General features: G+C 54.7%; 54 protein-coding genes (2 of these 54 running past the window's edge). 35 read left to right on the top strand and 19 right to left on the bottom strand.

Annotated elements, in window-relative coordinates; genetic code table 11:
- Both hrcA and BLT54_RS09645 read left to right on the top strand, forming a co-directional pair.
- Positions 1 to 1,051, top strand: the 3' portion of a protein-coding gene (hrcA, locus tag BLT54_RS09650) for a heat-inducible transcriptional repressor HrcA (protein ID WP_074644492.1). The gene continues 14 nt to the left of window position 1, outside the view; only the last 1,051 of its 1,065 coding nucleotides appear in the window; the start codon falls outside the window, past its left edge; the stop codon is at positions 1,049 to 1,051.
- An 11-nt stretch (positions 1,052 to 1,062) separates the two neighbouring features.
- Positions 1,063 to 1,623: a nucleotide exchange factor GrpE gene (locus tag BLT54_RS09645; protein WP_074644180.1), complete on the top strand. Its 561-nt coding sequence runs from the start codon at positions 1,063 to 1,065 to the stop codon at positions 1,621 to 1,623.
- Positions 1,624 to 1,685: 62 nt separating this feature from the next.
- Here the strand turns inward: BLT54_RS09645 and mutS are convergent, their stop codons facing one another.
- Complete coding sequence (gene mutS, locus BLT54_RS09640) at positions 1,686 to 4,307, bottom strand: DNA mismatch repair protein MutS (RefSeq protein ID WP_074644488.1); 2,622 nt, start codon at positions 4,305 to 4,307, stop codon at positions 1,686 to 1,688.
- Positions 4,308 to 4,476: 169 nt separating this feature from the next.
- On the opposite strand from mutS, the gene BLT54_RS09635 reads away from it, so the two are divergent.
- Together BLT54_RS09635 and BLT54_RS09630 are read left to right on the top strand one after the other, a co-directional pair.
- Positions 4,477 to 6,741, top strand: coding sequence for an NADP-dependent malic enzyme (locus tag BLT54_RS09635; protein WP_074644177.1), 2,265 nt, complete (start codon positions 4,477 to 4,479; stop codon positions 6,739 to 6,741).
- Between the two features lie 23 nt (positions 6,742 to 6,764).
- Positions 6,765 to 7,640, top strand: coding sequence for a ribokinase (locus BLT54_RS09630; RefSeq protein WP_074644175.1), 876 nt, complete (start codon positions 6,765 to 6,767; stop codon positions 7,638 to 7,640).
- A 56-nt stretch (positions 7,641 to 7,696) separates the two neighbouring features.
- On the opposite strand, the gene BLT54_RS09625 is transcribed toward BLT54_RS09630, so the two are convergent.
- Entirely contained in the window at positions 7,697 to 8,923 is a 1,227-nt protein-coding gene (locus tag BLT54_RS09625) for an argininosuccinate synthase (protein WP_074644172.1), read from the bottom strand.
- A gap of 147 nt (positions 8,924 to 9,070) precedes the next feature.
- On the opposite strand from BLT54_RS09625, the gene BLT54_RS09620 reads away from it, so the two are divergent.
- On the top strand, positions 9,071 to 9,823 hold the full coding sequence (locus BLT54_RS09620; RefSeq protein WP_074644170.1) for a hypothetical protein: 753 nt from the start codon (positions 9,071 to 9,073) through the stop codon (positions 9,821 to 9,823).
- Positions 9,816 to 11,066: a threonine ammonia-lyase IlvA gene (gene ilvA, locus BLT54_RS09615; protein WP_074644167.1), complete on the top strand. Its 1,251-nt coding sequence runs from the start codon at positions 9,816 to 9,818 to the stop codon at positions 11,064 to 11,066. The genes BLT54_RS09620 and ilvA overlap by 8 nt, the downstream gene beginning before the upstream one ends.
- Positions 11,067 to 11,076: 10 nt before the next feature.
- Here the strand turns inward: ilvA and BLT54_RS09610 are convergent, their stop codons facing one another.
- Positions 11,077 to 11,397 carry an Hpt domain-containing protein gene (locus tag BLT54_RS09610; protein ID WP_074644165.1) on the bottom strand — a complete coding sequence of 107 codons (321 nt, stop codon included), beginning with the start codon at positions 11,395 to 11,397 and terminating at the stop codon, positions 11,077 to 11,079.
- A gap of 150 nt (positions 11,398 to 11,547) precedes the next feature.
- Here BLT54_RS09610 and BLT54_RS09605 point away from each other — a divergent pair, with 150 nt between their 5' ends.
- The gene (locus tag BLT54_RS09605; protein WP_083351780.1) at positions 11,548 to 12,831 is read left to right on the top strand and encodes a PP2C family protein-serine/threonine phosphatase; all 1,284 of its coding nucleotides are present in this window, start codon (positions 11,548 to 11,550) and stop codon (positions 12,829 to 12,831) included.
- Here BLT54_RS09605 and BLT54_RS09600 read toward each other — a convergent pair.
- Complete coding sequence (locus BLT54_RS09600) at positions 12,821 to 13,252, bottom strand: NUDIX hydrolase (RefSeq protein WP_074644161.1); 432 nt, start codon at positions 13,250 to 13,252, stop codon at positions 12,821 to 12,823. The genes BLT54_RS09605 and BLT54_RS09600 overlap by 11 nt on opposite strands.
- Before the next feature lie 78 nt (positions 13,253 to 13,330).
- Between BLT54_RS09600 and hslO the strand changes: the two genes are divergently transcribed.
- From hslO to BLT54_RS09575, 5 genes are all read left to right on the top strand, one after another.
- Positions 13,331 to 14,332, top strand: coding sequence for an Hsp33 family molecular chaperone HslO (gene hslO / locus BLT54_RS09595; protein WP_074644158.1), 1,002 nt, complete (start codon positions 13,331 to 13,333; stop codon positions 14,330 to 14,332).
- A complete protein-coding gene (locus tag BLT54_RS09590; RefSeq protein WP_074644156.1) occupies positions 14,316 to 14,918 on the top strand; it encodes a CoA pyrophosphatase in 603 nt (200 codons plus the stop codon). The genes hslO and BLT54_RS09590 overlap by 17 nt, the downstream gene beginning before the upstream one ends.
- A gap of 47 nt (positions 14,919 to 14,965) precedes the next feature.
- Positions 14,966 to 16,069, top strand: a complete 1,104-nt coding sequence (locus BLT54_RS09585; RefSeq protein ID WP_074644153.1) for a CCA tRNA nucleotidyltransferase — start codon at positions 14,966 to 14,968, stop codon at positions 16,067 to 16,069.
- A gap of 1 nt (position 16,070) precedes the next feature.
- On the top strand, positions 16,071 to 17,288 hold the full coding sequence (locus tag BLT54_RS09580; RefSeq protein WP_074644149.1) for a class I SAM-dependent RNA methyltransferase: 1,218 nt from the start codon (positions 16,071 to 16,073) through the stop codon (positions 17,286 to 17,288).
- A gap of 70 nt (positions 17,289 to 17,358) precedes the next feature.
- Complete coding sequence (locus BLT54_RS09575) at positions 17,359 to 17,859, top strand: L,D-transpeptidase family protein (protein ID WP_074644147.1); 501 nt, start codon at positions 17,359 to 17,361, stop codon at positions 17,857 to 17,859.
- A 10-nt stretch (positions 17,860 to 17,869) separates the two neighbouring features.
- Here the strand turns inward: BLT54_RS09575 and dalA are convergent, their stop codons facing one another.
- On the bottom strand, positions 17,870 to 18,403 hold the full coding sequence (gene dalA / locus BLT54_RS09570; protein ID WP_074644144.1) for a divisome-associated lipoprotein DalA: 534 nt from the start codon (positions 18,401 to 18,403) through the stop codon (positions 17,870 to 17,872).
- Positions 18,404 to 18,569: 166 nt separating this feature from the next.
- Here dalA and BLT54_RS09565 point away from each other — a divergent pair, with 166 nt between their 5' ends.
- Both BLT54_RS09565 and BLT54_RS09560 read left to right on the top strand, forming a co-directional pair.
- On the top strand, positions 18,570 to 19,163 hold the full coding sequence (locus BLT54_RS09565; protein ID WP_074644141.1) for a L,D-transpeptidase: 594 nt from the start codon (positions 18,570 to 18,572) through the stop codon (positions 19,161 to 19,163).
- A gap of 124 nt (positions 19,164 to 19,287) precedes the next feature.
- Positions 19,288 to 19,473, top strand: a complete 186-nt coding sequence (locus BLT54_RS09560) for a hypothetical protein (RefSeq protein WP_009570367.1) — start codon at positions 19,288 to 19,290, stop codon at positions 19,471 to 19,473.
- Between the two features lie 95 nt (positions 19,474 to 19,568).
- Here BLT54_RS09560 and hemH read toward each other — a convergent pair whose 3' ends face one another.
- Both hemH and BLT54_RS09550 read right to left on the bottom strand, forming a co-directional pair.
- Entirely contained in the window at positions 19,569 to 20,654 is a 1,086-nt protein-coding gene (hemH, locus tag BLT54_RS09555) for a ferrochelatase (protein WP_425429330.1), read from the bottom strand.
- A 53-nt stretch (positions 20,655 to 20,707) separates the two neighbouring features.
- Entirely contained in the window at positions 20,708 to 21,541 is an 834-nt protein-coding gene (locus BLT54_RS09550) for a methyltransferase domain-containing protein (RefSeq protein ID WP_074644136.1), read from the bottom strand.
- 62 nt (positions 21,542 to 21,603) lie between these two features.
- Here BLT54_RS09550 and BLT54_RS09545 point away from each other — a divergent pair, with 62 nt between their 5' ends.
- Genes BLT54_RS09545 through BLT54_RS09530 form a run of 4 tightly spaced genes read left to right on the top strand, consistent with a single transcriptional unit; the run spans position 21,604 to position 23,896 of the window.
- Positions 21,604 to 22,317 carry a ComF family protein gene (locus BLT54_RS09545; protein WP_074644133.1) on the top strand — a complete coding sequence of 238 codons (714 nt, stop codon included), beginning with the start codon at positions 21,604 to 21,606 and terminating at the stop codon, positions 22,315 to 22,317.
- Between the two features lie 35 nt (positions 22,318 to 22,352).
- Positions 22,353 to 22,610 carry a glutaredoxin 3 gene (grxC, locus tag BLT54_RS09540; protein WP_074644129.1) on the top strand — a complete coding sequence of 86 codons (258 nt, stop codon included), beginning with the start codon at positions 22,353 to 22,355 and terminating at the stop codon, positions 22,608 to 22,610.
- A 6-nt stretch (positions 22,611 to 22,616) separates the two neighbouring features.
- The gene (locus BLT54_RS09535; protein WP_074644481.1) at positions 22,617 to 23,450 is read left to right on the top strand and encodes a carbon-nitrogen hydrolase family protein; all 834 of its coding nucleotides are present in this window, start codon (positions 22,617 to 22,619) and stop codon (positions 23,448 to 23,450) included.
- Positions 23,447 to 23,896: a MarR family winged helix-turn-helix transcriptional regulator gene (locus tag BLT54_RS09530; RefSeq protein ID WP_074644124.1), complete on the top strand. Its 450-nt coding sequence runs from the start codon at positions 23,447 to 23,449 to the stop codon at positions 23,894 to 23,896. Before BLT54_RS09535 ends, BLT54_RS09530 begins: the two co-directional genes overlap by 4 nt.
- Before the next feature lie 3 nt (positions 23,897 to 23,899).
- On the opposite strand, the gene ubiG is transcribed toward BLT54_RS09530, so the two are convergent.
- Entirely contained in the window at positions 23,900 to 24,646 is a 747-nt protein-coding gene (gene ubiG / locus BLT54_RS09525) for a bifunctional 2-polyprenyl-6-hydroxyphenol methylase/3-demethylubiquinol 3-O-methyltransferase UbiG (RefSeq protein ID WP_074644121.1), read from the bottom strand.
- Between the two features lie 69 nt (positions 24,647 to 24,715).
- Here ubiG and pip point away from each other — a divergent pair, with 69 nt between their 5' ends.
- The 5 genes from pip (at position 24,716) to infB (ending at position 31,253) form a co-directional block, all read left to right on the top strand.
- Positions 24,716 to 25,693, top strand: coding sequence for a prolyl aminopeptidase (pip, locus tag BLT54_RS09520; RefSeq protein ID WP_074644118.1), 978 nt, complete (start codon positions 24,716 to 24,718; stop codon positions 25,691 to 25,693).
- A 172-nt stretch (positions 25,694 to 25,865) separates the two neighbouring features.
- Positions 25,866 to 26,453: a ribosome maturation factor RimP gene (gene rimP, locus BLT54_RS09515; RefSeq protein ID WP_074644115.1), complete on the top strand. Its 588-nt coding sequence runs from the start codon at positions 25,866 to 25,868 to the stop codon at positions 26,451 to 26,453.
- A 14-nt stretch (positions 26,454 to 26,467) separates the two neighbouring features.
- Positions 26,468 to 28,075, top strand: coding sequence for a transcription termination factor NusA (gene nusA / locus BLT54_RS09510; RefSeq protein WP_074644111.1), 1,608 nt, complete (start codon positions 26,468 to 26,470; stop codon positions 28,073 to 28,075).
- A gap of 26 nt (positions 28,076 to 28,101) precedes the next feature.
- The gene (locus tag BLT54_RS09505) at positions 28,102 to 28,734 is read left to right on the top strand and encodes an RNA-binding protein (RefSeq protein ID WP_074644107.1); all 633 of its coding nucleotides are present in this window, start codon (positions 28,102 to 28,104) and stop codon (positions 28,732 to 28,734) included.
- Positions 28,731 to 31,253, top strand: coding sequence for a translation initiation factor IF-2 (infB, locus tag BLT54_RS09500; RefSeq protein ID WP_074644104.1), 2,523 nt, complete (start codon positions 28,731 to 28,733; stop codon positions 31,251 to 31,253). Before BLT54_RS09505 ends, infB begins: the two co-directional genes overlap by 4 nt.
- A 76-nt stretch (positions 31,254 to 31,329) precedes the next feature.
- Here the strand turns inward: infB and BLT54_RS22540 are convergent, their stop codons facing one another.
- The 4 genes from BLT54_RS22540 to BLT54_RS09485 all read right to left on the bottom strand — a co-directional run bounded on the left by BLT54_RS22540 (position 31,330) and on the right by BLT54_RS09485 (position 34,138).
- Entirely contained in the window at positions 31,330 to 31,470 is a 141-nt protein-coding gene (locus BLT54_RS22540; protein WP_009570345.1) for a hypothetical protein, read from the bottom strand.
- 156 nt (positions 31,471 to 31,626) lie between these two features.
- Positions 31,627 to 32,025 (bottom strand): 8-oxo-dGTP diphosphatase MutT, encoded by a 399-nt coding sequence (gene mutT / locus BLT54_RS09495; RefSeq protein WP_009570344.1) that lies wholly within the window; start codon positions 32,023 to 32,025, stop codon positions 31,627 to 31,629.
- Positions 32,022 to 33,269, bottom strand: coding sequence for a bifunctional glutamate N-acetyltransferase/amino-acid acetyltransferase ArgJ (argJ, locus tag BLT54_RS09490; RefSeq protein ID WP_074644101.1), 1,248 nt, complete (start codon positions 33,267 to 33,269; stop codon positions 32,022 to 32,024). The genes mutT and argJ overlap by 4 nt, the downstream gene beginning before the upstream one ends.
- 26 nt (positions 33,270 to 33,295) lie before the next feature.
- Positions 33,296 to 34,138, bottom strand: coding sequence for a peptidylprolyl isomerase (locus BLT54_RS09485; protein ID WP_074644097.1), 843 nt, complete (start codon positions 34,136 to 34,138; stop codon positions 33,296 to 33,298).
- A gap of 179 nt (positions 34,139 to 34,317) precedes the next feature.
- Here BLT54_RS09485 and secA point away from each other — a divergent pair, with 179 nt between their 5' ends.
- From secA to BLT54_RS09470, 3 genes are all read left to right on the top strand, one after another.
- Positions 34,318 to 37,020: a preprotein translocase subunit SecA gene (gene secA / locus BLT54_RS09480; RefSeq protein ID WP_074644093.1), complete on the top strand. Its 2,703-nt coding sequence runs from the start codon at positions 34,318 to 34,320 to the stop codon at positions 37,018 to 37,020.
- Between the two features lie 122 nt (positions 37,021 to 37,142).
- Positions 37,143 to 38,126, top strand: coding sequence for a hypothetical protein (locus BLT54_RS09475; protein ID WP_143026787.1), 984 nt, complete (start codon positions 37,143 to 37,145; stop codon positions 38,124 to 38,126).
- A gap of 33 nt (positions 38,127 to 38,159) precedes the next feature.
- The gene (locus BLT54_RS09470; protein ID WP_074644085.1) at positions 38,160 to 39,731 is read left to right on the top strand and encodes a phosphate ABC transporter substrate-binding/OmpA family protein; all 1,572 of its coding nucleotides are present in this window, start codon (positions 38,160 to 38,162) and stop codon (positions 39,729 to 39,731) included.
- A 1-nt stretch (position 39,732) separates the two neighbouring features.
- Here BLT54_RS09470 and radC read toward each other — a convergent pair whose 3' ends face one another.
- The 3 genes from radC to dnaK all read right to left on the bottom strand — a co-directional run bounded on the left by radC (position 39,733) and on the right by dnaK (position 43,748).
- Positions 39,733 to 40,500 (bottom strand): RadC family protein, encoded by a 768-nt coding sequence (gene radC, locus BLT54_RS09465; RefSeq protein WP_074644082.1) that lies wholly within the window; start codon positions 40,498 to 40,500, stop codon positions 39,733 to 39,735.
- A gap of 87 nt (positions 40,501 to 40,587) precedes the next feature.
- Positions 40,588 to 41,745: a molecular chaperone DnaJ gene (dnaJ, locus tag BLT54_RS09460; protein ID WP_074644078.1), complete on the bottom strand. Its 1,158-nt coding sequence runs from the start codon at positions 41,743 to 41,745 to the stop codon at positions 40,588 to 40,590.
- An 83-nt stretch (positions 41,746 to 41,828) separates the two neighbouring features.
- Positions 41,829 to 43,748: a molecular chaperone DnaK gene (gene dnaK, locus BLT54_RS09455; RefSeq protein WP_074644075.1), complete on the bottom strand. Its 1,920-nt coding sequence runs from the start codon at positions 43,746 to 43,748 to the stop codon at positions 41,829 to 41,831.
- Between the two features lie 212 nt (positions 43,749 to 43,960).
- On the opposite strand from dnaK, the gene BLT54_RS09450 reads away from it, so the two are divergent.
- Positions 43,961 to 44,572 (top strand): alpha-ketoglutarate-dependent dioxygenase AlkB, encoded by a 612-nt coding sequence (locus tag BLT54_RS09450; protein ID WP_074644072.1) that lies wholly within the window; start codon positions 43,961 to 43,963, stop codon positions 44,570 to 44,572.
- Between the two features lie 6 nt (positions 44,573 to 44,578).
- Here the strand turns inward: BLT54_RS09450 and BLT54_RS09445 are convergent, their stop codons facing one another.
- Positions 44,579 to 45,397 carry an ABC transporter permease gene (locus BLT54_RS09445; RefSeq protein WP_074644069.1) on the bottom strand — a complete coding sequence of 273 codons (819 nt, stop codon included), beginning with the start codon at positions 45,395 to 45,397 and terminating at the stop codon, positions 44,579 to 44,581.
- Positions 45,398 to 45,529: 132 nt separating this feature from the next.
- On the opposite strand from BLT54_RS09445, the gene cysQ reads away from it, so the two are divergent.
- From cysQ to BLT54_RS09405, 8 genes are all read left to right on the top strand, one after another.
- Entirely contained in the window at positions 45,530 to 46,327 is a 798-nt protein-coding gene (gene cysQ / locus BLT54_RS09440; RefSeq protein ID WP_074644066.1) for a 3'(2'),5'-bisphosphate nucleotidase CysQ, read from the top strand.
- Positions 46,327 to 47,127: a 3-deoxy-manno-octulosonate cytidylyltransferase gene (locus tag BLT54_RS09435; RefSeq protein ID WP_074644061.1), complete on the top strand. Its 801-nt coding sequence runs from the start codon at positions 46,327 to 46,329 to the stop codon at positions 47,125 to 47,127. Before cysQ ends, BLT54_RS09435 begins: the two co-directional genes overlap by 1 nt.
- A gap of 187 nt (positions 47,128 to 47,314) precedes the next feature.
- Complete coding sequence (locus BLT54_RS09430; RefSeq protein WP_074644058.1) at positions 47,315 to 48,211, top strand: UTP--glucose-1-phosphate uridylyltransferase; 897 nt, start codon at positions 47,315 to 47,317, stop codon at positions 48,209 to 48,211.
- A gap of 9 nt (positions 48,212 to 48,220) precedes the next feature.
- Positions 48,221 to 49,207 carry a UDP-glucose 4-epimerase GalE gene (gene galE, locus BLT54_RS09425; RefSeq protein WP_074644054.1) on the top strand — a complete coding sequence of 329 codons (987 nt, stop codon included), beginning with the start codon at positions 48,221 to 48,223 and terminating at the stop codon, positions 49,205 to 49,207.
- A 33-nt stretch (positions 49,208 to 49,240) separates the two neighbouring features.
- Positions 49,241 to 50,257, top strand: a complete 1,017-nt coding sequence (locus BLT54_RS09420) for a glycosyltransferase family 2 protein (RefSeq protein ID WP_074644051.1) — start codon at positions 49,241 to 49,243, stop codon at positions 50,255 to 50,257.
- Positions 50,258 to 50,494: 237 nt separating this feature from the next.
- Positions 50,495 to 51,481 carry a glycosyltransferase family 2 protein gene (locus tag BLT54_RS09415; protein WP_074644477.1) on the top strand — a complete coding sequence of 329 codons (987 nt, stop codon included), beginning with the start codon at positions 50,495 to 50,497 and terminating at the stop codon, positions 51,479 to 51,481.
- The gene (locus tag BLT54_RS09410) at positions 51,478 to 53,175 is read left to right on the top strand and encodes a DUF5927 domain-containing protein (protein ID WP_074644049.1); all 1,698 of its coding nucleotides are present in this window, start codon (positions 51,478 to 51,480) and stop codon (positions 53,173 to 53,175) included. The genes BLT54_RS09415 and BLT54_RS09410 overlap by 4 nt, the downstream gene beginning before the upstream one ends.
- Positions 53,176 to 53,178: 3 nt before the next feature.
- Positions 53,179 to 54,609, top strand: coding sequence for a nodulation protein NodH (locus BLT54_RS09405; protein WP_074644045.1), 1,431 nt, complete (start codon positions 53,179 to 53,181; stop codon positions 54,607 to 54,609).
- A 110-nt stretch (positions 54,610 to 54,719) separates the two neighbouring features.
- Here the strand turns inward: BLT54_RS09405 and BLT54_RS09400 are convergent, their stop codons facing one another.
- The 3 genes from BLT54_RS09400 to lptB all read right to left on the bottom strand — a co-directional run.
- Entirely contained in the window at positions 54,720 to 55,184 is a 465-nt protein-coding gene (locus BLT54_RS09400) for a PTS sugar transporter subunit IIA (protein WP_074644041.1), read from the bottom strand.
- A 43-nt stretch (positions 55,185 to 55,227) separates the two neighbouring features.
- A complete protein-coding gene (hpf, locus tag BLT54_RS09395) occupies positions 55,228 to 55,803 on the bottom strand; it encodes a ribosome hibernation-promoting factor, HPF/YfiA family (RefSeq protein WP_074644037.1) in 576 nt (191 codons plus the stop codon).
- Positions 55,804 to 56,049: 246 nt separating this feature from the next.
- A protein-coding gene (gene lptB / locus BLT54_RS09390) for an LPS export ABC transporter ATP-binding protein (protein ID WP_009570317.1) crosses the window boundary here: on the bottom strand, positions 56,050 to 56,581 show its 3' portion. Its footprint extends 200 nt past the window's final position; the window shows 532 of its 732 coding nt (coding positions 201–732); its start codon lies beyond the right edge, outside the window; its stop codon occupies positions 56,050 to 56,052.

The raw sequence follows: 56,581 nt of genomic DNA, 5'->3' as shown, positions 1-56,581 counted from the left end.
GAATTTAATCACCGAAATGAACGACCGATCCCGCGAGGTGTTCCGCCGCGTTGTGGAGGGCTATCTTGAAAATGGCGATCCGGTTGGGTCGCGCACCTTGACGCGAACGATGAGCGAAAAAGTCTCGGCCGCGACGGTGCGCAATGTGATGCAGGATCTTGAGTATCTTGGGTTGCTGGATAGTCCGCATGTGTCGGCCGGACGTGTGCCAACGCAACTCGGGCTGCGTTTGTTTGTGGATGGGTTGCTTGAACTCGGCACTGTGACCGACGATGTCCGCGCGAAGATGGAAGAAACCGTGCGCGAGGATCAATCGCATATTGGCGGGATGTTGGATCGGGTCGGTTCCGCGCTATCGGGACTGACGCAGGGGGCAAGCCTTGTTTTGGCGCCCAAGCATGAAGCCCCTGTGAAACATGTAGAATTTGTCAATTTGGCACCAGATCGCGCACTTGTGGTTTTGGTTTTTGCCGACGGACATGTAGAAAACCGGATTTTCACCCCGCCAATTGGACAAACGCCATCCTCGTTACGTGAAGCGACGAATTTTCTGAATTCTCTGATCGAGGGCAAAACCCTTGGCGAGTTGCGTACAACGGTAGAGCGGGAAATCAAACTGCGCCGACAAGAGTTGGATAGCCTCGCCGCCGATCTGATCGAAAACGGCAGCGCCTTTTGGGGGGGCGAGGGAGCCGTGTATGAGCGACTCATAGTGCGGGGGCGTTCGAATCTATTGGGGGATAGTGCGGAAGCCGAGGAATTGGATCGCATTCGCAGTCTGTTTGATGACTTGGAAAAGAAACGCGACATTGCCGAATTTCTCGAACTGACTGAAGATGGCGAAGGTGTGCGTATTTTCATTGGCTCAGAAAACAAACTTTTCTCTCTTTCGGGTTCCTCTTTGGTGGTTTCTCCTTATATGAACGCTGAACGAAAGATAATTGGTGCTGTGGGAGTGATCGGGCCGACTCGTCTCAATTATGGGCGGATTGTTCCGATTGTGGATTACACGGCGCAACTTGTCGGTCGGATATTGTCCGGCAAGGCGTGAAAAGGTGGAACATGACGGATCCAAAAAAAGACATGGCTGAAGAGATCGAAACCGAACTGGATGCTGGGCTTGAAGAGTTTCTTGAGGCTGCGGCCGAAGAGGAGGTCGATGAGCTGGAAAAGCTGCGCGCGGAACGGGATGAGTTCAAAGACCGGTTTATCCGGGCCGTGGCAGATGCAGAGAATTCGCGCAAACGGGCGGACCGGGATCGGCGCGAAGCGGAGAATTACGGCGGATCGAAACTGGCGCGGGATATGTTGCCGATTTTCGACAATATGAAACGCGCGATTGATGCAATTGCCGAAGATCAGCGTGAAGCTCAGGCGGCTTTGATCGAAGGCATCGAATTGACCATGCGCGAACTTGTCAGCGTGTTCAAAAAGCACGGGATCGTCATCATCACGCCTGAAGTCGGTGAAGCGTTCGATCCGCAGGAACATGAAGCGATGTTCGAGGCTCCGGTGCCGGGCACCAAAGCGGGTGACATCATTCAGGTGATGAATGTGGGCTTTATGATCCACGATCGCCTGTTGCGCCCGGCTCAGGTTGGCGTGTCGTCCAACCCCGCCTAAGCCAAGGCAACCCGAAAGACAAAAAAGCCCTCACAACTGTGGGGGCCTTTTCTTTGTGAAACTCAGTCGAGTTTCGCCTTCAAATCATAAAGCACCTGAAGCGCTTCGCGAGGCGTGAGTTCGTCTGGAAGAATGTCCAAAAGCGCCTTTTCGACTGCGCTTTCTTTTGCCTTCGGCGTAGGAGCCGGGGCAGGCATCGCGGAAAACAGCGGCAGGTCGTCGATGATCGCCTTTGGATTGGCCGCGTGTTGGGATTGCCCTTTCTCAAGCGCTTCAAGCACCGCCTTGGCGCGCTCAACCACAGCTGGAGGCAGTCCCGCAAGCCGGGCGACCTGAACGCCATAAGACCTGTCCGCTTTGCCCTTGATCACTTCATGAAGGAAAATCACTTCACCTTCCCATTCCTTTGCCGAAACGGTGGCATTTTCTGCACCTTTGAGTTTGTCGGAGAGGCTGGTCATCTCGTGGTAATGGGTCGCGAAAAGTGCGCGACAGGCGTTGACGTCGTGGAGATGTTCAAGCGTGGCCCAGGCGATAGACAGCCCGTCATAGGTCGCCGTTCCACGTCCAATTTCATCAAGAATGACCAGAGCACGGTCATCGGCTTGGTTGAGAATGGCGGCTGTTTCGACCATTTCGACCATAAAGGTCGAACGGCCACGGGCAAGATCGTCCGAAGCACCAACACGCGAAAACAATTGCGAGACAATGCCAATATGCGCGTCTTTGGCGGGAACAAAGGACCCGGCCTGTGCGATCAACGCGATGAGCGCATTTTGGCGCAGAAACGTCGATTTACCCGCCATGTTCGGCCCGGTCAAAAGCCAGATCGCTGCGCCGTCGTGACCGTCTGAGAGGTCACAATCGTTGGCGACAAATTTATTGCCACCTTGCTTGCGCAAAGCCCGTTCCACAACGGGATGACGCCCACCGATCACTTCAAAGCTTCGACCCTGATCCACCTTAGGACGGGTCCAATCCTCTGAAATGGCCAAATCTGCGAGTGAGCTGATCAGGTCCATTTCCGCGAGGGCAGATGAGGCGTCGTTGATGGCAGGCGCGCGCTCCAGAATGGCCATGCACAGGGTGTCAAACAGTCGTTTTTCAATCTCAAGCGCCCGCCCGCCGGCATTGTGGATTTTGGTCTCAAGCTCGCTGAGTTCCAGCGTGGTGAACCGCACTTGGTTGGCGGTTGTTTGACGGTGGATGAAGATTTCATTCAGCGGTGCAGACAGCATTTTTTCTGCATGGGTCGAGGTTGTCTCAATGAAATAACCCAGCACATTGTTGTGCTTGATTTTCAGCGACGAGACGCCTGCCGTCTCGGCATATTTGGATTGGAGCGAGGCAATCACACCTCTGCCTTGGTCGCGCAAAGTGCGGCATTCATCGAGTTCCGCGTCATAGCCGGGCGCGATAAACCCACCATCGCGGGTGAGTAGGGGCGGCTCGGCAACAAGAGCCATATCGAGAAGGTCGATCAGTTCAACATGACCGACAAGAAAAGCTGTTTTCTGCTGAATTAGGCTCGGAAGTTCTACGTCTGAAAGGCTGTTGGCAATGATCTCCGCCTGTGAGAGGCCATTGCGAATAGCAGCCAAATCGCGCGGACTGCCGCGCTCCAGACCGATCCGAGACAGCGCGCGCTCCATGTCGGGCACCCGCCGCAGGGCCTCGCGCAATGGCTCGGAGAGTTTCGGGTTTTCAATGGCAAAGCTGATGGCATCAAGACGCGCCGTGATGATATCGACATCGCGAGACGGGCTTGAAAGGCGACGCTCCAAAAGACGACCACCGGCGGCGGTCACGGTGCGATCCATGGCGGACAAAAGCGACCCATCGCGCGCGCCGGACAGGGAATGCGTGATCTCAAGGTTCCGCCGTGTGGCGGCGTCAATTTGCATGTTGCCCCGCAGAGATTCTCGCACGGGCGGTCGCACAAGCGGCAATTTGCCTTTTTGGGTGATGTCGAGATAGTCGATGATCGCGCCCATCGCCGACATTTCCGCCAAAGAAAATGCTCCGAATGCATCCAAAGATGAGACCCGAAACAGTTCCGTCAGACGCTTTTGCGCCGAGGTACTGTCAAAAGATGCGCGCGAAAGCGGAGTCATGTTGGGATGAAAATCAGAGACCAATTCAGCCCAATTCGCGTCATTTGCCTCAGAAACCACGATCTCGGATGGGTTCAGCCGCGCCAGTTCCGGGCCGAGGCCGACCAACGGGCAAGGCATGACGTGAAAAGCCCCGGTGGAAATGTCGATCCAGGCCAAAGCACCCTCATTGCGGACCTCCGCGAAAGCCGCGAGGTAATTGTGACGCCGCGCATCAAGCAGGCTGTCTTCGGTCAATGTGCCAGGCGTGACAAGACGCACCACATCGCGTTTGACCACAGCTTTCGCGCCACGCTTTTTCGCGTCGGCCGGATTTTCGAGCTGTTCACAGACCGCAACTTTGAACCCCTTGCGGATCAGGTTCAAAAGATAGGTCTCAGCCGCATGAAAGGGCACGCCGCACATCGGGATGTCGTCACCCGCATGTTTGCCGCGTTTGGTGAGCGCGATGTCGAGCGCCTGTGAGGCGGCAATCGCATCATCAAAAAACATCTCATAGAAATCACCCATGCGGTAAAACAGCAAAGCATCGCGATGGCGCGATTTGATCTCGAGGTATTGCGCCATCATCGGGGTGGCGGCGGACGTTTCATGCGACACGGGCTTGTCTCTCCGGTTTGGGTTGCCCCAACTTACTCGCACTATATGTGGCGTAAAGGCCCAGAACGCGTTCTTTTTGTTGAGGCCGGGGCTCAGTCTGGATAAGGATGCAGGCCTGACGAGGAGGAGGCCCACCCGCATGTCCAAGATCAAACAAACCCGCGAAGAAGCGCTCGTATTTCATATGGAGCCGCGCCCTGGCAAATTCGACATCACGCCAAGCGTTCCGATGAACACCCAGCGTGATTTGTCGCTGGCCTATTCGCCTGGCGTGGCTGTGCCCTGTGAGGCCATCGCGGCCCACCCCGAAACGGCCTATGATTACACCAACAAGGGCAACCTTGTGGCGGTGATTTCCAACGGGACGGCGGTTTTGGGTCTTGGCAATCTCGGGGCGCTGGCTTCCAAGCCGGTGATGGAGGGCAAGGCGGTATTGTTCAAACGCTTTGCGGATGTGAACTCGATCGACATTGAACTTGACACCGAAGACCCCGAACAGATCATCCAAGCTGTGCGCCTTATGGGGCCGAGCTTTGGCGGGATCAACCTTGAGGACATCAAGGCACCCGAGTGTTTCATCATCGAGCAGCGGCTCAAGGAAGAGATGGACATCCCGGTTTTTCACGATGACCAACACGGGACGGCGGTGATCTGTGCTGCGGGCCTGATCAATGCGCTCTATTTGTCGGGCAAAAAGATCGAAGATTGTAAAATCGTGCTCAATGGTGCGGGTGCTGCGGGGATCGCGTGTTTGGAGCTCATCAAATCGATGGGTGCAAAGCATGACAATTGCATCATGTGCGACACCAAAGGTGTGATTTACCAAGGCCGTACCGAAGGTATGAACCAATGGAAATCCGCCCATGCCGCCAAGACCGACGCGCGCACATTGAAAGAGGCGATGAAGGGCGCGGATGTGTTCCTTGGGGTGTCGGCTAAGGGCGCTGTGACTCAGGATATGGTGGTGGATATGGCCCCCAATCCGGTGATTTTTGCCATGGCGAACCCTGACCCGGAGATCACACCCGAAGAGGCTCATGCGGTGCGCGAAGACGCGATTGTGGCCACCGGGCGTTCGGATTACCCCAATCAGGTCAACAACGTGTTGGGCTTTCCCTACCTGTTTCGCGGTGCTTTGGACATTCATGCCCGTGCGATCAATGACGAGATGAAGATCGCCTGTGCGCGTGCGCTGGCTGAATTGGCGCGCGAGGATGTGCCCGATGAGGTGGCTCTGGCCTATGGGCAAAAGCTGTCTTTCGGCCGCGATTACATCATCCCAACCCCGTTTGACCCACGTTTGATTTATACTATCCCGCCCGCAGTGGCGCAGGCCGGGATGGACACCGGCGTGGCGCGTCGTCCGATTGTGGATATGGAAGGCTATGTGCAGGAGCTGAAAGCGCGCATGGACCCGACAGCGCAGATCCTTCAGGGGCTTTATGCGCGGGCGAAACAGGCGCAAGCAACGATGATTTTTGCCGAGGGCGATGATCCGCGCGTTTTGCGCGCCGCTGTTGCCTATCAGCGTGGTGGGTTTGGCCGTGCGCTTGTGGTGGGGCGTGACGACGATGTGCGCGTCAGACTTCAAGAAGAGGGTCTTGGCGAGGCTATGACCGAGCTTGAGATCGTGAACGCGGCCAACACGCCGTATCTGGAAGAGTATAAAACCTTCCTCTACAATCGTCTTCAACGCTCAGGCTTTGACCAAAAAGACATTCACCGCCTTGCCGCCCGTGACCGCCATGCGTTTTCGGCGCTGATGTTGGCGCATGATCATGCGGATGGTCTTGTGACCGGGGCGACACGCAAATCGGCGCATGTATTGGACCGGATCAATTCCGTGTTTGATGCCAAGGCCGAAGATGGGGCTGTGGGTGTGACCGCCGTGCTGCTCAAAGGGCGGATTATCTTTATTGCCGACACTTTGGTTCATGAGTGGCCTGACGAAAATGATCTTGCTGACATTGCTGTCGCGGCTGCTCGTGTGGCGCGCGCGATGGGAATTGAGCCGCGCGTGGCTTTTGCATCCTTTTCGACCTTTGGCTATCCGGTCTCCGAGCGCGCCAACAAAATGCACATGGCCCCGCAAGTGCTTGATAAGCGCGGCGTGGATTTCGAATATGATGGCGAAATGACGGTCGATGTGGCGCTGAACCCTGATGCGATGGCGGCCTATCCGTTTTGTCGTTTGTCAGGACCCGCCAACATTTTAGTCGTGCCAGCGCGCCATTCCGCGTCGATTTCGGTGAAACTGATGCAGGAAATGGCTGGAGCGACCGTAATTGGTCCGATTTTGACGGGTGTTGATAGACCTATTCAGATTTGTTCAACTGTTTCGACAGTAAATGATATCTTGAACATGGCGATCCTTGCGGCGTGCAAGGTGGGTCAGTTGCGGTAACGAGTTTTGAAAAGGGGAAGCGTATGGCGATTTTTAATTTGGGGTCGGTGAACATCGACCATTTTTACACACTGCCACACCTGCCTGCGCCGGGGGAAACGCTTAGTGCGACGGCGCACAGCCTTGGACTTGGCGGCAAAGGAATGAATCAATCCGTTGCCGCGGCCAAAGCCGGCGCGTCTGTGTTTCATATTGGTGCTATTGGTAAACGAGACGCATGGGTGCGCGATCAAATCCAATCCTACGGCGTGGACTGTAAATTTCTGCGCATGGTCGAACAGGACACGGGACATGCTGTGATCTATGTCGATTCCGAGGGTGAGAACACCATCGTTCTCGAGTCCGGCGCGAACATGCAGCAGGACAGTGAATTCGTTGTCGATGCGATTGATCAGGCGGCCCCTTCCGACACGCTTCTCATCCAAAACGAAACCAATCTTCAAGCCTTTGCCGCGACCTTTGCCATCGTCAAAGGCATGCGTGTGATTTATTCTGCCGCGCCTTTTTCGATCAAAGCGGTCAGGGATCTTGTGCCTGATGTGTCGATGTTGGTGATGAATTCAGTTGAGGCTGCGCAACTGTGCTCTGAAATGGGCGTGACACTCGATAAAATTCCTGCCCCACAAGTCATGGTGACTCTTGGTGCCAAGGGCGCAATGTGGCGGTCCAATGAAACCGGCGAGGTGATCGAAGTCTCATCACCTGTGGTGCATCCCGTGGACACCACTGCCGCTGGCGATACCTATATTGGCTATGTGGCGGCCGGGCTTGATCTGGGGATGCCGATCAAGGCAGCTATGGAGTGGGCAGTTCAGGCGGCAGCATTAAAGGTTACGCGCCATGGAACGGCTGATGCGATCCCGACTGCGAATGAGGTAAAGTCATTTCGCGCGGCGTGATCCATAAAAGAAAAAGGGCGCTTTCTAGCGCCCTTTTTCTTTAAGTTTTATGCGACTTAGCCTTTAAGGCGACGGTTCCGCGCGGCCAAAAGTTTGAGACGCAAGGCGTTGAGCTGAATAAAGCCCTGAGCGTCTTTTTGGTCATAGGCACCGGCGTCATCTTCAAAGGTCACATGCGCTTCCGAGTAAAGCGAAGCCTCGGACCAACGACCCACGGTGAACGCAGAACCTTTGTAGAGTTTCAAACGCACGGTCCCGGACACATGTTCCTGAGATTTGTCGATGGCGGCCTGAAGCATTTCACGCTCAGGGCTAAACCAGAACCCGTTGTAAATCAGTTCGGCATAGCGCGGCATCAGACTGTCTTTGAGGTGACCTGCGCCAGAATCGAGGGTGATTTGTTCGATCCCACGGTGCGCTTCCAAAAGGATCGCGCCGCCGGGGGTTTCATACACGCCGCGCGATTTCATCCCAACAAAACGGTTTTCGACAAAATCCAAACGACCGATGCCGTGTTTGCGGCCGTATTCATTCAGCTCGGTCAAAACCGTTGCCGGGCTCATCGTCACGCCATTGATTGCAACCGCATCACCTTTTTCAAAGGAGACTTCGATGAATTCTGGCTCATTGGGCGCATCTTCGGGTTTCACGGTGCGCAAGTAGACGTAATCGGGCGCTTCCTGTGCCGGGTCTTCCAAAACGCGACCCTCAGACGAGGTATGCAATAGGTTCGCGTCCACCGAGAATGGCGCTTCGCCACGTTTGTCTTTGGCGATCGGGATCTGGTTCTGTTCGGCAAATTCCAAAAGCTTGGTGCGCGAGGTCAAATCCCATTCCCGCCAAGGCGCAATCACTTTGATGTCGGGATTGAGCGCATAGGCCGAAAGCTCGAACCGCACCTGATCGTTGCCCTTGCCGGTGGCACCGTGGGCGACCGCATCTGCGCCAGTCATCTCAGCGATCTCGACAAGACGTTTGGAGATCAGCGGGCGGGCGATGGACGTGCCGAGCAGGTAGAGCCCCTCATAGACCGCATTGGCGCGGAACATCGGAAACACGAAATCGCGCACGAACTCTTCGCGAACATCTTCGATATAGATGTTTTCCGGTTTGATGCCGAGCATCTCGGCCTTTTGACGCGCGGGTTCCAGTTCCTCGCCCTGACCGAGATCGGCGGTAAAGGTGACAACCTCACAGCCATATTCGGTCTGGAGCCATTTCAGAATGATCGACGTATCAAGGCCGCCGGAATAGGCAAGAACGACTTTTTTGGGCGCAGACATGAGACTTTCCTTTTTCGGATATCGCACGGGCGAGTATCGGGTTTTTCGCCCAAGAGCAAGGTTTCGCACTCAGTTCACTGTCAGAATGCTTTAGCTTCGGCTCGAAAAGTCCTAAACCATCCCCAAACACAGTCTCAAAGGGCGATCATGACCGGATTTCAATTGTTCCAACACGCTATTTTGCGTGTGTTCCGCAATCTCGACGAAGCATTGGCCGTTTCTGGCCTGATTTGGATTGCCATCTTGGTTTGCCAGATCTTAGCTTTCGGATCGTTAGATATGGAAGGCATGGCGGAAAGCGACGCACCCATGATGGGCGGCTCATCCCTTTTGCTCATTCTTCTGTCCAATGTTGTGATGGCGGTCGGCTCCTGTTGGGTCGCGGTCGAATGGCACCGCTATGTGCTTGAGGGCAAGCGCCCGACATCCGCGTTTCCATCCTGGAGCGGTTCGCGGGTCTGGGGGTACTTTGGGGTGTCCTTACTGATCGGCCTGTTGATCGGATTGTTTGTTGGTATTTTGGCCGCCTTTTTGGTGTCTATTTTGGGATCACAGGGGGCTATGGTGCTTGGCGGCCTGTTCCTCATGGTCGTGATTGGCTTGCCGGCAATCTATGGATTTTTGCGGGTGTCCCCGGTCCTGCCCGAAATCGCCTTGGGCGGGAAAATGCGATTTGCGGAGGCATGGAGCGCCACCAAACCGCACAGCGCCACAATTTTGCAGGCAGCCATCCTGTCGATCGTCAGTTTGGTCGCGCTGCAAATTTTAGGCATGCTCTTTGGCAACGGATTGCCTGGGCTGATTTACGAATTGGTCACGGGGTGGATCGTTTTGATGGTGAACGTCAGCCTCTTGTCTTCGATTTATGAGATTTCCGTGCGGGGCCGGCTCGATGATTGATTGGACCAACTTTTCTGACAAGGCACGTCAGGCCGAAGCCCGAGTGCGGCGCTTGTTTGAGCCGACGCCATGTTTGCGCAATGATCATCTTTCAGTGGCTTATGGCTGTGACGTTTGGCTTAAGCGCGAAGACCTCACCCCTGTGCGGTCTTATAAGCTGCGTGGCGCTTGGAATGCGATGGTCAAGGCGCGGGAAAAAGACCCAAGCATAGAGCTTTTCGTTTGTGCGTCTGCGGGAAATCACGCCCAAGGGGTCGCCTTTGCCTGTCGTGAATTCGGTGTGCGTGGGGTCATTTTTATGCCTGTGACGACACCGCAGCAGAAAATTGATAAAACCCGCGTGTTTGGTGCAGATATGGTCGAAATCCGCTTGGTTGGAGACTATTTTGACAACACTTTGGACGCCGCACGCGCCTATTGCGCGGATGAGGGCGGGCATTTTTTGGCACCCTTCAACGACACAGATGTGATCGAAGGACAAGCAACGGTTGCGGTCGAGTTCATGTCGCAAATGGTCCCTGATATGGTGATTTTGCCGGTCGGCGGCGGTGGTTTGTCCTCCGGTGTTTTATCGTATCTTAAAGAGGTTTCACCTACGACCGAGATCTATTTTGTTGAGCCCTCCGGTGGAACATCTTTGGCCGCTGCTTTGGAGGTGGGCGAATTGGTGACGCTGAAGAATGTAGACAGCTTCGTCGATGGCGCCGCTGTTGCACGAATTGGTGAAATCCCGTTCGAGGTGCTCAAAGACGTGCCGAAAGATCACGTTTTGTCCTGTCCAGAAGATCGGATTTGTTCAACGATGATCGAAATGTTGAACGTTGAGGGGATCGTGCTTGAACCGGCGGGCGCACTTTCGATTGATGCGCTTTGGGACATCCGTGACCACATTCGCGGCAAGCGCGTTTTGTGTGTTACGTCTGGCGGAAATTTCGATTTTGAACGGCTACCCGAGGTCAAGGAGCGGGCTCAGCGGTTCCGCAACCTTAAAAAATATTTCATCCTGCGTATGCCGCAGCGCCCCGGCGCTTTGCGCGATTTTTTGGACATGCTTGGCCCACAGGACGATATCGCGCGATTTGAGTATCTTAAAAAGTCGGCTCGAAATTTTGGATCTGTTTTGATCGGCATTGAGACGACGGACTCAAATAGCTTTGCGCATCTCTTTCAAAAGATGGATGATGCTGGCCTTGTCTACCGTGACATCACCAACGATCAGGCTTTGGCTGAATTCGTTCTTTGATCTCCCGTATTTACGAGACGACTTTTGCCACAAAAGTGGCGCGCGATTGTGTATAGGCATCAAAAATTTGGCCGAGATCGACGGTTTCGGCCTCTCCATTTCGCGCGGCGCGTTCTCCAGCCGCACAGAGGCTTGAAAACGCCGCAAACCCAAGATTAAGCGAACTGCCTTTGAGAAAATGCAAATCTTTCTCAATGCTGGAGTGGGTCGGGTGATGTTTCATCCGCTCAATCACCTCATCCACCTCATCGAGAAAGAGATCGACGACTTCGCGAAAATCCTCGTCACCGACTTCATCACGCAGATCGTCCACTCGACTCCAATCAATCATGACGCTCTCCTTTTCCTGATGCATAAGACATGAAGAATCTTAGCTTTCAGTAAGCGCGCCTCAATTATTCCAGAAAATTTTAGATTTAAGGCCGCATTAAACCGAGGGGTGCATTGTCCGATCAGAGCGCGCCTTTTAAGGATTTTGATTTTGGCCATCGCACAAGAAAAACAAGCCTATCTTCAAGCCGTGCCAGAGCGTGGTGTGGTCAACAATGTGTTGGTTGTTGATGATTCCCGCGCTCAGAGGCGGATTCTATCGTCTTATCTCGGGCGCTGGGGCTACACGGTGTTTGAGGCGGGGTCCGGCGAAGAGGCGATGAACCTTTGTCAAAGCGAAAGCATTGATTTGATTGTCTCCGACTGGATGATGCCGGGGATGAGCGGGCTAGAATTTTGTCAATTATTTCGGCAACTTGATCGGGCGAACTATGGGTATTTCATCCTATTGACTTCGAAATCCGATAAGACTGAGGTTGCACAGGGTTTGGATGTTGGAGCTGACGATTTTCTGACCAAACCGGTGGCGGGGGATGAATTGCTTGCGCGTATTCGTGCCGGGGAGCGCATTTTGCGGATGGAGCGAGAACTGACCGAAAAGAACCGGCTGGTCAGTTCGACATTGAAAGAAATATCTGAACTTTATGATTCCCTCGACCGTGACCTTGTCGAAGCGCGAAAGTTGCAGCAATCACTCGTACGGGAACGATTCCATGATTTTGAGACGGCTCAAATTTCGCTGCTTTTACGCCCGAGCGGCCATGTTGGTGGCGATCTTGTCGGGTTCTTCCCGATCAATGAGCGGCAATTTGGCGTTTTTTCGATTGATGTTTCGGGCCATGGGATTGCATCAGCTTTGATGACAGCACGGCTTGCCGCTTATCTTACAGGCTCCACGTCAGAACAAAATCTTGCGATTCGATCTGATGACAATGGCGGATATATTGCGGCTAGCCCGTCTGAGGCGGCTATGGCACTGAACCGTTTGATGTTGGAGGAAATGGAAACGGACCTCTATTTCACAATGATCCTTGGCCATTTTGATCGGTTCAGCGGCGAATTTGTTATGACCCAATGCGGTCACCCACACCCGATTGTGCAGCGTGCCAATGGGGACATATCCTTTTTTGGCGATGGCGGATTGCCTGTCGGTCTGATCCCTTTCGCCGCCTATGAGGATGTTCACATGAAACTGTCTCCCGGCGACAGGATTTTGCTGTTTTCCGATGGGGTTACGGAATGTCCCGATGGCGGTGATGGTATGCTCGGTGAAGAGGGGTTGGTTGAAATGTGCAAAAAAGTTGCCACTGAAACGGGCAACGCGTTTTTTGACACGTTCCTTTGGGATTTGAACGATTTCAACAACGATCAGGATTTCCCTGACGACATCTCTGCCATTTTGCTCGAATATCCCGGAGGGGTCGCTAAAGAATAGTGTTCAGTAAATCCCGCTCACCTGGATTCCCAAGCAGGATTGAGGCCTCTTTGGTTGAAACCCAGTGCGCAGAATGATCTGGTTCGGGCGGCTCAGAAAGCTGTCTGACCGGAAAAGCCCGGTAAATCCGACAAATTTTTTCTGCCCACATGTCATATTCGGGCATATATACGAAACGTCGAAAAGACCCGATGAAGGTTGGGGAGGCGATGCGCCAGCCGGTTTCTTCAAAAACCTCGCGATGAAGCGCTGCGATTGGGCTTTCCCCCGGATCAATGCCACCGCCGGGAAATTGAAACTCGTGGTGAATCCCGCCTTGGTACGTCAACAACACGCGCTCATTGCGGGGCAATAGAGCGTAAACACCAGGACGTGCACGGTAGGTTTGCCCAAAAACTTTCGATTCTCCGTAGCGCCGCATCGTGTTCCACCTTCCTTCGGCGGTTGTTCCACCTATATGAACACGATATGTCAGCGCCGAACCTCAAGGAAAGCACAAATGATCGGATCGAAAATCGCATGGGATGACACCGTTCTCCCGTTTCAACTGGATGCATCCGACATCCGGGGTCGTGTCGCGCGCCTTGACGGGGTCTTGGACCGCGTTTTGTCGCAACACAATTATCCACCCGAAATAGAAGCGCTGGTCGCTGAGATTGCATTGCTGACCGCAATGATTGGTCAGACCATCAAATTGCGTTGGAAACTCTCGCTGCAAGTGCGCGGGGATGGTCCGGCTCGGTTGATCGCCACCGATTATTACGCGCCAGAAAAGGATGGCGCGCCGGGGCGCATTCGGGCCTATGCCTCCTATGATGCCGAGCGCCTTCAGCCCGGCGTTGATCCGTTTTCGCAAATTGGCAAAGGCTATTTTGCCATCCTGATTGACCAAGGCAGCGGCACAACACCCTATCAAGGCATCACGCCGATCGCCGGTGGGTCTTTGTCGTCTTGCGCGGAAACTTATTTTGCCCAGTCCGAGCAACTGCCGACGCAGTTTTCGACCTCTTTTGGCAAATCGCGCATGTCTGGCGAAACCGAATCTTGGCGTGCGGGCGGCATCATGCTGCAAAAAATGCCGAAAGCCTCACCCTTCGCCGCACCTTTGGAGGGCGCAGAAGAGCAAAGCCTTTTGAAGCCCGCCGACATTCTGGCCGAGGATGATTTGGAGGACTGGAACCGCGCCAATATTCTTTTGAGTACCGTTGAGGAGATGGAGCTTATCGGTCCGCGCGTTCAGCCCACTGATCTTCTTGTCCGCCTGTTTCACGAAGAGCAGCCTCGGGTTTTTGATCCGCAGCCCGTCGCTTTTGGCTGTAACTGCTCCGAGGATCGCGTGCGCAACAGTCTGTCGATGTACTCCGCAAAGGACATCCGGCATATGACGACGGAGGAGGGGACGGTGACCGCCGACTGCCAATTCTGTGGCGAGCATTACATTCTCGATCCAAAAACAGTTGGCTTCGATGCGGAGGTTAAGCCGGATGGAACCACCGATTGATCGCACCACACTTGAGGCGGCGCTCCACATGTCTGGCGCGCCGTCGTCAGATTTTGATCTGAATCCGGATTTTTCGGGCGCTGTGACGGGTGATTTGCGGGCGGCCGGTGTGTTGATCCCCATCATGGATCATCCCAAGGGGCCGAGGCTTGTGCTGACAAAACGTTCATCCGCACTCAAACATCATCCGGGTCAGATTGCATTCCCAGGTGGCCGGGTGGACCCAACAGATACGGATCCGATTGACGCAGCCCTTCGCGAATCTGAAGAAGAGATCGGTCTGCCGCGTCAGATTGTTGATGTTATTGGGACGCTGCCCACCCACGAAACCGTGACGCGGTTTCAGATATACCCGGTTTTAGGCTGGATTAGAGATGATTTTGTGCCCATCGCCGAGCCGGGCGAAGTCTCGGAAATTTTCACTGTTCCCATGAACCACGTTCTCAATGCAGACAATTTCAATGTGCAGTCGCGCCTATGGTGCGGACAAAAGCGGTCGTTTTTCACTGTCCCCTACGGACCATATTACATCTGGGGTGCCACGGCGCGCATTTTACGCGGACTGGCGGATCGGGTGCAATTGTGACGAATCTTACAGCCTCTTGGCTCAAAAGTACGGGAGCGCGCCAAGTGATGGCACTGTTCTCCGCGATTGGAGAGCCAGCATATTTTGTTGGGGGGTGTGTCAGGAACAGCCTATTTGGTGTTCCTGTCAGTGATTTGGATATTTCGACACCCGTGCGACCCGAACTCATCTTAACTCTGGCACAAGACGCCGGATTGAAAGTTATTCCAACCGGGATTGATCACGGTACGGTCACGGTGATCGCGGAGGGCGAACCGTTTGAAATAACTACCTTTCGCAAAGATGTGGAGACGGATGGCCGTCGCGCTGTCGTCGCATTTTCGACTCATATGGAAGATGACGCGCGGCGACGTGATTTTACGATGAATGCGATATATGCCGATGCGACAGGAACGATCATTGACCCGCTTGGCGGGTTACCTGATCTGCGCGCTGGGCGCGTCCGCTTTATTGATGATCCTGATCTTCGGATCAAAGAGGACTATCTACGCATTCTCAGGTTCTTTCGATTTTATGCGTGGTATGGCGATCATTCTGCGGGATTAGACCCTGATGGCTTGGCGGCTTGTGCAACACATCTTGATGGATTGGCAACACTGTCGCGGGAGCGTGTTGGGGCGGAGATCATCAAGCTGTTGTCTGCCCCGTCGCCAGATCAGGCCATTGGCGCGATGGACCAATCTGGGGTTTTGAACACCCTTCTGCCGGGGGCGTCGACCAAGGCGTTCTTCCTTTTGACCTCTTTTGAAACACATCCAGACCCAATCCTGCGCCTTGCGGCGTTGGGTGATTTTGATGTGGCTGGTCTTTTGCGGTTGTCCAAGGCGCAATGCCGCCGATATGCGACCTATCGAGAGTGTGCGGTGGGACCGAGCGGGCTTGCAGAGATCGCCTATCGTGAAAATGCGGATATTGCGCGCGCCGTGTCATGCCTTAGGGCGGCATTTTTTGAACAGCCGGTTTCTCAGGACGCGGAGGCTGAAATCGCCAAAGGGGCCACTGCGATTTTTCCGCTGACGGCATCAGATTTGACACCAGAACTGACGGGTCCAGCACTTGGTGCCGCCTTGAAAGCAACAGAGCAGGCATGGATTGAAAGTGGATTTACCTTGGACCGGCGCGCCCTGATAGAGCGGGCAAAGGATACGTGACATGACGAAGTTCGAGGTTGTCCGACTTGGACATAAAGGCGACGGGATCACCGGGGACGGCGTGTTTGTGCCAAATGCGCTACCCGGTGAGATTGTGGAGGGTGATGTTGAAAACGACCGGGTGATCCATGGTCGGATTATCACCTCATCTCCGGCACGGGTTACACCCGCCTGCCGTCATTACAAGGCGTGCGGTGGTTGCGCGCTTCAACACGCCTCAGACGAATTCGTTGCCGACTGGAAGCGTGAAATCGTGGCAACCGCCCTCAAAAATCATGGCATTTTGGCTGGATTAGAGACGATCCATACGTCGCCCTCCCGCAGCCGCAGGCGTGCGGTGTTTCATGGGCGACGGACAAAAAAGAGTGTCATGGTTGGCCTTTATGGCCGTGCGTCTGACAGTTTGGTTCCTGTGCCTGACTGCATCCTGATGACTCCTGAGATTATGTCCGCCTATGGCGCTCTTGAACAGTTGGTTCATCTCGGTGCCTCGCGTCGTGGCGAAATGAACCTGACGGTGATCGCAACGGAAACGGGTCTTGATGTGTCCGTGGAGAACGGCAAGCCGCTCGATATGGATCTGAGGATTGATCTTGGCCAAATCGTCCGCGATCAGAGATTTTCACGACTGTCTTGGAATGGCGAAGATGTAGCGGGCGAAGCGCCGGCCTATCTGCGTTTTGGCAAAGCGCGGGTCGTGCCGCCCGCCGGCGCCTTTCTTCAGGCAACCGCAGCGGGTGAGGCTACGCTTGTGCAAGCGATGCGCCGCGCTGTCGGAGATGCGCGCCGCGTCATTGACCTTTTTGCTGGCTGCGGGACGTTTTCCTTGCCTTGTGCGGAGACAGCTGAGGTTCATGCTGTGGAAGGCGTGAGTGAGATGCTTGACGCGTTGAGCAAAGGGTGGCGACAGGCCGAGGGTCTCAAACGCGTGACGGTCGAAACCCGTGATTTGTTTCGTCAGCCGATCCGCGCGGATGAACTCAATCGGTTTGATGCGGCGATCATTGATCCGCCACGACCGGGTGCAGCCGCGCAATGTGATGAGATCGCGAAAAGTACGCTTAAAACGGTTGGTTTCGTGTCTTGCAACCCGATCACATTCGCGCGAGATGCGAAAACACTGACCGAGGCGGGCTTTGTTTTGGACTGGATTGAGGTGATAGATCAGTTTCGTTGGTCGACTCATGTCGAAATCGCGGCGCGATTCTTGCGGGTTTAGAGCAATCAAATCATTGGCCTGATCACCCAAATCGGTGTATCCAGCGCAAAACACTATACGAGTAGACCCAATGGACCGGCGGACTTTCTTAGCATCAACTGTGGCAGCCATTGTGCTGCCATTCGGCGTTTTGGCGCGCGAACTCAGGGCCTATTCCGGGCCTGAAGTCACCCGGATTGTGATCTACAAGGGACGCCGCAAAATGTACCTCATGCATGGCGCAAAGGTGCTTAAAAAATATCGGATTGGAATTGGCGGAAATCCGGTTGGACCCAAGCAATTCGAAGGCGACAGTAAGACCCCGGAAGGCAGCTATATCATAGATCGGCGCAACCCGAATTCAGCCTTCCACCTGTCTTTGGGGATTTCTTACCCGAACCAAAGAGATGAAGCATACGCCGCGTCGATGGGGCGGCGTCCAGGAGGGGATATTTTTATTCACGGACGGGCAGGCGAAAACCGGGGCAAGGGCCGCGACTGGACCGCAGGCTGTATCTCGGTTTCCGATCGCAATATCGAGAAAATCTACATGATGGTGCAAGATGGCACCCAGGTAGATATTTTTCCGTAACTTCAGATAATTACAGGCCTGAAAATTGTGATGGATTGGCTCCGATCAGGAGGGTCCACCACAGTTTTCCATTGTCTTCTTGATACCAAGCAAAGCCGATATCGGTCGCGCGCGGATCAAGAATGATATCACGGGTGTCGGATTGCTCCATCCAGGCGGACAGGGTTTCAAGTTCGGTTTCGTAGGTTTCTGAAATATTTTCACCAAGCATCAAGCCCGTGTAGCCGGAGCGGTTGACCCGATCGAGCGGCGAGGAGCCGTCAGAGCCGAAATGCCAGGGACGGTTTTGGACATGCATGTCACGCGAATGGGTCGCGGCGGCAGCGTTCAAATTGGCGTTGAGCTGAACGGGGGACGTCCCGGCGGCGGCGCGCAGCGCGTTGATCGAATCAAGGATGTGATATTGAATCTTTGCTTCATCCCGAGCATGGATTCGATAAAGCCGGGGCAAGGGTTTGCCATCGGGCCCAAGGCGTTCGGTCGGCGCGTCGCAGGCGGAGAGACCAACAAGGGCCATCATAAGGACAGCAATAATGCGAGACATTCAGACACTCCAAAAACTTTGTCTTGATGACCTAGACCCTTTGATTGCCGGGATCAAATCCTGTTCGCAACTTTTCGCTATGAAGGATTGTTTGATTTGCGACTGAGGCAATCGCGCCATATAAAGACAATGTACACGCGTTCACATACATGACTGGCTTCGTTCAATGAGTAAACTTCCGGCCCTCAAGGTCTCACGCCGCGCATTTGTTGCGGGCTCTACAGCGGTTTTGGCATTGCCAGCTTTGGCACAGACCGACAACACGACAGAGGTCGAGGGCGACATTTCAACCGTTGTGCGTCGCAATATCTCAAGTTTTCGTTCGCTGAACTGGGAACCCTATTTCAGCAATCTCAGCAATGGGGCAATCCTTGTTGATACCACATCGCGGGCGCTGCATTTTTGGAGCGAAGATCAGTCGGTCTACAAGCTCTATCCGACATCAGTTCCCTTGACCGAAGACCTGACACGTCGGGGGCGCACATCAATCATTCGCAAAGTCGAGGGGCCAAGTTGGTCTCCGACGCCCGCAATGAAAGTCCGCAATCCCGAGTGGCCGGAGTTTGTTGAGCCGGGTCCAAACAATCCGCTCGGCACGCACGCGCTTTATCTGTCTTGGCAATATTACCGAATCCACGGAACCCACGATACGCGAAAAATCGGCCGGAGATCCTCCAATGGGTGCATCGGTTTGTACAATGAGCATATCGCTGAGTTGTATTCTTTGACAAAAGTGGGAACGCAAGTGTTGCTAATTTGACGATTCTCTGTTCGAAATGAGACCTACGTTAAAGGATAAATTGATTTCTCTTCGGTTTATCTGCATTACGCATAGTGTGAAACAAACCTGACCTGCCAAATGCAGGGATCATGGAGGAATGAAAATGAAAAAATTCGCTGCTGCTGCCGTTTTTGCTTTGGCTGGCTCTGCTGCTTTTGCTGGTGGCTACTCTGCTCCGGTTATCGAAGCTCCCGTTGTCGTGGAAGAAACCTCTTCCTCGTCCGCTGGCGGTTACGTTGTACCGTTGCTGATCTTGGCACTCGTTGCCGCTGCTGTTGCTGCTGACTAATCGTCACTCGACAGTCACTCATTTTAAAGGGCAGCTCATTGAGCTGCCCTTTTCATTTTGATCATAGGGCCAGAGGCAAGACTCTATGAGCCCGCCTATACCCACCCACTCAGATTCTTACGGATTTGATCGACAAGGGCCTTGATGTGCAAAGGCTCGGCGTTGAGGCAGGGGATGTAGAGGAAATCCTCGCCGCCCGCGTGGTCAAAGCTTTCTTTGATCTCTTCGTTGATTTCCTCAAGCGTCTCAATGCAATCGGCGGAAAACGCAGGGGCACAGACGGCGATGCTTTTGTTCCCGGCTTCGGCCTGACGCGCGACCTCTTCCACAGTATAGGGTTGAAGCCAGTCTTCGGGACCGAATTTCGATTGAAACGTCGTCATGATCTGTTTGTCATCCCAGCCGAGGCGTTCCTTAAGCAGGCGAGTCGTTTTCCGGCACTGACAATGATAGGGATCGCCCCCCTCTTTCAGGTAGCGTTCTGGCAGGCCGTGATAGGAACAAATCAGGATGTCGGGCTTTTTCGCCGCCGCCGCATAGGCGCGCTCAACGGACTGCGCAAGCGCATCAATATAGGCGGGATCGTTGAAATAGGGCGGTACGGTCCGCGCGGCGGGTTGCCAGTTTTCTTCCATCAAGGCGCGGAAAAATTCGTCATTCGCGGTGGCAACTGTTGCCCCGGCATATTGCGGGTAGAGCGGGAAAAACAGGATTTTGCTACAGCCCTCAGAGACGAGTTTTTGCACCTTTGACTTGGTGGATGGGTTGCCGTAACGCATACAGAAATCAACCATCACCTCGTCACCAAACTCCTCAGAAAGCGCCGCTTTGATCGCGACTGTTTGCTCTTTGGTGATGGTCATCAATGGGCTTTCATTGGCCTCTTTGTTCCAAATGGACCGATAGGCCGCACCGGATTTGGAGGGTCTAAAGGTCAAAACGATGCCTTGCAGGATCGGTTGCCATTTCCATTTTGGATAGTCGATCACCCGCTGATCCGAGAGAAATTCATTTAAATATCGGCGCATAGACCAATAATCCGTGGCGTCGGGCGTCCCCAAATTTGACAGCAAAACCCCGATTTTCTGTTTCGGCAACTTGGGGTGGTCTTTTTGCGCGTGCATTGGACATGTGGCGTCTGCCGCATTCGTGTTCATCCGGCTTGGCTTCATAAGTCCCATGTGTCTGTCCTGATTGTTGATTTTATATAGGCTTAGGGTGGTCGGGCTGTGGATCAAGGGCTCGGGTCTGTCGGAAGTTTAAATTCCTGTGCTTGTAGCGCATCCGAGAGGCGATATTTGGCAGAGCCGGGCATCAATGGTTTCGGTTGGCTTTCATCCGGGGCCCAACCCGTCAGAAACACCAAATCAAAGGTCGCCACAAGGCGCTCCTCTTGCGCAAAATGAGTCTGATAGAGACGTTCCGTCAGGTCAAAAAGTGTCTTTGGGCTTGCGGTCATGCGCCGAGCGCCGAGCGCATTGCTTTCTCCCATGGCGCGCAGATCGGTCACGAGTTTTTTCAAATTGGGATAGGTCACACTGCGTGGGCTTTTGTCCGCCACGGGCAGGGCAAAAGAGGCGCGTTGCAACAGCGTGCCGAGATCACGCAGTTCTCCCATTGGCAGCACTCGCGGCGACAGACCGCCCAAAAGCGCGGTTTCCGCCTGTCCCAAACAGGCGCGCAATTCATGCAGCGTTTGGTCGCCGAAAAAAGCCGCGATCATCAAGCCATCCGGTTTGAGCGCGCGATTGCATTGGATGAGCTGGCCGACGGGATCATTGGCCCAGTGCAGGGACATGGCGTGGATCACCAAATCATGCGCGCCTTGTTCCAAGTCGAGCACATCGTCATCGGCAACGACGCGCGCATTGGGGAACCATTTTGACCACAGATTGGGAAATCCTGTGACAATCGCCGGCGATTTAAACGGTTTATTAACCATGCTTAACCGATCTTCGATCTCAGCGCGGGCCTCTTCATGCAAAAAGAAATCGCCCCCCATGCGCAAAGCACGGGTGCGGTATCGAGACAGGTGGTCCCGATGGATCAAAGGAACGGGGTCGGACATGGATGTGCTTTCTTTACGGTCATGTTTCAAACCTGCGGGCAATGTAGGAAGTTGACGGGGAAATGCAAACACTGGCCAAGCTGATCTACCCGGCACAATGTCTCACCTGCGACGAAATGATCGAAGTGGCGCGCGGATTGTGCCCAAAATGTTGGTCGCAAACGCCCTTTATCGTCGATCCGCCCTGTGATGCCTGCGGGCGTCCTTTGATTGGTGAGGCGCAAGAGGGTGATCTTTGCGACGACTGCCGCGCCAATCCGCGTCCTTGGGATCGGGGACGGGCCGTGATGCTATATGCGGGTAATGGCCGAGCGATGGTTTTGAAGTTCAAACATGGCGACCGCACCGATCTTGCGCGCTCCGCGGGGGCGTGGTTGGCGCGGGCGGCAGAGCCTTTGGTGTGTGAGGATACGCTTGTGGCCCCGGTGCCTCTCCACTGGCTGCGTATCGTTCAGCGGCGGTACAATCAATCCGCGTTGCTTGCCGCTCAGGTGGCGAAACTCCATGGGTTAGACTATTGTCCTGACCTATTACGCCGACCTGTTGCGACACGAAAATTGGATGGGATGACCGCAGATCAACGCCATGAAACGGTTTCAGGGGTGATCAAAGTCACACCGAAGCGCGCCAAGGTGATTGCCGGTCGGCATGTGCTTTTGATCGACGATGTGATGACCACTGGTGCGACTTTGGCGCAATGCGCGCGCACCTGTCTTGAGGCCGGTGCGTCCCATGTTTCAATTGCGGTACTGGCCCGCGTTGCCAGAGAGGTCTAAATCCTTATAGTCGCCGAAAGACCAAAGGATTTCCCATGCAACCTGTCACGCTCTACACCACCCCGATTTGTCCTTATTGCATCGCCGCCAAGCGCCTGCTTGACAGCAAAGGGGTCACCTACACCGACATCAACGTGATGGCCGAGCCCAATCGTCGCGCTGAGATGATGCAAAAGGCCCATGGTCGCCATACCGTGCCGCAGATTTTCATTGGCGACACCCATGTCGGCGGCTGTGACGAGCTGTATGCCCTTGAGCGCGCAGGGAAACTCGACCCGATTTTGGCGGAGTGATCCATGATCCGCGTTGGCCTTATCACGCTCAATTCCTCTGACGATCCGCTTGCCAATCTTGCGGTCACACAACGCTATGTGACCCAAGCCGCGGAGGCGGGGGCACAGATTGTGATGACGCCGGAGGTCACCAATTGCGTCTCAAGTGCGCGCGGGCATCAGCGAGAGGTTTTGCGCGCTGAGTCTGAAGACCCAACATTGGCTGGGCTGCGGGAAACGGCAAGATCCTATGGGATTTGGCTCTTGATTGGCTCTTTGGCCTTAAAGACAGATGATCCAGATGGGCGATTTGCCAATCGGTCTTTCCTGATCACACCAGAGGGCGAAATCGCTGCGCGTTACGATAAAATCCACATGTTTGACGTTGATGTCAGCGAAACGGAGACCTATCGCGAATCCGCGGGGTATCGTCCCGGCAATCGGGCGGTTTTGGCGAAAACGGCGTTGGGCCAGATCGGCATGGCGATTTGTTATGATCTGCGCTTCCCGCATCTGTTTCGCTCATTGGCGCAGGCAGGAGCCTACATCCTCACCGTGCCTGCGGCCTTCTCCGCCGTGACCGGGGCCGCGCATTGGGAGAGTTTGCTCAGGGCGCGGGCGATTGAGACCGGGTGTTTTGTTTTTGCTCCGGCGCAGACTGGGCAACACGTTGAAACCACGGGGTCAACGCGCCGCACCTATGGTCATTCTCTTGCCGTTTCACCCTGGGGTGAGGTGCTTTATGATGGCGGTGTTGAGCCGGGATGGGATGTGATTGACATTGATATGGGCGACGTCGCTCGTGCCAGATCGCGTATTCCTTCTCTGTCCCATGATCGTGATTTTGAGGTTCCGCAATGAGTGGCCCACCCAACAATGATTCGCTGTCTGTGGCGCTGTTTTCCGAGATTTTCATGGCGGATCAGTTGGCCCGAAACCGCCTGACCAAGGCGATGCCCAAAGGTATGGAAATCAGTCATTTTTCGGTGCTTAATCATCTTGCCCGTGCCAATGACGAAAGGTCTCCGGCGCAGCTTGCGCGCGCGTTTCACGTCACTCGCGGTGCGATGACCAACACATTGAACAAACTCGAATGGGCGGGGCATGTTCACATCCGCCCGGATTGGGACGACGCGCGCCGCAAATTTGTATCGATTTCTCCATCGGGTCGCTCGGCTCGGGATGCGGCTTTGGCGGCGATTGCGCCGATCCTGTCTGATATTGTCGAGGCGATTGGGACTGAACGGGTCAGGGCCGCACTTCCCGTTTTGCGGGAAATGCGCATTCGTCTTGAAGAAGAAAATTAGACCCTAACTTGGCTTGGTTGATGCCGTGACATAGTTCACCGACAGATCGCGGGCAGACAGAGACCAGGTCCAAAGCACCGGATTGAAGACAAAGCCTTTGCGATCTACCGGAGACAGGCCGGCCTTTTCAATCAGCGCGTACAATTCGTCTGGCGTGATGAATTTTTTCCACTCATGCGTGCCCTTCGGCAACCAGCGCATGATCACTTCGGCGCCAACAATCGCCATCATATAGCTTTTGGGGTTGCGATTGATTGTTGAGGCAATCATCAGCCCGCCGGGTTTGAGCAACATCTGACACGCGGTCATGTAGCCCTGTGGATCGGAGACATGTTCGACCACTTCCATGTTCAAAACCACGTCAAACTGTTCCCCAGCTTTGGCCAATGATTCGGCGGTGGTGTGGCGATAGTCGATCACCAGTCCAGATTTTTCCGCATGAAGCCGCGCAACGGGCAGGTTCCCGGCTGCCGCATCGGCGCCCACAACCGTCGCCCCCAATCGCGCCATAGGTTCGGACAAAAGCCCGCCACCACAACCGATATCCAGTAGCCGCAGCCCCTCAAAGGGGCGCTCGCTGGACAGATCACGCCCGAACTCAGCGGCGATTTGCGAGGTGATGTAATCAAGCCGACACGGGTTGAGCATATGCAATGGTTTAAACTTACCATTCGGGTCCCACCATTCGGCGGCCATGGCCTCGAATTTGGCGACCTCTTGCGGGTCAATGGTGGACTGATGCATTTGCATGATCCTCTCCTTCGTGTTCAACTTAGAAATCGGTTTCTATGCCGATTGATCGCTCTATATAGGAACCCCATGGATAAGGTCTCAGGCCAAAAGAGCGCATATAGTTATCTCTACCCCCAAATCGCGGTCTATGACCACCGGATGTTGGAGGTTGGGGACGGGCATCGGATTTACGTCGAGCAAAGCGGCAATCCGAAGGGTATTCCTGTGGTGGTGTTTCATGGTGGTCCGGGTGGCGGGTGTAGCCCTTATATGCGGCGCTATTTCGATCCGTCCATTTTTCGCATCATTTTGTTTGATCAACGCGGTTGCGGCAAATCGCGGCCCTTTGCCTCCGTCGAGGCCAATACGACATGGCATCTGGTCGCTGATGTTGAGCGGATCAGGGTCGAATTGGGCATTGAGCGTTGGGCTGTGTTTGGCGGAAGTTGGGGGGCGACATTGGGCGTGGCCTATACTCAAAGCCATCCCGACCGTGTCATTCACCTGGTTTTGCGCGGCGTGTTTTTGGCGCGGCAAAGTGAGTTGGATTGGTTCTATGCGGGCGGGGCGGGACAGTTTTGGCCGGAGCTTTGGGCCGAGTTTCGCGATGCGATCCCTGATGAGGAACACGATGATTTGATCGCGGCCTATCATCGGCGTTTGTTCAGTGGTAATTACCAAGAAGAGCTGCGTTTTGGACGGATCTGGTCGCGTTGGGAAAATGCGTTGGCGTCGATCGGATCGAATGGCGCGGCGGGCGAGCCTGCGCCGGATTACGCCCGGACCTTTGCGCGGTTGGAGAACCACTATTTCACCCATAAGGCGTTTTTTGATCGTGATGGTCAGTTGCTGGGTGAGATTGGCAAGATGGCCGATGTGCCCGGCACCATTGTTCAGGGGCGATTCGATATGATTTGCCCACCACATACCGCCTATGCGTTGCATAAGGTTTGGCCCAAGGCGCGGTTGATGATGGTGGGGCAGGCAGGTCACGCGATGTCTGAGCCCGGAATCACGCAGGCGCTTGTGTCGACAATGGACCGGATCGGGCAGGAGATGCGATAAGGCTTGCAGAGCGTCCTGTGGCGGCGTATAGGACTTGCCAACAGCGGCGCGTTGGGAGGTCCCAAAGCTCCACCGGGAAAGATCGACGGGCCGCGCGCCCGTTTTTTTGTGCCCTGAGACCGAGTTGGTCGATGGGTGGCCCGTGAACCCGTATCTGAGAGGCAGCCCGGACATGTCCGAACTTATTGCCAAGACAGCCATTGACCGCCGTTTGGCGGAAATCATCACCCCGGTTATCGAGGGGATGGGATTTGAACTTGTGCGCGTGCGTTTGATGTCGTCAACCAAATCGAAGACGCTTCAAATTATGGCCGAACGCCCCGATGGTGGGATCGAAGTTGACGAATGTGCGCAGATTTCGACCGCGGTTTCTGCTATTCTTGATGTCGAAGACCCAATTGAGGATGAATACACGCTTGAAGTGTCCAGTCCCGGCATTGACCGACCTTTGACCCGCCTGAAAGATTTTACATCTTTTGAAGGCTATGAGGCCAAAATTGAGACGACTGAGATGATCGACGGCCGCCGTCGGTTCAAAGGAGAGATCGCCGGTGTTGAGGGTGATGAAGTTCTCCTGACGATCGAAGAAAATGGTGAGACGCTCACCATCGGTTTGAATTTTGATTGGCTGTCAGACGCAAAACTCGTGCTGACCGATGAGCTGATCCGCGAAATGTTGCGCCAACGCAAAGCGTCCGGCGCAATTGACGAAACAAATTTTGACGAAATCCAGACCGACGACGGGTCTTCAGAGGATTGAGAGAGGACTGAGATATGGCAATCACCTCTGCAAACCAGCTTGAGCTGTTGCAAACCGCCGAGGCCGTGGCCCGCGAGAAAATGATCGACCCCGAATTGGTGGTTGAAGCGATGGAGGAAAGCCTCGCACGCGCTGCAAAGTCGCGTTATGGCTCCGAAATGGACATTCGCGTGTCCATTGACCGCAAGACTGGCCGTGCCACCTTTACCCGTGTGCGCACTGTGGTTGAGGAAGACGAGCTTGAGAATTACCAATCCGAGATGACCGTCACGCAGGCCAAACAATACATGGCCGACCCGCAAATCGGCGACGAGATCAAGGAAGAGGTTCCCCCGGTGGAGCTTGGCCGGATCGCGGCGCAATCTGCCAAGCAGGTCATCTTGCAAAAGGTGCGCGAAGCGGAGCGGGATCGTCAGTTTGACGAATTCAAAGACCGCGTCGGCACCATCATCAACGGTGTTGTGAAACGCGAAGAATATGGCAATGTGATTGTCGATGTCGGTCGTGGCGAAGCCATCCTGCGCCGCAACGAGAAAATTGGCCGCGAAACCTATCGCCCGAATGACCGCATCCGGTGTTTCATCAAAGATGTGCGCCGCGAAGCGCGCGGGCCGCAGGTGTTCCTGTCCCGCACCGCGCCGGAATTCATGTCCGAACTGTTCAAAATGGAAGTGCCGGAAATCTATGACGGCATCATCGAGATCAAAGCTGTGGCCCGTGATCCGGGTTCGCGCGCCAAGATTGCTGTGATTTCCTATGACAGCTCGATTGACCCGGTCGGTGCCTGTGTCGGTATGCGCGGTTCGCGTGTTCAGGCCGTGGTGAACGAGCTTCAGGGCGAGAAAATCGACATCATCCCGTGGAACGAAGATGCGCCGACCTTCTTGGTCAACGCGCTTCAGCCCGCCGAGGTGACGAAAGTTGTGCTCGACGAAGACGCTGGCAAAATCGAAGTTGTTGTGCCGGATGAGCAGTTGTCGCTCGCTATCGGTCGCCGCGGTCAAAACGTGCGTCTTGCGTCGCAGTTGACCGGCTTGGACATCGACATTCTGACCGAAGCTGAGGAATCTCAGCGTCGTCAGGCTGAGTTTGCCGAACGCACCAAACTGTTCATGGACAACCTCGATCTTGACGAGTTCTTTGCCCAGCTTCTGGTCTCCGAAGGGTTCACCAACCTTGAAGAAGTGGCCTATGTTGATGTGGATGAGCTTTTGGTCATCGACGGTGTGGACACAGATACGGCGTCTGAACTTCAGGCCCGTGCCCGTGACGTGTTGGAGGCTGCCAATCGTAAGGCGCTTGAGCATGCCCGCGAATTGGGTGTCGAAGACAGCCTTATTGAATTCGAAGGCCTGACACCCCAAATGATTGAAGCATTGGCCGAAGACGGTGTGAAATCCGTCGAAGATTTCGCGACCTGTGCCGATTGGGAATTGGCCGGTGGCTGGACCACAGTCAATGGCGAGCGCGTCAAGGACGACGGTGTCCTTGAAAAGTTCGACATGTCCCTGGAAGAAGCACAAAAACTGGTGATGACGGCGCGTATTCAGCTTGGCTGGGTGGATCCGTCCGATCTTGTGTCCGATGAGGACGGTGAAGTCGAAGAGGAAAGCGAAGCCTGATTTGAGGCTTTGCGACGAGGTGCTATATGACCCGAGGTGGGCAAACGAAAAACCGGGATGAGAGCGAGCGCAGTTGCATTGTGACGCGCGAAGCGCAGCCGAAGCGTGGTCTCATCCGGTTTGTTGTTAGCCCGGACGGGCTTCTCGTTCCGGATCTGTCAGAGAAACTTCCCGGTCGCGGGATTTATGTCTCGGCAGAGCGCGATGTTTTGGAAGAGGCGCTCAAAAAGCGTCTCTTTTCCAAGGCGGCGCGAATGGATTTGACGATCCCGGACGGGTTTGTCGACCTGCTTGAGGTGGGTTTGACGGACCGCGTTGTGCATTTAATCTCCTTGGCCCGTAAAGCCGGAGATGCCGTGTGTGGGTTTGAAAAAGTTAAGGGCTGGTTGGCAGATGGGCGGGCAAAAATTTTGCTTCAGGCCTCTGACGGATCAGAACGTGGCAAAGGCAAACTTTGGACGCCGGAGGGAGGCCGTTGGTTCGGTCATCTGACGAGTTCCGAATTGGGTTTGGCTTTTGGACGCGAAAGTGTGATACATGGCGCGCTCGCAGGTGGCGGACTCAGCAAACGTGTTGTAGAGGAAGCCACACGCCTGATGGGCGTGCGCGAGACAATCGGTGGAGAGGGCTCCGCCGGGAAGGGTAAGACGACGAAATGAGCGATACAGACGGCAAGAAACCCCTCGGCCTTCGGGGCGGCCCCGGATCGGTGAAACAGAGCTTTTCCCACGGGCGCACGAAGAGTGTTGTGGTCGAGACCAAGCGTAAACGAGTCGTGGTACCCAAAGCCGGGTCCGCGAAACCGTCTGCGTCGGGTGCCGGAAAAGCCCACTATGGGGACCCATCAAAACGTCCTGCGGGCATTTCCGATGCGGAAATGGAACGCCGGATGAAGGCACTGGCTGCGGCAAAATCTGCCGAAGTTCAGGATGCTAAAAACCGTGCGGAAGAAGAGAAGGCGCGCGAAGAAGAGCGCGAGCGCCGCCGCCGTGAGATTGAAGAAAAGGCACGCGAAGAAGCGGAGCGCGAAGCCGCGCTCAAAGCCAAGGAAGAAGAAGAAGCTCGGGCCAAGAAAGAGGCGGAAGACGCCAAGAAGCGCGAGGTTCAGGCGAAAAAGCCGGCCGCTGTGGCTGCGCCCAAGGTTGATGATGACCCGGCTGCGGCTCAGGTTGCTTTGCAAAAGCAAATGGACCGTGGCGGACGCCCGGTCACGCCAGCGCCGCGCGCGCGTGAGCGTGAAGAGACAGATCGCAACAACCGCAACAAAGTGGCGGACAACCGTCGCTCTGGCAAACTGACCGTGAACCAAGCGTTGACGGGCGGCGAAGGCAATCGTCATCGCTCCATGGCGTCGATGAAGCGCAAACAAGAGCGTATGCGTCAGAAGGCTATGGGCAACGAGCAGCGTGAAAAGGTTGTGCGCGATGTGCGTGTCCCGGAAGCCATTGTGGTGTCCGAGCTTGCCAACCGTATGGCCGAACGTGTGGCTGATGTGGTCAAATCGCTCATGAACATGGGCATGATGGTCACACAGAACCAATCGATTGATGCTGATACAGCCGAATTGATTGTCGAAGAATTTGGTCACCGTATTTTGCGCGTGTCCGATGCTGACGTTGAGGATGTGATCCAACAGGTTGAAGAAAAACCCGAAGATCTCAAACCGCGTCCGCCGGTTGTCACCATCATGGGGCATGTTGACCACGGGAAAACCTCCCTGCTTGATGCGATCCGCCATGCGAATGTGACTTCTGGTGAGGCGGGTGGCATCACCCAACACATCGGTGCCTATCAGGTGACCACCGATTCGGGCGCTGTTCTCAGCTTCCTCGACACGCCAGGTCACGCGGCCTTTACCTCGATGCGTGCCCGTGGTGCGCAGGTGACGGATATCGTCATTCTGGTTGTGGCTGCGGACGACTCGGTCATGCCGCAAACGATCGAAGCCATCAATCACGCCAAGGCGGCGGGTGTGCCGATGATCATCGCGATCAACAAATGCGACAAACCGGGTGCCGATCCGAACCGGGTTCGGACCGCGCTTTTGCAGCACGAAGTTGTTGTCGAAGCCATGTCCGGCGACGTGCAGGATGTGGAAGTTTCCGCGAAAACTGGCAAAGGGCTTGATCAACTCCTCGAAGCCATCGCGCTTCAGGCTGAGATCCTTGAACTGAAAGCCAACCCTGATCGCGCCGCCGAAGGTGCTGTGATTGAGGCGCAGCTTGATGTGGGCCGTGGTCCGGTGGCGACGGTGCTTGTGCAAAAAGGCACTCTGAAACGCGGCGACATTTTTGTTGTGGGCGAGCAATGGGGTAAAGTCCGCGCGCTTGTAAACGACAAAGGCGAGCGTGTGGATGAGGCTGGTCCGTCTGTTCCAGTTGAGGTGCTTGGTCTGAACGGCACGCCCGAGGCGGGTGACGTCTTGAACGTGGTCGACACCGAAGCACAGGCGCGTGAAATCGCAGAATATCGCGAACATGCGGCCAAAAACAAACGTGCTGCGGCGGGTGCTGCGACAACGTTGGATCAGCTTTTGGCGAAAGCGAAAGCCGATGAAACCGTGTCCGAATTGCCAATCTTGGTCAAAGCGGATGTGCAGGGTTCGGCCGAAGCAATCGTTCAGGCGATGGAAAAAATCGGCAACGACGAGGTGCGTGTGCGCGTTCTACACTACGGCGTGGGTGCGATCACCGAATCCGACATCGGCCTTGCTGAGGCATCTGGTGCCCCGGTCATTGGCTTTAACGTCCGTGCGAATGCTCCGGCACGCAATTCCGCCAACCAAAAAGGTGTGGAAATCCGGTATTATTCGGTGATTTACGATCTTGTGGATGATGTGAAAGCGGCGGCCTCTGGCCTTCTTTCTGCTGAGATTCGCGAGAACTTTATTGGCTACGCCCAGATCAAAGAGGTCTTTAAGGTCTCTGGTGTCGGTAAAGTTGCAGGGTGTCTTGTCACCGAAGGCGTTGCGCGTCGCTCTGCGGGTGTGCGTTTGCTGCGTGATGATGTTGTCATGCACGAAGGGACGCTCAAGACGCTCAAGCGCTTCAAGGATGAGGTCAAAGAGGTCCAGTCCGGTCAAGAATGTGGTATGGCTTTTGAGAATTACGAAGACATCCGTCCGAATGATGTCATCGAGATTTTTGAACGCGAAGAAATTCAGCGAAATCTCGAGTAACTTCGGCCAACATATCAAAACAAAAAGGCGAGCCAAACGGCTCGCCTTTTCTTTATTCTGCACGCTGATTTATAAATCAGGCGACTTTTTTGACGGAAACGGGTTTGCCCTCAAAGGTTTTATCACCAACGCGAACCTGGATGTTGCCATCGGCGGTTTCACCAACAAACAGACCTTGGACGGAAATGTATTTCCCGACAGAGATAGAACGCATCATCTTGTTTGCCCCCAACTGAAATGACGTTAGGAACAAACTAGCCTACAAATATTTAAAAATCATTCACAAATTTAAGACAAATCTGTCATTTGAGCACAAATGTTATGCAAATGAAGACATAAACCACAGAATATTCCGTTTCTGCTTTGCAGCATTTCACAAAAGGTCGCGAAGCATGGGAATCAGTGGGATGTCTGCCGGGGGCATTGGGTAGTCACGCAATTCAGAGACCTTGACCCATTTCAGCACCTGCCCCTCACGCGGATGGGGAATGCCGTTCCATTTGCGACAGGCAAACAGCGGCATCATCAGGTGAAAGTCGTCGTAGCTATGCGACGCAAAGGTCAATGGAGCGAGGCAGGAGTTCCACGTCTCAATACCAAGTTCCTCATGCAACTCACGCACAAGCGCGGCTTCGGGCGTTTCGCCGGGCTCAACTTTGCCACCGGGAAACTCCCAAAGACCCGCCATGGATTTGCCTTCGGGGCGCTGTGCCAAAAGCACGCGCCCCTCGACGTCGATCAAGGCAACTGCTGAAACGAAAACCAGTTTCACGAGCGATAATCTGCGTTGATGGTGATGTAGCCGTGGGTCAAATCGCAAGACCATACGGTGGCCGTGCCATTGTCGAGGCCAAGATCGACACGGATCACAATCTCGTCGTTCTTCATATAGGCCGCGCCCGCCTCTTCGGAATAGGAGGGCGAGACCCAGCCATCTTCGGCCACAAGAATGTCGCCAAACCAAATCTTGAGACGATCCCGCTCGGCCCGTTCGCCGGATTTACCGACAGCCATGACAATGCGACCCCAGTTCGGATCTTGGCCGGCCACAGCGGTTTTTACCAAAGGAGAATTGGCAATCGACATCGCGACACGATGCGCCGGACCATTGGCATTTGCGCCAGTGACCTGAACTTCGATCAGTTTGGTCGCGCCTTCGCCGTCGCGGGCGATTTGAATGGCGAGGTCTTTCATCACCGTATGAAGCCCTTCGCGGAAGGCATGAACACGCGGATCAGCGAAATCGGTGATCGGTGCCATATCCGCCTTGCCAGTTGCGGCCACAAGGACTGTGTCGGAGGTCGACGTGTCGCCATCCACCGTGACGCAGTTAAAGGTCTTGGCATTGTCGAGCCAGATACATTGTTGCAGCACATCGCGGGAGATGTTTGCGTCGGTGAAGATATAGGACAGCATCGTCGCCATATCGGGTGCAATCATGCCGGAGCCTTTGGCGATCCCGGCGATTTTGACGGTCGCGCCGTCAAGCTGAACCGTCTGTGTGGCGCCTTTGGCAAAGGTGTCCGTGGTCATGATCGCGCGGGCGGCTGTGCTGATCCCGGCCTCGTCCAACGCGGCCTCAAGATCGGCGATTTTGGCGGTGATCCGCTCCCATTTCAGGGGCTCGCCGATGACGCCGGTGGAGGAGGTGAAGACGCGGGTTTGATCAATGCCCATGGTGTCTGCCACCGCTTTGGTGATCTTTTGCACCGCATCCATGCCGTTTTTTCCGGTGAAGGCATTGGAATTGCCAGAGTTGACCAAAATCGCGGCTTTGCCCGAACCATCGAGGCCGATCTTGTCCTGACAGTCCAGCACGGCAGCGGAACGTGTTGAGGAGCGGGTGAAAACGCCGGCCATGGCCGTTCCGTCGCACAGTTCCGCCAGCATCACGTCAACGCGGCCGGTGTAGCGCACGCCCGCCTCCAAGGCGGCAAAACGCACGCCGTTGATGACGGGTAACTCGGGAAAGCCCGATTTGGGCGCGAGCGGGGAAACATGTTCGATTTTGGCCATGGTCGGCGTCCTTGCTACAAACGATCTTAGTTGGCGAGCAAATCATCCATCCGCAACACGGAGGGATCAATGCCGTCAACACGCTCAACTGCGCCATCCGATTCGAGGGAGGCGATTTTGTCCTGAATGGCTTTGTCTTGGATTTCTGCGGCCAATTCATCCTGTACGTCGGCCAGAGGCGGCACCTCGGACAGGCGCGTTTCCATCAGTTTGATCACATGCCAGCCAAATTGGGTCTGGACGGGCGCGGAGACAGTGCCTTCTTCCATGCCAACGACGACCTGTTCAAATTCGGGCACCATCATGCCAAGGCCAAACCAGCCAAGATCGCCGCCGTTCGGACCCGACGGACCCGTCGATTTTTCGCGTGCGAGATCGGCAAAATCTGCACCAGCCTCCAGATCGGCAATAAGCGCTTTTGCCTCATCTTCGGTTTCCACCAAAATATGCGCGGCGTGGTATTCACGGCCTGGCTCAAATTCGGCGAATTTGGCGTCATAGGCGGCTTTGAGGGCGGCGTCATTCACCGCCTCTTTGGCGATGGTTTCAAGCATGGAACCGGCAATCACGACGCGTTCTTCATTCTCGATCTGGTATTTCAGGGCCTCACCAATCTCGCCTGCGGATTGTTTGAGAATCTCCTGCTGGACGATCTGATTGAGGATTCCGTCGTAAAGCTGTTCGTCGGTCAAGCTTTGATATTGCGGGGGAAGACTTTGGCGTGCAGCGATGAGATGACCAACGGTGATCTGTGTGCCGTTGATTGTTGCGACCACAGTTTGAGCGGTCACATCTTCGGCATGAAGCGGACTCATGGCAAAAAACGCGGCGGAAATGAGAGCTGCGGCCCCAGAAATGCGGTATTTCATCGAGAAAATCCTTCCTGTCGTCCCCATATCGGGGCGCGACGTTGACACTGTTGATGTGGCCCCTTACATCGCCTTAGGTCACTGAAGAGGAGCCTTCCGCCTGTTTCTATGGGGTGAATGGCACTGGGGCAATCCCTCCTCTCACACGATCCTGTCAGGACGCATTGAGCGGAGAGAATATGCTGGGCATCGGTACACTCGCGAAAAAGGTTTTTGGGACCCCTAACGATCGCAAGATCAAGGCGACCCGCCCTCTCGTGGCTAAAATCAACGCGCTGGAACCAGAGTTTGAAAAGCTTGATGACGCTGGTTTGATCGCAAAAACCGAAGAATTTAGAAAGCGGGTGGCGGAAGGTGAAAGCCTTGATGCGCTTTTGCCGGAGGCCTTTGCCAACTGTCGCGAAGCGGCGCGCCGCGCGCTTGGCCTACGCGCCTTTGACACGCAGTTGATGGGCGGAATTTTCCTCCATGAAGGCAACATTGCCGAGATGAAAACCGGTGAGGGCAAGACCCTTGTGGCGACTTTCCCCTGTTATCTCAATGCGCTGTCCGGTCAGGGCGTTCACGTCGTGACCGTCAACGAATACTTGGCCAAACGCGATTCTGAATGGATGGCGAATGTGTTTGAAGCGCTGGGGATGACCTGTGCCTCGATCTATAGTCAGCAGCCCGAAGACGAGAAACGCGCGGCTTATGCCTGTGACGTGACCTATGCCACGAACAACGAGCTTGGGTTTGATTACCTGCGCGACAATATGAAATCCGAACTGGGTGAAATGGTTCAGCGCGGGCATCATTTTGCCATCGTCGATGAGGTCGACTCGATCCTGATCGACGAGGCGCGCACGCCTTTGATCATTTCCGGTCCTTCCGATGACCGGTCTGAGCTGTACCTGACCATCGACACATTGATCCCGGAATTGACCGACGCGCATTTCGAGCTTGATGAGAAAACCCGTCAGGTGACCTTTACCGAAGAGGGCAACGAATTCCTTGAACAGCGCCTGCATCAGGCGGGTCTTTTGGCCGAGGGTCAGACGCTTTACGATCCCGAAAGCACCACCATCGTGCACCATGTGAACCAAGGTTTGCGGGCGCATAAGCTGTTTCAGAACGGTGTTCACTACATTGTGCGCAACGGTGAGGTCGCGTTGATCGACGAATTCACCGGACGTATGATGTCGGGCCGTCGTCTGTCGGAGGGTCTGCATCAGGCGATCGAAGCGAAAGAGGGTGTCGAGATCAAACCCGAGAACATCACCATGGCATCGGTGACGTTCCAAAACTATTTCCGTCTGTATAACAAACTCTCCGGCATGACCGGGACAGCGGTCACCGAGGCCGAAGAGTTCATGGAGATTTACAAACTTGGGGTGGTCGAAGTGCCGACCAACCGTCCGATTCAACGTCTCGACGAGCATGATCGGGTCTATCGCACGGAGGCGGAAAAACTGGCCGCCGTGGTCGACTCCATCCGCGAAGCGCATGAAAAAGGTCAGCCGGTTCTTGTTGGCACCACCTCGATTGATAAGTCTGAGGATCTGTCAAAACTTTTGACCAAAGAAGGTATTGTCCACAATGTGTTGAACGCCCGTCATCACGAGCAAGAAGCACAGATCGTGGGGGACGCTGGCAAATACGGCGCGGTGACCATCGCGACCAACATGGCCGGGCGCGGCACCGACATCAAACTCGGCGGCAATGTTGAGATGAAGGTGATGGAGGCGCTTGCCGCCAATCCAGACGCCCATCCCGACACCATCCGCGCGCAAATCGAGGCCGAACATGCCGCCGAAGAGCAGCGCGTGCTTGAGGCGGGCGGGCTTTATGTTTTGGCCACCGAGCGTCACGAAAGCCGCCGTATCGACAATCAGCTCCGTGGCCGTTCTGGCCGTCAGGGCGATCCGGGTCGTTCGCTGTTTTTCTTGTCGCTCGAAGATGACCTGATGCGGATTTTCGGCTCTGATCGTCTCGACAAAATGCTGTCGTCTTTGGGGATGAAAGAGGGTGAGGCGATTGTGCACCCTTGGGTCAACAAATCCCTCGCCAAAGCACAGGCGAAGGTCGAAGGCCGTAACTTTGACATTCGCAAACAGCTTTTGAAATTCGACGACGTGATGAACGATCAGCGCAAGGTGGTGTTTTCCCAGCGCCGTGGCATCATGGAAGCCGCCGACGTGAACGAGATCGTGGCCGATATGCGCCATGAGGTGATCGAAGAACTGGTCGCAGAGGCCATTCCGCCGAAATCCTATCCCGATCAATGGGATGTTCCAAAACTGCAAGAGTCTATTGTTGAGACCCTCAACATGGGCCTCCCGGTGCAAGATTGGGCGGACGAAGAGGGCGTCGATGATGAGGCAATCATTGATCGCATTGCCGAACAGTCCGATGCGATGATGGCGGAAAAAGCGGCGGCCTTTGGCGACGACCAAATGCGTCAGATCGAAAAGCAATTCCTGCTGAACACCATCGACACCAAATGGCGCGAGCATCTTATGACGCTCGAACATCTGCGCTCTGTTGTTGGCTTTCGTGGCTATGCACAGCGTGACCCGCTCAACGAGTATAAAAACGAAAGCTTCCAGCTTTTTGAAACCATGCTCGACAGCTTGCGCACGGAAGTGACCCAAAAACTGTCGCGTGTACGCCCGATGACCGAAGAAGAGCGCAACGCGATGTTGCAGCAACTTATGGAACAGCAAGCCGCTGCGGCGGCGGGTGCTCAACCGGTTGCCCCGGATCAAGACGCTGATTTGAGCCTTGATGCCGCTCCCGGTTTTGATGAGGCGGATGTGACAACCTGGGGCAATCCAGGTCGCAATGATCTCTGCCCCTGTGGCTCTGGCAAAAAATTCAAACACTGCCACGGCGCTGTTTGAATACCTCACTTATACAACAGTTTAGCCCGCTTCCGATCGCCGGAGGCGGGCTTTTTCTTGCCGCAATGCGACCTCAGAAAAATCAGATTTCTCCACTACATCCTTAACAAATGGTCAAGGGTTTGGTGGAGAATGTAATGCTCCCTAAGGGTAAAATTTTAACCGCTGTAGGCACGTTGCTCGCCGCTTTTGCGATTGGATATGCCATGCAAGGTGGCGCCGTTGCAGCGCGCATTGATCCCGCCGATGAGAACCTTGGGCAAACACCGTCTTTGGCATCGGGCGTACCGCTTCCTCCCGCGGCGCTCGTCGTCGAGGCTCCAGCCCTTATAAAAGAATCCCCTCTGCTGCGCGTGGCTGCCCTGGAGCAAAATCACCTGTCCCCTGCTGCGATCTCTGATGCTTTGCAGGCCTCGGACGACAGTATGTGCCCCGTCAGCTTAAAGGCCGTTTCAATGGCTGATGCGATGGTTGGGCTCACTATCGCCGCCCCCTGCGCTGCGGATCAAACCGTCACTTTCACTCATGCGGGTCTACAGTTTTCCGCTCTTCTGGATGCCAGTGGCGACCTCTTTCTTGCTGTGCCCGCCTTAGAAAAATCTGCGCGCTTTGAGGCGACGCTTGCGTCCGGTGCGCAGGTTGAAACCAGTTTGGATGTCTTCACCATCGACACCTATTCCCGTGTCGTTTTGCAATGGATTGGTGAGGCTCATCTTCAGTTGCACGCTTTTGAAAACGGAGCCGAGTTTGGCACTGTGGGTCATATTTGGAGCGAAGCGCCCTCAGAACCCACACGCGCCAGAGCGTCTCATTCCGGCTATATGATTGAATTAGGCTCAGAAATTGCGCCACAGGCTGCCCATTCTCAGATCTATTCTTTTCCTGTTGATTGGGCGAAAACCGAGACCCATGTCGCATTGGTTGTCGAAGCTGAAGTGACACAAGCCACCTGTGGTCGCCAAATTGGTGGTAAGATATTTGAGATTGCGCCCTTCGCCCCAACGAAAGGCCAGAGCTTTTTTGTCGATATGCCGGATTGTCATGCGATTGGCGACTTTATCCAGTTGAAAAATATCATCCCAGAGTTGAAAATCGCCAGCAACTGATTGCCCCCGGTTTTCATGCGAGGCTAAGCGCTCATGTCCAGTCAAAGTGCGGCGAAAATCGTCGCATTGACCCTTTCCTTGTTCTTGCCTCTCATGGTGCAAGCCCAAGACGTAAACCTTCTGTCACGCGATGGGGCAATTTCAATCTCAGGCACGTTTCTGAGTTTCGATGGGGAATTCTACCGCGTCGATACGGATCTGGGTGTTCTGACCGTCGACGGTACAGGCGTGCAATGTGAGGGGCCGGGCTGTCCCGAACTTGATGGGTATTATGCCCAAATTCGTCTGTCTGGCGATCCCACCGGTATGTCGGACCTGGTCCCTGCTTTGATTACGGCTTTCGCCCTGCGCAATGGCTATGTGGTCGAGGAAGAGCCGGGGGTCGATGGTCAAACGGCGCTTTTGCTTTTGGACGCTGAGAGCAAACTGGTCGCTGGCGAATTTTTGATCGCACCGACCTCAAGCGGTGAAGGTTTCGCGGATCTCGTTTCCGAGAATACCGATGTTGTTGTGTCGTTGCGCAAAGTGTCTCCCATGGAGCGATCGTTGGCGCAGGAGGCGGGTGTTGGCGATCTGTCCGATCCCCTGCGCGCGCGCGTGATTGGTTTGGATGCTTTGGTGCCTGTCGTGTCACGTTCAAACTTGCTTGAGGGGCTGTCGCTCACCGATCTGTCCAATATTTATACTGGGTCGGTCACAAATTGGAGCGAAGTTGGCGGCGCTGATGCTCCCGTGTCGCGCCATGTGATGCGCGACGATTTGCGAGAGGGCAGCGAATTTCGCCGCATGATTCTTGCCAAAGGGACGTCTGCGACAGACGAGTTGGCCATACATGACAGCTACGCGGCGTTGAGTGCTGCGGTTGAGCATGACCCATATGCCATCGGATTGGGGCGAATGTCGGCAGGTGGGTCGGTCAAACCGCTTGGGCTGACGGGGGCTTGTGGATTTGAAGCGCAAGCCATCGCGCCGGACATCAAAACCGAAGACTATCCGCTGACCCGTCCCGTCTTTCTCTACACACCCGCGCGGCGTTTGCCGAAATTGGCGCGAGAGTTTCTTGAGTTTTCTGTGTCGCCCGCAGCGCAGGTTGTCGTTGCACGCACGGCTTTTGTGGATCAAGGGGTGGACCACCTGTCGTTCCGCGATCAGGGCCGCCGATTTGCCAATGCAATCACCCATGCCGGTGATGAAATCTCGCTTGATGATCTCCAAGATGTGACCGCGGCCCTGCAGGGGGCCAAGCGGCTGACTTTGGGGTTTCGCTTTGAAGGGGGTGCCATCGGTCTTGATGCGCAATCGCGGTCCAACGTGCATTTGCTTGCGGAACTGATTGAAGCGGGGGTCTATGACGGCAAAGAATTGATGTTTGCGGGATTTTCCGACGGCGAAGGTGCCGCGCCAGTCAACCGCGCACTCTCGGAGCGGCGGGCCAATGCTGTGCTGTTGGCCGTGCGCCGTGCGCTTGGGGAAGCCTTTGAACCAGATCGGCTACAATTGAGCGTCCAAGGCTATGGCGAAGTCATGCCGCTTGCCTGCGATGACGTTGCTTGGGGTCGGTCGCTAAATCGTCGGGTGGAAATTTGGCTCAGAGAATTAAACTAAATCAGAGATAGCCTGACCCACGAAAACTCAGCTCAGTCGATTTTCCAATGATCAGGTGATCGTGGAGCTGAATGTCGAGCGTCTCGGCGGCATCGCGGATTTGATTGGTCATGGTGATGTCTGCGTCTGATGGCGTCGGGTCGCCAGAGGGATGGTTGTGCACAAGAATGAGCGCAGAAGCATTGAGTTCAAGTGCTCTTTTAACCACCTCACGCGGGTAGACCGGCACATGATCCACCGTGCCGCGCGCCTGTTCTTCATCGGCAATGAGGATATTCTTACGGTCCAGATAGAGCACGCGAAACTGTTCGGTTTCACGATGCGCCATGGTGGTGTGGCAATAGTCCAAAACCGCATCCCAGCTTGAAATCACCGGGCGTTGCATGACGCGGGCGCGGGCAAGACGATGCGCTGCGGCCTCGACGATTTTCAGTTCCTGCGCCACGCTAACATCCATACCTTCGACCTCCAAAAGTCGAGAAATGGGTGCGGATATAACGCGGTTGAAATCGCCAAAACCCTCGATCAGAGCCGCCGCAATCGGTTTCACATCCGCACGCGGAAGAGCGCGGTAGAGGATGAGTTCCAAAAGTTCGTAATCCGGCATCGCCTGCGCGCCGCCATCAAAAAAGCGATCCTGAAGATGCTTTTTATGATTGCGCAGGTAGCTTGGTGGACGCGACGGGAGGACAACGGGACGGGCCTCGTCGAGATCGAAGAGCCAGTCGGGCATTTCGCGAAACGCGGAGGGGTGCGGTGTTGTGGTCATGGAGTGAATCCATCCCACGATTCGCTAAAAAAGTAGTTAACGGCTTTTAACCGGCGGCATAAATTTATACGCCGCCAGTCAAAAGGTTTAGCTTTTCATTCCATCCCAAAAAGTCTTTACCTTTTTGAAAAAGCTAGAACTTTCCGGGTTGTTGTTGTCTTCACCGAGCTTTTCAAACTCTTGAAGCAACTCTTTTTGTTTCGAGGTCAAATTGACGGGGGTCTCTACCGAAAGCTCGATGAACATGTCACCCTGGCCACCGCCACGCAGCGCAGGCATGCCTTTGGCGCGCAGGCGCATTTGACGGCCAGATTGGCTACCCGCAGGGATTTTCACGCGGGAGCGGCCACCGTCAATGGTCGGCACTTCGATGTCACCACCAAGCGCGGCTGTGGCCATAGAGACGGGGACGGAGCAATGCAAATGCACGCCGTCGCGTTCAAACAGATTGTGCGGCCGGACCTCGATGAAAATATAGAGATCACCCGTGGGACCGCCACGAAGCCCCGCCTCGCCTTCACCAGCAAGGCGAATGCGCGTGCCGGTTTCGACACCTGCGGGAATGTTCACAGACAGGGAGCGCTCTTTTTCAACGCGCCCGGCACCGCGACAATCGGGGCAGGGGTCTTTGATCGTCTGGCCTAGGCCACCACAGGCCGGACAGGTGCGTTCAACGGTGAAAAAGCCTTGTTGCGCGCGGACCTTGCCCATGCCTGAGCAGGACGGACAGGTTTGCGGTTCAGCACCGTTCGCAGCGCCTGTGCCACTGCAGCCCGTGCAGGCAACGGAGGTCGGGACAGTGATGGTCTTTTGTGCGCCCTTATAGGCTTCCTCTAAGGTGATACGCATGTCGTAGCGTAGGTCTGCGCCGCGTTGTGCGCGCGACCGCTGACCGCCGCGTTGACCGCCCATGAAATCGCCAAACAGGTCATCGAACACGTCAGAGAAGGCCGACGAGAAATCGCCATGACCGCCACCAAAGCCGCCACCAGGACGTCCGCCACCGCCCATGCCACCCTGTTCAAAAGCGGCATGACCAAATCGGTCATAGGCGGCCTTTTTATCCGGGTCTTTGAGCGTGTCGTAGGCTTCGTTCGCTTCTTTGAACTTGGCCTCTGCTTCGGGATTGTCTTTGTTGCGGTCGGGGTGAAATTCCATCGCTTTCTTGCGATAGGCTTTTTTCAATTCCCCAGCATCCGCGCCTTTGTTGACGCCAAGCACCTCATAGAAATCGCGTTTTGCCATGGATTTGATCCTTTCGGGAACGCCCTAAAACGGGAGAGGCCGGTTCGATGGTGTCGAACCGGCCAATCGGTCCCAGATACGCGTTAGGAGCGCTTGTCGCCGCCGAGATCTTCGAAATCGGCATCAACGATATCGTCATCAACCGACGACGGACCGTCATCCATATCGACATCGTCGCCAGCGCCCGCTTTGCTCTGTTCGGCCTTATAGATGGCCTCACCGAGTTTCATGGCAGCGTCAGTCACGTTTTGAATGCCCGAACGGATTTTATCCGGGTCTTCGGTTTCAAGCTGATCTTTGAGCGCAGCAATCGCAAGTTCGATGGCCTCAACGGTGGTCGGATCGACCTTGTCGTTGTGCTCTTCGATCGCCTTTTCAGTCGAGTGAATGAGGCTTTCGGCTTGGTTTTTCGCTTCGACCAATGCTTTGCGGGCCTTATCGGCGTCGGCGTTTGCCTCGGCGTCTTTGACCATTTTCTCGATGTCCTCATCGGAGAGGCCACCAGAGGCTTGGATCGTGATCTTTTGCTCTTTGCCGGTGCCTTTGTCTTTGGCACCCACTTCGACGATACCGTCGGCGTTGATGTCAAATGTCACTTCGATCTGGGGCATGCCGCGCGGTGCGGGCGGGATGCCTTCGAGGTTGAATTGGCCAAGCATTTTGTTGTCGGCGGCCATCTCGCGCTCACCTTGGAACACACGAAGTGTCACGGCGGACTGGTTGTCCTCGGCGGTGGAGAAGATTTGCGACTTTTTGGTCGGGATCGTGGTGTTGCGGTCGATCAGACGGGTGAACACGCCACCCAGCGTTTCGATGCCGATGGACAGCGGGGTCACATCAAGCAGCAACACGTCTTTCACGTCGCCTTGCAACACGCCGGCCTGAATGGCGGCGCCCATGGCAACCACTTCGTCCGGGTTCACACCTTTGTGCGGCTCTTTGCCGAAGAATTTGGTCACCTCTTCGATGACTTTCGGCATACGGGTCATCCCGCCGACCAACACGACTTCGTCGATGTCAGAGGTGGACAGACCTGCGTCTTTGAGCGCGGCTTGGCACGGTTTGATCGAGTTTTTGATCAGGTCGTTCACAAGGCTTTCCAGCTTCGCACGGGTCAGTTTGACCACGAGGTGAAGCGGCGTGCCGGAGGACGGGTTCATGGAAATGAACGGCTGGTTGATTTCGGTCTGGCTGGAGGACGACAGTTCGATCTTGGCTTTTTCAGCGGCTTCTTTGAGGCGCTGAAGGGCCATTTTGTCTTTGGTCAGATCGACGCCATGCTCTTTTTTGAACTCACCCGCGAGGTAGTTCACGATGCGCATGTCGAAATCTTCACCGCCCAAGAACGTGTCGCCGTTGGTGGCCTGAACTTCAAACACGCCATCGCCCAGTTCGAGGATGGTCACGTCGAATGTCCCGCCGCCAAGGTCATAGACCGCGATGGTTTTGGTTTCGGATTTGTCGAGGCCATAGGCCAAAGCGGCAGCTGTCGGCTCGTTGATGATCCGCAGCACTTCGAGGCCAGCAATTTTACCAGCGTCTTTGGTGGCTTGGCGTTGGGCGTCGTTAAAGTAGGCCGGAACCGTGATGACGGCCTGGGTCACTTCTTCGCCGAGGTAGGACTCGGCGGTTTCTTTCATCTTGCCAAGGATAAAGGCGGAGATTTGGGAAGGCGAATATTTGTCGCCGCGCACTTCAACCCAAGCGTCACCGTTGCCGCCATCGACGATGCTGTAGGGAACGAGGCTCTTGTCCTTTTCCACTTCGGCGTCACCGACGCGACGACCGATCAAACGTTTGACGGCGAACACTGTGTTCTCAGGGTTGGTGACAGCCTGACGTTTGGCCGCTTGGCCAACGAGGCGTTCATTGTCGGTAAAGCCGACGATCGAAGGTGTGGTACGCGCACCTTCAGCATTTTCAATAACCCGGGGTTGCGAACCATCCATGATGGCAACGCAGGAGTTGGTGGTCCCGAGGTCGATACCGATGACTTTGGCCATGCTCAAAATCCTCTCTTAGGCGATGTTAAAACGAGGGGCCCATTGTGGCACCCGCCGTTGATCCCAGTGATCTTGACCGCTCAGAATATCCGAACCGATCATTGCTTCTCGGCGTATATAAGGAGGCGTTTGGCCCCCTGCAAGTTGTGCGAGGCGCTCTGGCACAGGAAAAATGGAGTCATTTCAGAGGAAAAATGACAAAGGAGGCGAAAATGGATCAACCAAAGGCATTAAGTCTGCGTGGGATGCGCATTTATAAGGGGCTTATTGCGGCAGAGGATCAAAAGGCGATCGTCGCAGATCTGCGCGAGGTGACGCGGCGCGCGCCGCTCTTTTCGCCGATGACGCCTTATGGAAAGCCGATGTCTGTGCGCATGACTTCGGCGGGGCCGTTTGGCTGGGTCTCTGATAAAACGGGGTATCGCTATGCGGATCGGCATCCGAGTGGGCAAAACTGGCCACCCATTCCGCAACGGGTTCTCACCATTTGGGGCCAAGTGGCGGACACAGAACGGCCCCCTGAATGCTGTTTGATCAATTTTTACGGCGAAGGTGCGAAAATGGGGATGCATCAAGATCGCGATGAGGTGGATTTTGGCCAACCTGTTGTGTCGATTTCTCTGGGGGATGAGGCGCTTTTTCGCGTTGGTCAAACGACCCGTGGCGGCAAGACGGAAAGCGTTTGGTTGCAGTCCGGCGATGTGGTGGTCATGAGTGGTGAAGCGCGCCTGCTGTATCACGGTATCGACCGCGTAAAGACTGGCACCAGCACGCTTTTGCGCGGTGGTGGTCGTCTCAATCTGACACTGCGCGTTGTGACGTGATCGCGATCAGCGCGCACCCCAGCTCAGCGATACGCGTTTGCGGGTGAAAAATTCGGCAAGCAGCCCGATGGTGACAAAGATCATCGAAAAGACAGCCGGGTAAAGGACCGAACTGTAATGCGGGTTGTAGTTGACAAAGGTAAAGCCGCGGGCCTGATCAATGGTGTGAAACAGCGGGTTCCACGAAAAAAAGGCAAGCATATAGCCCGGCGTTTGATTGGCGACGAACATCTTGCCGGAGGTAAACATATTGGCGCGGGTGTAGACCGTTTGTATGATGCTGACCATGCGTGGAGCCCACGGTTTGGCGGCCAGGACCACGGTGCCGATGGCGGAACCCGACGCCCAGGCCATAAGCAACATCCCAAAAGCGCCAGCGGCATCCTGAAAATGCAGCTCTCCCCAGCCCAGTGAATAGATGGTGAGGATCACCGCGACAGATAGGACCTGAATGTAAAGGGTACTGAGAGCGGCAGAGGCGATGGAAATGGCGGTGTTCATCGGCGCGTGTTGCATCATCGGCGAGGTGGAATTTTCCGCACCGGCAACCGCGCCAATGGCTTTGTTATGCGTCAGAAACAGGAAAATCCCGGACATGATGAACAGGATAAAATCCCCTCTGATCGCCACGCCACGAATGCCGAGAATGCTGTACATAAAGGTAAAAACAAACACGAGAATCATCGCTTGTGTCATGTTTGAAATCAGACCCAGAAGCGGGTTTCCGTGTGATTTTCGGACATGACGCACGGTGTTCACGAAAATAAGCCTCAGGATTGTCAGTGCGGCTGAGAACCCGCTTTGGCTTTTTGCGTAATGAAACATCGTTCATGTATCCTGTAGGTTAATCGCGCCCGTTTCTTCGGGATTTCTTGTTGTTCCCATGCCAACATAGCATAAGGTTGTTGAGGTTTTCTTTCAATGAAAACACATGTGACATAAATCAGGAGCAAACCCTTGGATTTCGAAAAACTTATCCCCCTCATGCGCAGTCTGGCAATCGAAGCTGGTGAGAAGATTCTTGAGATTTACAACGCCGATGATTTTGAAGTGAAAACGAAATCGGACGAAAGCCCGGTGACCGAAGCCGACGAAGCTGCGGATGCATTGATTTCCGCAGGGTTGCGGGCCGCTTTCCCCGATGTGACCCTGATCACCGAAGAACAATCTGCCTCGCATCAGTTGAAATCGGATACGTTCCTTATCGTTGACCCGCTTGATGGCACTAAAGAATTTGTACAGCGTCGTGGCGATTTCACGGTGAACATTGCTTATGTCGAGAAGGGCGTACCGCTGCGCGGTGTGGTTTATGCTCCCGCCAAGGATCGCCTTTTTATCACCGATGCAAGCGGACAGTCTTACGAGGAAATTGGCCCGTTTGAGGCCTCGGCACCGGGTGAAATGAAAAAGATTTCCGTGTCGACACCAGACAATGACGCCTTGATGATCGTTGCATCGAAATCGCACCGCGATCAGGCGACCGAAGATTACCTTGCCAAATACAAAGCGAAAGACAGCAAATCTGCGGGTTCGTCGCTTAAATTCTGTCTTGTGGCAACGGGAGAGGCCGATCTTTATCCGCGCGTTGGTCGCACAATGGAATGGGACACGGCTGCCGGACATGCGGTTTTGCTTGGGGCCGGTGGCGACGTTGTGCGCTTTGATGATCATACGCCTCTGACCTATGGCAAAGAAGAGTATGCCAACCCATTCTTCATTGCCTATGCCCCCGGTGTGGAGCTGAAAGACGCCTGATGTCCGTTCTGATTGTGATTCCCGCCCGGTACGCGTCAACGCGCTATCCGGGCAAACCGCTTGTTGAGTTGACCGGGGCCACGGGGGAAGCGAAATCCCTCATCCGGCGCAGTTGGGATGCCGCAATTGCGGTGTCCGGTGTGGACCGGGTTGTTGTTGCAACGGATGACGACCGCATTCGCACTGCCGCCGAAGCCTTTGGGGCGGAGGTTGTGATGACCTCAGAGACCTGCGCCAATGGCACTGAACGCTGTGCTGAGGCCTTGGAAAATCTGGGGGGCGGGTATGACATCGTGGTCAATCTTCAGGGCGATGCACCGCTGACCCCCGCTTGGTTTGTCGAAGATCTTGTGGCGGGCTTGCGGGCGCATCCAACAGCGGAGGTTGCCACTCCGGTGTTGCGTTGTGATGGGCGGGCTTTGAATGGGTTTCTTGAGGATCGGCGGGCAGGACGCGTGGGCGGAACGACGGCGGTGTTTGGGAGTGATCACAAAGGCCTCTATTTCTCAAAAGAGGTGATTCCCTATACCTCTCAAACCTACGCGGATGACGCCGAAACGCCCGTGTTTCATCATGTTGGCGTCTACGCCTATCGCCCCTCTGCATTGGCGGCTTATCCGAAATGGCCGACTGGCCCCTTGGAAAGCCTCGAAGGCTTGGAGCAGCTCCGCTTTTTGGAACAAGAGCGGCCTGTTCTTTGTGTCGAGGTCGATTCTCGTGGGCGGCAATTTTGGGAGTTGAACAACCCCGAAGACGTTCCACGTCTTGAGGCAATGCTGTCTGAGATGGGGGCGTCTTAGGGGAATTTATACGCCATATGATCGTTTTTTGATCTGCGTCTGTGTGCTAAGAAGGCACAGTTGTAAAACTGTGGCAATAAACTGCGAAAGCTAAAGACCAGTGCTGACCTTATGATCAGATAACTTTAAGGTCGCCTTGGCAACGTTCAATTTAAGGGCTCAATGGTGCGAGCCCAGAGGAGTAAAGATGACACGTAAAGTGACGAAAGCGATCTTTCCTGTGGCGGGTTTGGGGACGCGGTTTTTGCCTGCGACCAAATCCATCCCGAAGGAAATCATGACGCTCGTCGATCGTCCCCTGATTCAATACGCCATTGATGAAGCGCGGGCGGCGGGAATTAAGGAGTTCATCTTTGTCACCTCGCGCGGAAAGGGCGCGCTTGAGGATTACTTTGATCATTCTCCCGTCCTTGAACAAGAGCTGCGCAAAAAGGGCAAAGATGCGCTTCTGGAAACCCTGAAAATGACCAATATGGACAGTGGGGCGATTGCCTATATCCGTCAGCACAAAGCGCTGGGCCTTGGCCACGCTGTATGGTGCGCGCGCCGTCTTCTGGACCCAAAAGAACCCTTTGCTGTGATCCTGCCGGATGACGTGATTGCGGCGGATAAGCCGTGTTTGCAACAGATGGTCGAAGCCTATGAAGAAATTGGCGGCTCTATGGTTGCAGCCATGGAAGTCCCCGATGATAAAGTGTCCTCCTACGGTGTGCTCGACATCAAAGAGGACATGGGGGCCTATGTTTCGGCCAAAGGTATGGTTGAAAAGCCTGCTCCCGGCACAGAACCGTCCAACCTTGCTGTGATCGGTCGTTATATTCTTTCGCCCAATGTGATGAAAAATCTCAACCAGATGAAAGCGGGCGCCGGTGGTGAAATCCAACTGACCGATGCAATCGCGGACGAAATCGAATCGGATCGCGGTGTGTACGGTTATCGCTTTGCGGGTCAGCGGTTTGATTGCGGGTCCAAGGCCGGTTTCCTTCAGGCCACGATTGCTTTCGGCCTGTCGCGCCCTGAGTTGCGTGATGAGCTTCAGGAGTATCTTGATACCCTGTCCTCCATTCGCACTGCTGCACAGTAAGGGCCATCCATGACCAAATCCGTTATTGTAACCGGCGGGGCCGGCTATATTGGCTCGCATGCGTGTAAGGCGCTGCGGGCCGCGGGCTATCAGCCTGTGACTTTTGATAACCTGTCGACGGGCTGGGAAGATGCGGTCAAGTTTGGTCCTTTTGAGAAGGGTGATCTTTTGGATCGTGCCCGTCTTGACGAGGTCTTTGCCAAATATAAACCCGTCGCCGTGATGCATTTCGCCGCTTTTTCTCAGGTTGGCGAAAGCATGTCAGATCCGGGGAAATACTGGCGTAACAACGTCATCGGCTCTTTGACGTTGGTTGAAGCGGCGGTGGCTGCGGGGTGTCCGCATTTTGTGTTTTCTTCCACCTGTGCCACCTATGGCGATCAGGACAATGTGGTGTTGGATGAGGACTCCGTACAGCTCCCGATCAACTCCTACGGGGCGTCGAAGCGCGCGATCGAAGACATCTTGGATAACTTTGGCGCGGCCTTTGGCCTCAACCATGTGATTTTCCGCTACTTCAACGTGGCCGGGTGTGATCCCGACGGCGAGGTTGGGGAATTCCATCAACCGGAAACCCATCTCATCCCGCTGATGTTGGATGCGATTGCGGGCAAACGTGCCGCTTTGACGATTTTCGGCACGGATTATGACACGCCGGATGGCACCTGTATCCGCGATTATGTCCATGTCTGCGATCTGGTCGATGCCCATGTTTTGGGTCTCAAATGGCTTGAGGACGGCAAAGGCAGCCGGGTGTTCAATCTGGGTACAGGCGCGGGATTTTCCGTGCGTGACGTCGTGGATCATTCCCGCGCTGTGACCAACAAAGATGTGCCCATCGTAGAGGGGGATCGTCGTCCCGGCGATTGTACCAAACTTGTCTCTGGCTCCGAGCGTGCGATCACCGAGCTTGGATGGGCTCCAGAGCGCTCTAATCTTGCCACGATGATTGATCATGCGTGGAAATGGCATCAAACTGGCCATTATGAAAAATGATCCATAAGGTGGGTTTTTCAGTGGGGAGTTTGAATGCCGGTTTACGATCTTTGGAGGACATACCGGCTGCGACACAAGCGCCGGTATCTTCTTGCTCGGGCATGGATCAAACGCCGCGAATTGGAAGCCGTGCAATTGCGCACGGCCAAGATCCGCAAGGGTGATATCCTTGCCTTTGCGACTGTGCGCAATGAGAGGCAGCGGCTTCCCTATTTTCTCGATCACCACCGTGCCTTGGGCATTTTGCATTTTCTGATCGTTGATAATGGCAGCACTGATGGAACATCGGACTATCTGCTCCGCCAACCGGATGTTTCACTATGGAAAACAGATCAAAGCTATCGTGACGCGCGGTTCGGAATGGATTGGATCAACAGTCTTTTGATGCGCTACGGGCACGATCATTGGTGTCTTACTTTGGACGCTGATGAGGCGTTGATCATCCCCTTCAATGAAACGCGCACCCTACATGATTTGACAGGCTGGCTCGACACTCGACGCTGTCGGGTGTTTTCCGCGATGATGCTGGATTTGTATGGAGACGGCCCCATCAGCGCGGTCAATTATAAAGAGGGGCAGCCAGTCTGGGACGTTTTGCCTTATTATGATGCTCATAACTATGTTTGGGAAATGCAATCGAAATACAATGATATTTCCATACGTGGGGGGGTACGCGCGCGGGTCTTTTTTAAAGATCAGCCGAACATCGCTCCACATCTGCACAAGACCCCCTTGGTCAAATGGCATTGGCGATTTGCTTATGTGAGTTCGACCCATGTGGTTCTGCCGCGTGAACTAAACTGTGGATTTGACGCACGTCTGAATTTGCCGACAGGGGCTTTGCTTCATAGTAAGTTTCTGCCGGACATGATGGAAAAGGCGCGGCAAGACAACCTGCTCCGTGAGTATCACTTAAACCCCCATAAATATGATGACTATTATGCGGCCGTTGCAAATGACCCCACTCTTTGGTCTGAGGATGGTGTCCGGTATCATGGATGGCAGGGCCTTGAAGAGGATGGAATTTTGACACGTGGAGCATGGCGTTAGATCAGAGGTTGCGTGAAAATTGTTTCAAAATTTACAATGTGTTGTTTACGAAAACTGAATAAACCCCTATTTAAAATAGGAAAAGAGGCATTACGGAAACATTATAGCACGACCCAAAGTACCCTTAATTTGTGGGCGCGTGAGGTGGGTCTTAAAGTTTGTGTGATAGCAGAGGCAAAAGAGAAACCCTGAGCGAATTGGAAAAGGGCTGAAGTGAGTCGGCTACGGCAATATCGCCTGAGACTTCGGCGCAAGCATCGGCTTATCCGAGCATATCGGAAAAGCCGGGAGTTGACCTGTCTGCAAAATCACACCGACCGGATCAAAAAAAATGACGTCCTGTTGGTCTGTACGCTGCGCAATGAACGCATCCGGTTGCCGTATTTTATGAAATATTACAGGGACATGGGCGTGTCCCATTTCCTTTTTGTCGACAATGACAGTGATGATGGCTCGCGGGAATTTCTAATCGGCCAACAGGATGTGTCGATCTGGCACACCACGGCAAGTTATCGAAAATCGCTGTTTGGCGTGCATTGGATGAATGCGCTCGCGCGCAAATATTGCCACGGACATTGGACGCTGACCGTTGATGTGGACGAGTTTTTCGCCTTTCCGTTTTGCGACACGCGTCCGATCCCGGCCTTGACAGATTGGCTCGATAATTCCGGCCTGCGCAGTTTTTCGGCCATGTTGATTGACATGTACCCCAAAGGACCGATTGATGCGCAGCCCTATATTGAGGGTCAAAATCCGTTTGAGATTGCCGAATGGTTTGACAGCGGAAACTACATGCTTTCAACCAACTGGGAGTATGAAAACCTGTGGATTCAGGGCGGCCCGCGCGCGCGGCTCTTTTTTCACAACGACCCGATCAACGCACCATCTTTGAACAAAATCCCATTGGTCAAATGGGATCGCAGCTATGTGTATCTGCATTCGACCCATATGCTTTTGCCAAAACGCCTGAATAAAGTCTACGACAGCTATGGCGGTGAAATGGCCTCTGGCGTGCTGTTACACGCCAAGTTTCTCAATACATTCGTGCAAAAGACCGAAGAGGAATTGAAGCGCCGCCAGCATTATGCCGGAAGTCGCGAATACCTTGCCTACAGCAGTCGGATCAAAGATGATCCTGATTTGTGGTGCAACTGGTCTGAAAAATACATCAATTGGCGGCAACTTGAGATTCTCGGTCTCATGTCCAAGGGCAATTGGGCATGACGGTCGGGTTTGTAATGCTTGTTCATACTGCCCTTGAGCGCGCCGAACAGGTTGCGCGTCATTGGGCAAGCCATGGCTGTCCGGTTGTGATCCATGTGGATCGCCGGGTGAAAAAGGATGTCTATCAACCCTTTGTTGACAGTCTCTCTGATCTCGACACGGTGATTTTTAGCAAACGCCATGCCTGCGATTGGGGGACTTGGTCGCTCGTTGCCGCCTCACAAGCCGCCTCAGAGCTGATGCTCGACCGGTTTCGCAATGTGCGCCATGTCTACCTGTCGTCCGGCTCTTGCTTGCCACTGCGGCCCGTAGAGGATTTGAAACAATATCTTGCGGCGCGGCCGATGACGAATTTTATCGAAAGCGTCACAACCGAGGATGTGCCTTGGACTGTCGGCGGGCTGGATGCCGAACGCTTCACGCTCCGGTTTCCGTTTTCGTGGAAGAAACAGCGGCGGTTGTTTGACCGCTACGTCACGCTGCAACGCAAAATCCGGTATAAACGCAAAATCCCGGACGGTTTGGTTCCGCATCTTGGCTCGCAATGGTGGTGTCTGACGCGTCAAACCCTTTCCGCCATTCTCGAAGACCCGGATCGCAAGACCTATGATGCCTATTTCAAAAAGGTTTGGATCCCGGATGAAAGCTATTACCAAACCTTGGTGCGGCTTTATTCCAACAATATCGAGAGCCGGTCTTTGACTCTGTCGAAGTTCGACTATCAGGGAAAGCCGCATATTTTCTATGATGATCACCTGCAACTTTTGCGGCGCTCGGATTGCTTTGTGGCGCGCAAAATCTGGCCCCGGGCGGATCGTCTGTACACAACCTTTTTGAACTCTGACAGCAACCCGATGAAGGGCGCGGAGCCCAATCCGGGCAAAATTGACCGCATCTTTTCAAAGGCTGTGGAGCGTCGGACGATGGGGCGCGAGGGGCTATATATGCAAAGCCGGATGCCGGGGCATGGTCAGGGTCACGACAAAACCAGTGCGCCCTATTCCGTGTTTGAGGGCTTTTCTGATCTGTTCGAGGATTTTGATGAATGGCTGGCGCGTGCGGTCGGTGCGCGGGTGCATGGTCATCTTTTTGATCCTGACGGTGTTGAGTTCGCCGGTGGTCAAAAGGTGTTCTCTGGCGCGCTCTCAAACCATGCGGCCTTGAGGGATTATAACCCCTGCGGCTTTCTCACGTCCCTCATCTGGAACACTCGGGGCGAGCGGCAGTGTTTCATGTTTGGCCCCCGCGACAATCAAGAGATCAACTGGCTCATCGCCACGGATCCAAACGCTCAGATTTCGGTGATCACCGGGGCTTGGGCTGTGACGCTGTTCCGTTCAAATCGCAATTTCTCTGATATTCGTCGGGAGGCCGCGCGGCTACAGCGGATCGAGGCGGAGCATATCGCCATTCTGCGGTCCCACCATGTCAAAGCGCGCACGCGGATTTGGACCATGGCGGATTTTATCGAAAGCCGTATGGAGCCTTTGCAGGCGATCATTGATGAGATCGGTCCGCGCAATGTCCGACGGTTGACCGAAGCGCCAAAGATGCGGGATTTGACAGGCTTTGGCCAGTTCTTGCAAAATCTGAAAAATCAGGGGATGAAGCCCCACCTCATGGGCGATTTTCCCATGGGCAACGAGCCCGATGCCCGCCCCCGCGATGGCAAACGGCCCTATCTGGTAAAGTAGCGCATGTCTCATCAGTACGACTATTTCGTAATTTTCGCTGAAATGCGAACCGGGTCGAATTTTCTCGAAGAAAACATCAATTCTTATCCTAGGCTGACATGTTGGGGCGAGGCGTTCAACCCAGCCTTTATCGGCAAGTCGAAACAGAAAGAAATGTTGGGCGTGAGCCTGATCATGCGCGAAGCGGACCCGACGCTTTTGCTGCATAAAATGCGGGATGCAACCAAGGGGTTGGCTGGATTTCGGTTTTTCCACGATCACGACCCGCGCATTCTGGCGCATGTTCTGAAAGACCCGAAATGCGCCAAGATTATCCTCACCCGCAACCCGCTGGACAGTTATGTGTCGCGCAAGATCGCGGACAAGACCGGGCAATGGCGGCTTGGCGATTTGAAGGATGCAAAATCGGCCAAGATTGTTTTTGATAAACGTGAATTCGCAGGGCTTTTGGACGAGCTCAAGGGGTTTCAGCTTTCGCTTCAGCGCGCGCTGCAAACCTCTGGCCAGACTGCGTTTTATATCAATTATGACGATATTCAGGACATTGAAGTCCTCAATGGTTTGGCACGTTTCCTTGGCGTGACTGAGGAGCGGGGCAAGACCACGCAAAAGACCAAGGTTCAAAACCCGTCGCGTCTTGAGGATAAGGTTGTGAACTACGCGGAGATGGTGGCCAACCTGTCCAGCGTCGACCACTTTAACCTGTCCAACACGCCAAATTTCGAACCGCGTCGCGGCCCTGGGGTTCCGACCTATCTGGCCGGTCAATCGGCACCTTTGCTTTATATGCCTGTGCGCAGTGGCCCGGAGCAAGCCGTGCAGGCGTGGCTGGCTGGTCTGGATAAGGCTGACCCAGCGGCTTTGACCAAAGAGTTCACCCAAAAGACGCTCCGTCAGTGGAAGCGGCAAAACAAAGGGCATCGCAGCTTTACGGTGATTACACATCCGGCCTTGCGGCTACATCGGACGTTTTGCCGATACATTTTGAATATCAGTGCGCTGACCTACGTAGAAATCCGCGAGGTATTGCGTGACATTTATAAGTTGCCAATCCCGGTGGATCAGCCGGATGCGTCTTATGGTCGCGACCAGCACCGCGAAGCGTTTCTGAAATTCGCGGACTTCGTCAAAGGCAATCTCAACGGCCAAACCTCCATACGGGTGGATGGGACTTGGGCGTCACAATCGGAAGTGATCAAAGGCTTTGCGGATTTCTCCCTGCCTGACGTCATCTTGCGAGAGGAAAGCCTTGCCGGGGATCTTGATCACCTTGGGGCGAGTATTGGAATGTCTGCGCTTGCCGCTCTCGAGGAACAGAATGATAGCCCCTACACGCTTGCAGACATCTACGACGAAGAGGTCGAGGACGCCGTTCGGGCGACCTACCAGCGCGATTACATGATGTTTGGCTTTAAACCCTGGTCACAAACCTAAAGTGTTTCGCGACACAGGGGACGCAAAACTTGGGTGACGTGCGGATGGTTTTGGCCCTTGAACGCATTTCGAAATGACCTGTGGCAGGTCAGAAACGCCACAGGCCGATTTTAAGCGGCTTTGGTTTTTGGTCCTTCAGTCAGAATGGCATGAAGGGTCGCGGCCTCGCCATTGGCGCGCAGTTTGGCGCAGATGTCTCCATCGCGCATTGTGCGCGATACAAGCGCCAGTGCCTTGAGGTGATCCACACCGGATTCTGCCGGGGCAAAAAGGGCGAAAATCAGGTCGACGGGCTGCCGGTCCACGGCATCGAAATCCATCGGACTTTCAAGGCGCATAAACGCCCCGACCACACGGTCCAACCCCTCAATGCGCGCATGAGGCAAAGCAACGCCATGACCCACACCTGTTGGGCCAAGGCTTTCGCGGTCTTGCAAGGCGTCAACCGTGTCATTGAGTGACAGGCCATAGGCACTTGCAGCGATCTCCCCGAGATCCTGAAAGAGACGTTTCTTGCTCGTCATCTTTCCGACCAATTTGATGGCCTGCGGATCCAAGATCTTAGATATATCCATATGAAATGTACCCGCCCCGACCCGTCGAGGCGGGTCAGTTTTGTTATGTCGCGTTGTTAGGGTCAACCCAACCGATGTTCCCATCGGCACGGCGGTAGACCACGTTTACTCCGGTTTTCCCATCCTTGTGGAACACAAGAACAGGAGCGCCGGCCAATTCCATTTGCATCACTGCTTCGCCAACCGTCAGGGTCGGAATCTTTGCCTCCATTTCAGCGATGATCATCGGCTGAAGGCTTTCAGGTTCCTGGTCCTCATCATGGTCAGACGCGGCGAGGATATACTGGGAAGCGCCGAAGAGTTCAACCGGCTCGGCACGATCCTTGTGGTGATCTTTCAGGCGGCGTTTGTAGCGGCGCAGTTGTTTGTCCATTTTTTCCGCGCATTCATCAAAGGCTGCGTAGATTTCATGGGCATGTGCACTGGCCTGTGCGGTCAGCCCGCTGGACAGGTGAACCACGGCCTCGCAATTGAATTCTGCCCCAGTTTTTGAAAACACGACATTTGCGTCAGTCGGACGCTGTGCGTATTTATCAAGCACGGTGCCCAGCTCCGTCTTCACATGCGTTTGAAGGGCTGTGCCGATGTCAATTTGTTTTCCGCTGATTTGGTACCGCATTGATACCTCCTTCTTTCTTTGGGACCTATATGCTAGACGCCGCCTCTGGCGTCTGACAGGGCCTTGGGTTCTTGTATAAAGCGGGAAGTGAATGCATGCGTTCGCCATAGGACCCTGACGGTGTGTCGGGGTGGTGCTTTGGCGCCCTGAGGCTTTGATTTGCCGTGGCGCAGACTGTGAAACGCGCGTCATGCATCGGTTACATTTGGTGGCAGAATCTAGGTCAATGTCAATCGAAACCCGCGCTCAGATCCGGAAATTGTCACCAAGGTAAACACGGCGTACAGTTTCATCCGCAACGATGTCTTCGGTGGTGCCGGACATCAACACTTGACCATCATGCAAAATATAGGCCCGATCAATAATTCCTAACGTTTCCTGAACGTTATGATCGGTAATCAACACGCCGATCCCGCGATTTTTGAGATCGGAAACAAGTCCGCGAATTTCCGCCACCGCAATCGGATCAACGCCGGCAAAGGGTTCATCCAAAAGCACATAAGAGGGGTCAGACGCCAAGCAGCGCGCGATTTCGACGCGGCGCCGCTCGCCCCCGGAGAGCGACAGGGCGGGTGCACGTCGCAGGTGGGAAATCGAGAATTCGGACAGCAATTCTTCAAGTTTCTCGCGCCGCACCAACGGATCGGATTCGGACACTTCGAGGATCGCAAGGATATTGTCCTCAACACAAAGACCGCGAAAGATCGACGCCTCTTGCGGCAAATATCCAATGCCCATTTTAGCGCGACGGTACATCGGCAAAAGCGTGATGTTGCGG

Source organism: Celeribacter baekdonensis, assembly GCF_900102315.1.
Lineage (GTDB): Bacteria > Pseudomonadota > Alphaproteobacteria > Rhodobacterales > Rhodobacteraceae > Celeribacter > Celeribacter baekdonensis.
This window is presented reverse-complemented; position numbering and strand designations above follow the sequence as displayed.

Bases quoted from the DNA above. Each gene is read 5' to 3' on its own strand.
- BLT54_RS09625 (WP_074644172.1), bottom strand. From the start codon at position 8,923: ATGTCTGCGCCCAAAAAAGTCGTTCTTGCCTATTCCGGCGGCCTTGAT.
- rimP (WP_074644115.1), top strand. From the start codon at position 25,866: ATGTCCGAACTTATTGCCAAGACAGCCATTGACCGCCGTTTGGCGGAA.
- BLT54_RS09505 (WP_074644107.1), top strand. From the start codon at position 28,102: ATGACCCGAGGTGGGCAAACGAAAAACCGGGATGAGAGCGAGCGCAGT.
- dnaJ (WP_074644078.1), bottom strand. From the start codon at position 41,745: ATGGCAAAACGCGATTTCTATGAGGTGCTTGGCGTCAACAAAGGCGCG.
- BLT54_RS09580 (WP_074644149.1), top strand. From the start codon at position 16,071: ATGACGAAGTTCGAGGTTGTCCGACTTGGACATAAAGGCGACGGGATC.
- BLT54_RS09620 (WP_074644170.1), top strand. From the start codon at position 9,071: ATGACCGGATTTCAATTGTTCCAACACGCTATTTTGCGTGTGTTCCGC.
- BLT54_RS09645 (WP_074644180.1), top strand. From the start codon at position 1,063: ATGACGGATCCAAAAAAAGACATGGCTGAAGAGATCGAAACCGAACTG.
- BLT54_RS09630 (WP_074644175.1), top strand. From the start codon at position 6,765: ATGGCGATTTTTAATTTGGGGTCGGTGAACATCGACCATTTTTACACA.
- hemH (WP_425429330.1), bottom strand. From the start codon at position 20,654: ATGGGACTTATGAAGCCAAGCCGGATGAACACGAATGCGGCAGACGCC.
- BLT54_RS09445 (WP_074644069.1), bottom strand. From the start codon at position 45,397: ATGTTTCATTACGCAAAAAGCCAAAGCGGGTTCTCAGCCGCACTGACA.
- BLT54_RS09585 (WP_074644153.1), top strand. From the start codon at position 14,966: ATGGCACTGTTCTCCGCGATTGGAGAGCCAGCATATTTTGTTGGGGGG.
- BLT54_RS09560 (WP_009570367.1), top strand. From the start codon at position 19,288: ATGAAAAAATTCGCTGCTGCTGCCGTTTTTGCTTTGGCTGGCTCTGCT.
- radC (WP_074644082.1), bottom strand. From the start codon at position 40,500: ATGACCACAACACCGCACCCCTCCGCGTTTCGCGAAATGCCCGACTGG.
- BLT54_RS09600 (WP_074644161.1), bottom strand. From the start codon at position 13,252: ATGCGGCGCTACGGAGAATCGAAAGTTTTTGGGCAAACCTACCGTGCA.
- hslO (WP_074644158.1), top strand. From the start codon at position 13,331: ATGATCGGATCGAAAATCGCATGGGATGACACCGTTCTCCCGTTTCAA.
- infB (WP_074644104.1), top strand. From the start codon at position 28,731: ATGAGCGATACAGACGGCAAGAAACCCCTCGGCCTTCGGGGCGGCCCC.
- ubiG (WP_074644121.1), bottom strand. From the start codon at position 24,646: ATGCAAATGCATCAGTCCACCATTGACCCGCAAGAGGTCGCCAAATTC.
- dalA (WP_074644144.1), bottom strand. From the start codon at position 18,403: ATGTCTCGCATTATTGCTGTCCTTATGATGGCCCTTGTTGGTCTCTCC.
- dnaK (WP_074644075.1), bottom strand. From the start codon at position 43,748: ATGGCCAAAGTCATCGGTATCGACCTCGGGACCACCAACTCCTGCGTT.
- galE (WP_074644054.1), top strand. From the start codon at position 48,221: ATGACCAAATCCGTTATTGTAACCGGCGGGGCCGGCTATATTGGCTCG.
- BLT54_RS09410 (WP_074644049.1), top strand. From the start codon at position 51,478: ATGACGGTCGGGTTTGTAATGCTTGTTCATACTGCCCTTGAGCGCGCC.
- BLT54_RS09400 (WP_074644041.1), bottom strand. From the start codon at position 55,184: ATGGATATATCTAAGATCTTGGATCCGCAGGCCATCAAATTGGTCGGA.
- BLT54_RS09530 (WP_074644124.1), top strand. From the start codon at position 23,447: ATGAGTGGCCCACCCAACAATGATTCGCTGTCTGTGGCGCTGTTTTCC.
- BLT54_RS09430 (WP_074644058.1), top strand. From the start codon at position 47,315: ATGACACGTAAAGTGACGAAAGCGATCTTTCCTGTGGCGGGTTTGGGG.
- BLT54_RS09565 (WP_074644141.1), top strand. From the start codon at position 18,570: ATGAGTAAACTTCCGGCCCTCAAGGTCTCACGCCGCGCATTTGTTGCG.
- BLT54_RS09575 (WP_074644147.1), top strand. From the start codon at position 17,359: ATGGACCGGCGGACTTTCTTAGCATCAACTGTGGCAGCCATTGTGCTG.
- BLT54_RS22540 (WP_009570345.1), bottom strand. From the start codon at position 31,470: ATGATGCGTTCTATCTCTGTCGGGAAATACATTTCCGTCCAAGGTCTG.
- BLT54_RS09450 (WP_074644072.1), top strand. From the start codon at position 43,961: ATGGATCAACCAAAGGCATTAAGTCTGCGTGGGATGCGCATTTATAAG.
- ilvA (WP_074644167.1), top strand. From the start codon at position 9,816: ATGATTGATTGGACCAACTTTTCTGACAAGGCACGTCAGGCCGAAGCC.
- BLT54_RS09635 (WP_074644177.1), top strand. From the start codon at position 4,477: ATGTCCAAGATCAAACAAACCCGCGAAGAAGCGCTCGTATTTCATATG.
- BLT54_RS09550 (WP_074644136.1), bottom strand. From the start codon at position 21,541: ATGTCCGACCCCGTTCCTTTGATCCATCGGGACCACCTGTCTCGATAC.
- BLT54_RS09610 (WP_074644165.1), bottom strand. From the start codon at position 11,397: ATGATTGATTGGAGTCGAGTGGACGATCTGCGTGATGAAGTCGGTGAC.
- BLT54_RS09420 (WP_074644051.1), top strand. From the start codon at position 49,241: ATGCCGGTTTACGATCTTTGGAGGACATACCGGCTGCGACACAAGCGC.
- grxC (WP_074644129.1), top strand. From the start codon at position 22,353: ATGCAACCTGTCACGCTCTACACCACCCCGATTTGTCCTTATTGCATC.
- BLT54_RS09470 (WP_074644085.1), top strand. From the start codon at position 38,160: ATGTCCAGTCAAAGTGCGGCGAAAATCGTCGCATTGACCCTTTCCTTG.
- BLT54_RS09485 (WP_074644097.1), bottom strand. From the start codon at position 34,138: ATGAAATACCGCATTTCTGGGGCCGCAGCTCTCATTTCCGCCGCGTTT.
- nusA (WP_074644111.1), top strand. From the start codon at position 26,468: ATGGCAATCACCTCTGCAAACCAGCTTGAGCTGTTGCAAACCGCCGAG.
- argJ (WP_074644101.1), bottom strand. From the start codon at position 33,269: ATGGCCAAAATCGAACATGTTTCCCCGCTCGCGCCCAAATCGGGCTTT.
- BLT54_RS09590 (WP_074644156.1), top strand. From the start codon at position 14,316: ATGGAACCACCGATTGATCGCACCACACTTGAGGCGGCGCTCCACATG.
- mutS (WP_074644488.1), bottom strand. From the start codon at position 4,307: ATGATGGCGCAATACCTCGAGATCAAATCGCGCCATCGCGATGCTTTG.
- BLT54_RS09435 (WP_074644061.1), top strand. From the start codon at position 46,327: ATGTCCGTTCTGATTGTGATTCCCGCCCGGTACGCGTCAACGCGCTAT.
- secA (WP_074644093.1), top strand. From the start codon at position 34,318: ATGCTGGGCATCGGTACACTCGCGAAAAAGGTTTTTGGGACCCCTAAC.
- BLT54_RS09545 (WP_074644133.1), top strand. From the start codon at position 21,604: ATGCAAACACTGGCCAAGCTGATCTACCCGGCACAATGTCTCACCTGC.
- BLT54_RS09405 (WP_074644045.1), top strand. From the start codon at position 53,179: ATGTCTCATCAGTACGACTATTTCGTAATTTTCGCTGAAATGCGAACC.
- pip (WP_074644118.1), top strand. From the start codon at position 24,716: ATGGATAAGGTCTCAGGCCAAAAGAGCGCATATAGTTATCTCTACCCC.
- hpf (WP_074644037.1), bottom strand. From the start codon at position 55,803: ATGCGGTACCAAATCAGCGGAAAACAAATTGACATCGGCACAGCCCTT.